This window comes from Vibrio sp. Isolate33 (genome assembly GCF_022397895.1).
GTDB lineage: Bacteria > Pseudomonadota > Gammaproteobacteria > Enterobacterales > Vibrionaceae > Vibrio > Vibrio pomeroyi.
The window spans coordinates 229,644-280,938 of the sequence record NZ_JAKEUP010000004.1 but is presented as its reverse complement, the minus strand read 5'-3'; the positions used below and the strand labels follow the sequence as shown (position 1 = coordinate 280,938).

71 protein-coding genes and 3 pseudogenes are annotated in these 51,295 nt (G+C 42.6%); 11 read left to right on the top strand and 63 right to left on the bottom strand.

Annotated elements, in window-relative coordinates:
- Positions 1-115, top strand: a 115-nt coding sequence (locus L1D37_RS09990; RefSeq protein WP_239847824.1) for an integrase core domain-containing protein, incomplete at its 5' end; no start/stop codon positions are given.
- A gap of 128 nt (positions 116-243) precedes the next feature.
- Here L1D37_RS09990 and L1D37_RS09985 read toward each other — a convergent pair.
- Positions 244-2,499: a peptidase U32 family protein gene (locus tag L1D37_RS09985; RefSeq protein ID WP_239847814.1), complete on the bottom strand. Its 2,256-nt coding sequence runs from the start codon at positions 2,497-2,499 to the stop codon at positions 244-246.
- A gap of 104 nt (positions 2,500-2,603) precedes the next feature.
- Here L1D37_RS09985 and L1D37_RS09980 point away from each other — a divergent pair, with 104 nt between their 5' ends.
- The 3 genes from L1D37_RS09980 to gltS all read left to right on the top strand — a co-directional run bounded on the left by L1D37_RS09980 (position 2,604) and on the right by gltS (position 6,140).
- The gene (locus L1D37_RS09980; protein WP_239847813.1) at positions 2,604-3,263 is read left to right on the top strand and encodes a glutathione S-transferase; all 660 of its coding nucleotides are present in this window, start codon (positions 2,604-2,606) and stop codon (positions 3,261-3,263) included.
- A 143-nt stretch (positions 3,264-3,406) separates the two neighbouring features.
- Positions 3,407-4,840 (top strand): patatin-like phospholipase family protein, encoded by a 1,434-nt coding sequence (locus tag L1D37_RS09975; RefSeq protein ID WP_239847812.1) that lies wholly within the window; start codon positions 3,407-3,409, stop codon positions 4,838-4,840.
- Positions 4,841-4,916: 76 nt separating this feature from the next.
- Positions 4,917-6,140, top strand: coding sequence for a sodium/glutamate symporter (gene gltS, locus L1D37_RS09970; protein ID WP_239847811.1), 1,224 nt, complete (start codon positions 4,917-4,919; stop codon positions 6,138-6,140).
- A 94-nt stretch (positions 6,141-6,234) separates the two neighbouring features.
- On the opposite strand, the gene L1D37_RS09965 is transcribed toward gltS, so the two are convergent.
- Genes L1D37_RS09965 through L1D37_RS09955 form a run of 3 tightly spaced genes read right to left on the bottom strand, consistent with a single transcriptional unit; the run spans position 6,235 to position 7,225 of the window.
- Positions 6,235-6,684 carry a GyrI-like domain-containing protein gene (locus L1D37_RS09965; RefSeq protein WP_239847810.1) on the bottom strand — a complete coding sequence of 150 codons (450 nt, stop codon included), beginning with the start codon at positions 6,682-6,684 and terminating at the stop codon, positions 6,235-6,237.
- Between the two features lie 47 nt (positions 6,685-6,731).
- Complete coding sequence (locus L1D37_RS09960) at positions 6,732-6,965, bottom strand: hypothetical protein (protein WP_239847809.1); 234 nt, start codon at positions 6,963-6,965, stop codon at positions 6,732-6,734.
- An 8-nt stretch (positions 6,966-6,973) separates the two neighbouring features.
- On the bottom strand, positions 6,974-7,225 hold the full coding sequence (locus tag L1D37_RS09955) for a Rho-binding antiterminator (protein ID WP_176681244.1): 252 nt from the start codon (positions 7,223-7,225) through the stop codon (positions 6,974-6,976).
- A gap of 212 nt (positions 7,226-7,437) precedes the next feature.
- Here L1D37_RS09955 and L1D37_RS09950 point away from each other — a divergent pair, with 212 nt between their 5' ends.
- Positions 7,438-7,803 carry a cytochrome c gene (locus L1D37_RS09950; protein ID WP_239847808.1) on the top strand — a complete coding sequence of 122 codons (366 nt, stop codon included), beginning with the start codon at positions 7,438-7,440 and terminating at the stop codon, positions 7,801-7,803.
- A gap of 118 nt (positions 7,804-7,921) precedes the next feature.
- A complete protein-coding gene (locus L1D37_RS09945) occupies positions 7,922-9,100 on the top strand; it encodes a BamA/TamA family outer membrane protein (protein ID WP_239847807.1) in 1,179 nt (392 codons plus the stop codon).
- Positions 9,101-9,134: 34 nt separating this feature from the next.
- Here L1D37_RS09945 and catB read toward each other — a convergent pair whose 3' ends face one another.
- The 4 genes from catB to L1D37_RS09925 form a co-directional block, all read right to left on the bottom strand.
- Positions 9,135-9,761, bottom strand: coding sequence for a type B chloramphenicol O-acetyltransferase (gene catB, locus L1D37_RS09940; RefSeq protein WP_239847806.1), 627 nt, complete (start codon positions 9,759-9,761; stop codon positions 9,135-9,137).
- A gap of 93 nt (positions 9,762-9,854) precedes the next feature.
- The gene (locus tag L1D37_RS09935) at positions 9,855-10,586 is read right to left on the bottom strand and encodes an SDR family oxidoreductase (protein ID WP_239847805.1); all 732 of its coding nucleotides are present in this window, start codon (positions 10,584-10,586) and stop codon (positions 9,855-9,857) included.
- A 103-nt stretch (positions 10,587-10,689) separates the two neighbouring features.
- Positions 10,690-11,082 carry a nuclear transport factor 2 family protein gene (locus tag L1D37_RS09930; RefSeq protein ID WP_239847804.1) on the bottom strand — a complete coding sequence of 131 codons (393 nt, stop codon included), beginning with the start codon at positions 11,080-11,082 and terminating at the stop codon, positions 10,690-10,692.
- 36 nt (positions 11,083-11,118) lie between these two features.
- The gene (locus L1D37_RS09925) at positions 11,119-11,835 is read right to left on the bottom strand and encodes an HAD family hydrolase (protein ID WP_239847803.1); all 717 of its coding nucleotides are present in this window, start codon (positions 11,833-11,835) and stop codon (positions 11,119-11,121) included.
- A 265-nt stretch (positions 11,836-12,100) separates the two neighbouring features.
- On the opposite strand from L1D37_RS09925, the gene L1D37_RS09920 reads away from it, so the two are divergent.
- The gene (locus tag L1D37_RS09920) at positions 12,101-12,433 is read left to right on the top strand and encodes a PBPRA1643 family SWIM/SEC-C metal-binding motif protein (protein ID WP_239847802.1); all 333 of its coding nucleotides are present in this window, start codon (positions 12,101-12,103) and stop codon (positions 12,431-12,433) included.
- Positions 12,434-12,671: 238 nt separating this feature from the next.
- Here the strand turns inward: L1D37_RS09920 and L1D37_RS09915 are convergent, their stop codons facing one another.
- The 4 genes from L1D37_RS09915 to L1D37_RS09900 form a co-directional block, all read right to left on the bottom strand.
- On the bottom strand, positions 12,672-13,070 hold the full coding sequence (locus tag L1D37_RS09915; protein WP_239847801.1) for a VOC family protein: 399 nt from the start codon (positions 13,068-13,070) through the stop codon (positions 12,672-12,674).
- A 155-nt stretch (positions 13,071-13,225) separates the two neighbouring features.
- Positions 13,226-13,744, bottom strand: a complete 519-nt coding sequence (locus tag L1D37_RS09910) for an adenylate kinase (RefSeq protein ID WP_239847800.1) — start codon at positions 13,742-13,744, stop codon at positions 13,226-13,228.
- Between the two features lie 236 nt (positions 13,745-13,980).
- A complete protein-coding gene (locus L1D37_RS09905; protein WP_239847799.1) occupies positions 13,981-14,367 on the bottom strand; it encodes a DUF4440 domain-containing protein in 387 nt (128 codons plus the stop codon).
- Between the two features lie 194 nt (positions 14,368-14,561).
- Complete coding sequence (locus L1D37_RS09900) at positions 14,562-15,470, bottom strand: LysR family transcriptional regulator (RefSeq protein WP_176681255.1); 909 nt, start codon at positions 15,468-15,470, stop codon at positions 14,562-14,564.
- Between the two features lie 190 nt (positions 15,471-15,660).
- Here L1D37_RS09900 and L1D37_RS09895 point away from each other — a divergent pair, with 190 nt between their 5' ends.
- Entirely contained in the window at positions 15,661-16,620 is a 960-nt protein-coding gene (locus L1D37_RS09895) for an NAD(P)H-dependent oxidoreductase (RefSeq protein ID WP_239847798.1), read from the top strand.
- Positions 16,621-16,733: 113 nt separating this feature from the next.
- Here L1D37_RS09895 and L1D37_RS09890 read toward each other — a convergent pair whose 3' ends face one another.
- The 41 genes and pseudogenes from L1D37_RS09890 to L1D37_RS09675 form a co-directional block, all read right to left on the bottom strand.
- Positions 16,734-17,231 (bottom strand): DUF6653 family protein, encoded by a 498-nt coding sequence (locus tag L1D37_RS09890; protein ID WP_239847797.1) that lies wholly within the window; start codon positions 17,229-17,231, stop codon positions 16,734-16,736.
- A gap of 29 nt (positions 17,232-17,260) precedes the next feature.
- Positions 17,261-17,716 carry a DUF302 domain-containing protein gene (locus L1D37_RS09885; protein WP_086715639.1) on the bottom strand — a complete coding sequence of 152 codons (456 nt, stop codon included), beginning with the start codon at positions 17,714-17,716 and terminating at the stop codon, positions 17,261-17,263.
- Between the two features lie 179 nt (positions 17,717-17,895).
- A complete protein-coding gene (locus L1D37_RS09880) occupies positions 17,896-18,900 on the bottom strand; it encodes a S66 peptidase family protein (RefSeq protein WP_239847796.1) in 1,005 nt (334 codons plus the stop codon).
- An 89-nt stretch (positions 18,901-18,989) separates the two neighbouring features.
- Positions 18,990-19,436, bottom strand: a pseudogene (locus L1D37_RS09875) (GNAT family N-acetyltransferase).
- Positions 19,437-19,553: 117 nt separating this feature from the next.
- Positions 19,554-19,811 carry a hypothetical protein gene (locus L1D37_RS09870; RefSeq protein WP_239847795.1) on the bottom strand — a complete coding sequence of 86 codons (258 nt, stop codon included), beginning with the start codon at positions 19,809-19,811 and terminating at the stop codon, positions 19,554-19,556.
- A gap of 197 nt (positions 19,812-20,008) precedes the next feature.
- On the bottom strand, positions 20,009-20,407 hold the full coding sequence (locus L1D37_RS09865) for an OsmC family protein (RefSeq protein WP_239847794.1): 399 nt from the start codon (positions 20,405-20,407) through the stop codon (positions 20,009-20,011).
- A gap of 76 nt (positions 20,408-20,483) precedes the next feature.
- The gene (locus L1D37_RS09860; RefSeq protein ID WP_239847793.1) at positions 20,484-21,065 is read right to left on the bottom strand and encodes an HD domain-containing protein; all 582 of its coding nucleotides are present in this window, start codon (positions 21,063-21,065) and stop codon (positions 20,484-20,486) included.
- Between the two features lie 60 nt (positions 21,066-21,125).
- Complete coding sequence (locus L1D37_RS09855) at positions 21,126-21,533, bottom strand: GNAT family N-acetyltransferase (RefSeq protein WP_239847792.1); 408 nt, start codon at positions 21,531-21,533, stop codon at positions 21,126-21,128.
- A gap of 42 nt (positions 21,534-21,575) precedes the next feature.
- On the bottom strand, positions 21,576-21,992 hold the full coding sequence (locus L1D37_RS09850; RefSeq protein ID WP_105024963.1) for a VOC family protein: 417 nt from the start codon (positions 21,990-21,992) through the stop codon (positions 21,576-21,578).
- Positions 21,993-22,124: 132 nt separating this feature from the next.
- Complete coding sequence (locus L1D37_RS09845; RefSeq protein ID WP_239847791.1) at positions 22,125-22,673, bottom strand: hypothetical protein; 549 nt, start codon at positions 22,671-22,673, stop codon at positions 22,125-22,127.
- A 58-nt stretch (positions 22,674-22,731) separates the two neighbouring features.
- Complete coding sequence (locus tag L1D37_RS09840) at positions 22,732-23,343, bottom strand: LysE family translocator (RefSeq protein ID WP_239847790.1); 612 nt, start codon at positions 23,341-23,343, stop codon at positions 22,732-22,734.
- Between the two features lie 58 nt (positions 23,344-23,401).
- On the bottom strand, positions 23,402-23,746 hold the full coding sequence (locus L1D37_RS09835) for a hydroxylase (protein WP_176681266.1): 345 nt from the start codon (positions 23,744-23,746) through the stop codon (positions 23,402-23,404).
- Positions 23,747-23,784: 38 nt separating this feature from the next.
- Entirely contained in the window at positions 23,785-24,261 is a 477-nt protein-coding gene (locus L1D37_RS09830) for a GNAT family N-acetyltransferase (protein WP_239847789.1), read from the bottom strand.
- Between the two features lie 34 nt (positions 24,262-24,295).
- A complete protein-coding gene (locus tag L1D37_RS09825) occupies positions 24,296-24,661 on the bottom strand; it encodes a VOC family protein (RefSeq protein WP_239847788.1) in 366 nt (121 codons plus the stop codon).
- Between the two features lie 56 nt (positions 24,662-24,717).
- Entirely contained in the window at positions 24,718-25,071 is a 354-nt protein-coding gene (locus tag L1D37_RS09820) for a hypothetical protein (protein ID WP_239847787.1), read from the bottom strand.
- A gap of 181 nt (positions 25,072-25,252) precedes the next feature.
- Positions 25,253-25,609 (bottom strand): hypothetical protein, encoded by a 357-nt coding sequence (locus L1D37_RS09815; protein ID WP_239847786.1) that lies wholly within the window; start codon positions 25,607-25,609, stop codon positions 25,253-25,255.
- Between the two features lie 67 nt (positions 25,610-25,676).
- Entirely contained in the window at positions 25,677-26,012 is a 336-nt protein-coding gene (locus L1D37_RS09810) for a 5-carboxymethyl-2-hydroxymuconate Delta-isomerase (RefSeq protein WP_239847785.1), read from the bottom strand.
- Positions 26,013-26,072: 60 nt separating this feature from the next.
- Positions 26,073-26,507 carry a GNAT family N-acetyltransferase gene (locus L1D37_RS09805; RefSeq protein WP_239847784.1) on the bottom strand — a complete coding sequence of 145 codons (435 nt, stop codon included), beginning with the start codon at positions 26,505-26,507 and terminating at the stop codon, positions 26,073-26,075.
- Between the two features lie 93 nt (positions 26,508-26,600).
- The gene (locus L1D37_RS09800; RefSeq protein ID WP_239847783.1) at positions 26,601-27,017 is read right to left on the bottom strand and encodes a GNAT family N-acetyltransferase; all 417 of its coding nucleotides are present in this window, start codon (positions 27,015-27,017) and stop codon (positions 26,601-26,603) included.
- Between the two features lie 75 nt (positions 27,018-27,092).
- Positions 27,093-28,013, bottom strand: a pseudogene (locus L1D37_RS09795) (alpha/beta hydrolase).
- 88 nt (positions 28,014-28,101) lie between these two features.
- Positions 28,102-28,533 (bottom strand): DUF2000 domain-containing protein, encoded by a 432-nt coding sequence (locus L1D37_RS09790; RefSeq protein ID WP_239847782.1) that lies wholly within the window; start codon positions 28,531-28,533, stop codon positions 28,102-28,104.
- A gap of 74 nt (positions 28,534-28,607) precedes the next feature.
- On the bottom strand, positions 28,608-29,057 hold the full coding sequence (locus L1D37_RS09785) for a DUF3291 domain-containing protein (protein WP_239847781.1): 450 nt from the start codon (positions 29,055-29,057) through the stop codon (positions 28,608-28,610).
- Positions 29,058-29,194: 137 nt separating this feature from the next.
- Positions 29,195-30,016 (bottom strand): NAD(P)-dependent oxidoreductase, encoded by an 822-nt coding sequence (locus L1D37_RS09780; protein ID WP_239847780.1) that lies wholly within the window; start codon positions 30,014-30,016, stop codon positions 29,195-29,197.
- A 92-nt stretch (positions 30,017-30,108) separates the two neighbouring features.
- Positions 30,109-30,462 (bottom strand): tRNA-binding protein, encoded by a 354-nt coding sequence (locus L1D37_RS09775; RefSeq protein ID WP_239847779.1) that lies wholly within the window; start codon positions 30,460-30,462, stop codon positions 30,109-30,111.
- A gap of 165 nt (positions 30,463-30,627) precedes the next feature.
- The gene (locus L1D37_RS09770; RefSeq protein ID WP_239847778.1) at positions 30,628-31,032 is read right to left on the bottom strand and encodes a DUF1801 domain-containing protein; all 405 of its coding nucleotides are present in this window, start codon (positions 31,030-31,032) and stop codon (positions 30,628-30,630) included.
- A 76-nt stretch (positions 31,033-31,108) separates the two neighbouring features.
- Complete coding sequence (locus L1D37_RS09765) at positions 31,109-31,597, bottom strand: ATP-binding protein (RefSeq protein WP_239847777.1); 489 nt, start codon at positions 31,595-31,597, stop codon at positions 31,109-31,111.
- 9 nt (positions 31,598-31,606) lie between these two features.
- Positions 31,607-32,197: an HD domain-containing protein gene (locus L1D37_RS09760; RefSeq protein WP_239847776.1), complete on the bottom strand. Its 591-nt coding sequence runs from the start codon at positions 32,195-32,197 to the stop codon at positions 31,607-31,609.
- A 73-nt stretch (positions 32,198-32,270) separates the two neighbouring features.
- The gene (locus tag L1D37_RS09755; protein ID WP_239847775.1) at positions 32,271-32,600 is read right to left on the bottom strand and encodes a GNAT family N-acetyltransferase; all 330 of its coding nucleotides are present in this window, start codon (positions 32,598-32,600) and stop codon (positions 32,271-32,273) included.
- A gap of 229 nt (positions 32,601-32,829) precedes the next feature.
- Positions 32,830-33,207 (bottom strand): DUF4440 domain-containing protein, encoded by a 378-nt coding sequence (locus L1D37_RS09750; protein ID WP_239847774.1) that lies wholly within the window; start codon positions 33,205-33,207, stop codon positions 32,830-32,832.
- A 30-nt stretch (positions 33,208-33,237) separates the two neighbouring features.
- Positions 33,238-33,714, bottom strand: a pseudogene (locus tag L1D37_RS09745) (GNAT family N-acetyltransferase).
- A 49-nt stretch (positions 33,715-33,763) separates the two neighbouring features.
- Positions 33,764-34,609 carry an MBL fold metallo-hydrolase gene (locus L1D37_RS09740; protein WP_239847773.1) on the bottom strand — a complete coding sequence of 282 codons (846 nt, stop codon included), beginning with the start codon at positions 34,607-34,609 and terminating at the stop codon, positions 33,764-33,766.
- Between the two features lie 118 nt (positions 34,610-34,727).
- Positions 34,728-35,606: a transglutaminase-like domain-containing protein gene (locus tag L1D37_RS09735; protein WP_239847772.1), complete on the bottom strand. Its 879-nt coding sequence runs from the start codon at positions 35,604-35,606 to the stop codon at positions 34,728-34,730.
- Positions 35,607-35,792: 186 nt separating this feature from the next.
- A complete protein-coding gene (locus L1D37_RS09730; protein WP_239847771.1) occupies positions 35,793-35,993 on the bottom strand; it encodes a hypothetical protein in 201 nt (66 codons plus the stop codon).
- The gene (locus tag L1D37_RS09725) at positions 35,986-36,186 is read right to left on the bottom strand and encodes a hypothetical protein (RefSeq protein WP_239847770.1); all 201 of its coding nucleotides are present in this window, start codon (positions 36,184-36,186) and stop codon (positions 35,986-35,988) included. Before L1D37_RS09725 ends, L1D37_RS09730 begins: the two co-directional genes overlap by 8 nt.
- A gap of 170 nt (positions 36,187-36,356) precedes the next feature.
- Positions 36,357-37,007: a hypothetical protein gene (locus L1D37_RS09715; protein ID WP_239847768.1), complete on the bottom strand. Its 651-nt coding sequence runs from the start codon at positions 37,005-37,007 to the stop codon at positions 36,357-36,359.
- Positions 37,008-37,150: 143 nt separating this feature from the next.
- A complete protein-coding gene (locus tag L1D37_RS09705) occupies positions 37,151-37,810 on the bottom strand; it encodes a hypothetical protein (protein WP_239847766.1) in 660 nt (219 codons plus the stop codon).
- Positions 37,811-37,965: 155 nt separating this feature from the next.
- On the bottom strand, positions 37,966-38,820 hold the full coding sequence (locus L1D37_RS09695; protein ID WP_239847765.1) for a hypothetical protein: 855 nt from the start codon (positions 38,818-38,820) through the stop codon (positions 37,966-37,968).
- Between the two features lie 218 nt (positions 38,821-39,038).
- The gene (locus tag L1D37_RS09690; protein ID WP_128644362.1) at positions 39,039-39,647 is read right to left on the bottom strand and encodes a sugar O-acetyltransferase; all 609 of its coding nucleotides are present in this window, start codon (positions 39,645-39,647) and stop codon (positions 39,039-39,041) included.
- Positions 39,648-39,742: 95 nt separating this feature from the next.
- Positions 39,743-40,117, bottom strand: a complete 375-nt coding sequence (locus L1D37_RS09685; protein ID WP_239847764.1) for a VOC family protein — start codon at positions 40,115-40,117, stop codon at positions 39,743-39,745.
- A 68-nt stretch (positions 40,118-40,185) separates the two neighbouring features.
- Positions 40,186-40,893, bottom strand: a complete 708-nt coding sequence (locus tag L1D37_RS09680) for a pseudouridine synthase (RefSeq protein ID WP_239847763.1) — start codon at positions 40,891-40,893, stop codon at positions 40,186-40,188.
- Positions 40,875-41,036 carry a hypothetical protein gene (locus L1D37_RS09675; protein WP_008224207.1) on the bottom strand — a complete coding sequence of 54 codons (162 nt, stop codon included), beginning with the start codon at positions 41,034-41,036 and terminating at the stop codon, positions 40,875-40,877. Before L1D37_RS09675 ends, L1D37_RS09680 begins: the two co-directional genes overlap by 19 nt.
- Before the next feature lie 183 nt (positions 41,037-41,219).
- Here L1D37_RS09675 and L1D37_RS09670 point away from each other — a divergent pair, with 183 nt between their 5' ends.
- Positions 41,220-41,627 carry a YkgJ family cysteine cluster protein gene (locus L1D37_RS09670; protein WP_239847762.1) on the top strand — a complete coding sequence of 136 codons (408 nt, stop codon included), beginning with the start codon at positions 41,220-41,222 and terminating at the stop codon, positions 41,625-41,627.
- 30 nt (positions 41,628-41,657) lie between these two features.
- On the opposite strand, the gene L1D37_RS09665 is transcribed toward L1D37_RS09670, so the two are convergent.
- The 9 genes from L1D37_RS09665 to glpT form a co-directional block, all read right to left on the bottom strand.
- Positions 41,658-42,059, bottom strand: coding sequence for an NUDIX domain-containing protein (locus tag L1D37_RS09665; RefSeq protein WP_239847761.1), 402 nt, complete (start codon positions 42,057-42,059; stop codon positions 41,658-41,660).
- A gap of 191 nt (positions 42,060-42,250) precedes the next feature.
- Positions 42,251-42,631, bottom strand: coding sequence for an STAS/SEC14 domain-containing protein (locus L1D37_RS09660; RefSeq protein WP_239847760.1), 381 nt, complete (start codon positions 42,629-42,631; stop codon positions 42,251-42,253).
- Positions 42,632-42,736: 105 nt separating this feature from the next.
- Positions 42,737-43,342 (bottom strand): class I SAM-dependent methyltransferase, encoded by a 606-nt coding sequence (locus L1D37_RS09655; RefSeq protein WP_239847759.1) that lies wholly within the window; start codon positions 43,340-43,342, stop codon positions 42,737-42,739.
- Positions 43,335-43,856: an HAD family hydrolase gene (locus L1D37_RS09650; RefSeq protein WP_239847758.1), complete on the bottom strand. Its 522-nt coding sequence runs from the start codon at positions 43,854-43,856 to the stop codon at positions 43,335-43,337. Before L1D37_RS09650 ends, L1D37_RS09655 begins: the two co-directional genes overlap by 8 nt.
- Positions 43,857-43,898: 42 nt before the next feature.
- Positions 43,899-44,399 (bottom strand): GNAT family N-acetyltransferase, encoded by a 501-nt coding sequence (locus tag L1D37_RS09645; protein ID WP_239847757.1) that lies wholly within the window; start codon positions 44,397-44,399, stop codon positions 43,899-43,901.
- 31 nt (positions 44,400-44,430) lie between these two features.
- On the bottom strand, positions 44,431-45,381 hold the full coding sequence (locus L1D37_RS09640; RefSeq protein ID WP_239847756.1) for a D-2-hydroxyacid dehydrogenase family protein: 951 nt from the start codon (positions 45,379-45,381) through the stop codon (positions 44,431-44,433).
- A 96-nt stretch (positions 45,382-45,477) separates the two neighbouring features.
- Positions 45,478-45,942, bottom strand: a complete 465-nt coding sequence (locus L1D37_RS09635; RefSeq protein WP_239847755.1) for an ASCH domain-containing protein — start codon at positions 45,940-45,942, stop codon at positions 45,478-45,480.
- A gap of 219 nt (positions 45,943-46,161) precedes the next feature.
- Complete coding sequence (glpQ, locus tag L1D37_RS09630; protein WP_239847754.1) at positions 46,162-47,217, bottom strand: glycerophosphodiester phosphodiesterase; 1,056 nt, start codon at positions 47,215-47,217, stop codon at positions 46,162-46,164.
- Positions 47,218-47,325: 108 nt separating this feature from the next.
- Positions 47,326-48,696: a glycerol-3-phosphate transporter gene (gene glpT / locus L1D37_RS09625; protein WP_176681300.1), complete on the bottom strand. Its 1,371-nt coding sequence runs from the start codon at positions 48,694-48,696 to the stop codon at positions 47,326-47,328.
- Between the two features lie 598 nt (positions 48,697-49,294).
- On the opposite strand from glpT, the gene L1D37_RS09620 reads away from it, so the two are divergent.
- Complete coding sequence (locus L1D37_RS09620) at positions 49,295-50,011, top strand: membrane lipoprotein lipid attachment site-containing protein (protein WP_239847753.1); 717 nt, start codon at positions 49,295-49,297, stop codon at positions 50,009-50,011.
- A 188-nt stretch (positions 50,012-50,199) separates the two neighbouring features.
- Positions 50,200-50,700 carry a hypothetical protein gene (locus tag L1D37_RS09615; protein ID WP_239847752.1) on the top strand — a complete coding sequence of 167 codons (501 nt, stop codon included), beginning with the start codon at positions 50,200-50,202 and terminating at the stop codon, positions 50,698-50,700.
- A gap of 88 nt (positions 50,701-50,788) precedes the next feature.
- Here L1D37_RS09615 and L1D37_RS09610 read toward each other — a convergent pair whose 3' ends face one another.
- A complete protein-coding gene (locus L1D37_RS09610; protein WP_239829388.1) occupies positions 50,789-51,043 on the bottom strand; it encodes a DUF3297 family protein in 255 nt (84 codons plus the stop codon).
- Between the last annotated feature and the right edge of the window lie 252 nt (positions 51,044-51,295).

Here is a 51,295-nt window from a genome sequence, read left to right as displayed (position 1 = left end):
TGATTTAGATGAAGCAAAGAAAATGGTCGCTGAATCAGTAAAAATCTATAATGAATATAGGCCTCACACAGCTCTAAAATACAAAACGCCCGATGAAATACATCGAGCGTTTTAGTCAATCAAGTGTCAACCCATATCAGGACGGGTCATGGTTTAAAATGTTTATAAGCAGTTAAGCCTTATAAGCATTGAATACTCTTTGTCTTAAAAGCTTTAGACCTTGTAGCTTATAGACCTTGAACCCTATAGACCTTGTACGTACTGAGCGTTAGTACGAATCTCAACCATCTGCTCTAGGTTCTGTTGTGAACCCTCAACGCCGTTCAATAGCGCTTCGAAGTGTTTGATAAGCTCTACTTTGTCTTGTACTTCTTTCGAACCCGCACCGATGTTGGTTAGGTCGATGAAGAATTCGTCGAACAAGCCTGAGAAATCCGTTACAGCATCATGGTTTAAGAACTGTTCGTGGTTGTAAATGCTTGGGTAGCCACCCTTCTGTTTATCAACCGCGAAAGAGATGCCTTTCACGTTAGTAATCGTAGTCGCTTTCTCACACTTCAGCATACATCCTGCTTCAATGCTTGGTTTGTTACAACCTACCGTTCTTTGGAAGAAACACTGACGGCTGGTCATCATCAAGATTGGGTGGTAGATGCTGTAGAACAGTTTGAAGTTCTCTGGGCGACGAATATGACGAATCTGACCTTTGTTGATCTCGTTCGAAATGAATGCACCTGCACAGTTAAGCTCTTCTTTCAGAGTCACTAATGCGTGAGAGTTGGTTGTGTTCATGAATGGACCTGCAACCCACTCGATACCCATTTCGTAAGCCTTGTACGCAATACCCGTGTTGTTTGTCACGATGCGCGCAGGTTTGATCTCTTCAAGGATACGAACCGCTTCGTCGTAATCTTTACCAATCAATACAGCTGGGAACCAAGGAATCAAACGTGGGTTTGCAGCCAAGATGTCGATGTACTTGTTGCAACGCTTCTTGAAGCTTTCAGGCAGTTTGAAGTAAACAGCAGCATCAGTAACGTCACACAGGTGCAAGTCTTCCACATCAGCAATCAGCATCGACATGGTTGGCTTCTCATTTACTTTAGGGTGTTGTGGCAGTGCTGGCACTTCAACGTGCTTAATCACTTCCACAGAGCCGTTCAGAATGAAGTCGATCTCATCTTTAAGGTCAGACACTTCTTTCAAAGGAATTACAAGACCAGCGTCAACTTCGCTGAAGTCGTGGCTTTCTAGTGTGTGCACCGCACTCTTCACGTTCTTGAAGCGCTTCTCAAGCAACTCTTGAGTGATCGCCTTCTCTTCAACCGCCACAAGTAGTGATTTAGATTGAAGGGTGAAGTTCTCTGTTGATGTGTTCACAGTTACCGTGAATGGTTGACCTTCTTTCGCACTAAAAGACAGAGCAACTGGCGTTTTACGAATATCAAGGAACTCAATTTTTTCACGCATCTCGTTGCCAAGAACGTCTTTCGCTTGGTGAAGTTCGTTAGTCACTTCTTGAATCTGTACTACCGAGATTTCGTTGTTCTGCTCCGTCGCTTTTTCAACAGCGTAGTTCATGCTGTTGTCGCGCGGGTTATCAATGAACATGTCTTTCGTCAGGTTGCCCTTAAGGAAAGAGTTGGTGAAATCACGGTTGAATACTTTGTGCAGGTTTGAATCGTCTTCGATCAACAAACCACTCTCTACAAAGCTATCAATCTGTTTGCGCCACGTGTCGACCACTGTGTAAACGTAGTGTGCGCCTTTAATACGACCTTCGACTTTCAATGAATCAACTTTCGCGTCTACCAATTCAGGTAGGTCGTAGTAAGCTGAGTTATCTTTTAAGTTAAGTGGGAACTTGTTGCCCGCGTTGGTGATTTCGTATTCATCACGACACGCTTGGCTACAACGGCCACGGTTACCTGAGTTACCTACACTTACCGAGCTTGAGTAACATTGACCAGAGAATGCGATACACAGAGCGCCGTGTACGAAGACTTCTGTCAGTACATCGTGGTCGTGCGCCACTTCTGTCAGCATCTTAATTTCTGGAAGGTTTAGCTCACGTGACAAGTTAACGCGAGTTGCGCCAATCTTAGACAAGAACTTAATCTGGCCTTCGTTGTGAGTAGTTAACTGAGTTGATGCGTGAACGTCCAGTGATGGGAAGTGCTTTCTCACTAGGTTGAACAAACCTAAGTCTTGAACGATGATGCCATCGACTTTGGTGTTCACTAGTTGGTTTAGTAGCTTAGTGATGCTCTTCGTTTCGTGCTCAAGCAGTACAACGTTAAGAGTCAGGAACACTTCACAGCCGTATTCATGAGCAAGGCGAATTACACCGTTCAATTCATCTAACGATAAGTTAGAAGCTCTGTTACGAGCATTGAAGGTGTCTAAACCACAATAAACCGCATTGGCACCAGCTACGATGGCTGCTTTTATCGCTTCTACATCGCCACCTGGGGCTAATAACTCAATTTTTCTGCTCATTTTTGAAGTCGCTCACTTACTTATAATTTTTAAGCCGCGTATTCTACCCACATCACGATCTCTTTACCACCGTACAACACTTTTCAAACTAAATGACCTCAATAATGCCGAACGAATCCGACCTACCTATCCTCTACTCTCTGCGTCGCTGCCCTTATGCAATGCGCGGAAGAATGGGCATCGCACTATCACAGCAAAAAGTGTTACTTCGAGAAATTGTCACCAAAGACAAGCCTAGCGAACTATTAGCCAGCTCGTCTAAAGGCACTGTACCGGTACTTGTTTTGCCACAAGGTACGATTATAGAACAAAGCATAGAAGTGATGATTTGGGCGTTGGAACAAAACGATCCTCAAGATCTGATGCGTTCAAGCGAGCCAGAACTAAACCAAGAGGTTCTTGAGTTGATCGCTCGTAACGACAATGAGTTTATTGGTCACCTAGAAAAGTATCGAGCATCTGTTCGCTACCGAAACGTTGATACTGAACAACGCAGACAAGCTTGCGAAGGGTTTATTTCAGAACTGGAAAGCAAACTCGCTCATCACGAGTACCTGTTTGGCGATACACCTAGCCTAGCCGACTTTGCGGTGATGCCGTTTGTCAGCCAGTTTGTGCGAGTCGAAAAGAAATGGTTTGTGAAATCTGAATATCAAAACGTAGGACGTTGGTTAAGAGCGCATCTAGACAGCAAGCTCTACACCCAAATCATGAAGCAATACCCTTTGTGGAATGAAACTAAGCAAGATTGTCTTTTTGGATAAGACGAAACAACACAATACTCACCTATTTATCAAGGATTGTTACGTATTTCGTGACACTGTGTCGTATGTGATACCGTTGATAGCATATTAGATATCAACGAAAATAGCCTTTCTCTTAACCAGACGTTAGTTTGAATTGCGCTATGCCGAATCCTAAAAGTAACAGCTTCGATAACCCTATGCATTGGCTTACCGGATTAGCCAAAGTTTCACTGTTAGTGGTATTCTCGCTTAATCTTTCAGGCTGCAGCGCAAAGAACAAAGTCACCAATGTAAGTCCGTTAAACGACCAAGCCAAAACGCGCTCTCTAAACGCAACTACCGACCAAAACCTAACCCAATCTAACAACAAGCCAAACCAATCTTACACGGCGGAAAACTTCTACAGACAAGACAACAAAGTCACTTTGATCCTCTCTTTTTCAGGTGGAGGAACGCGGGCGGCAGCGCTCTCTTACGGTGTTTTACAAGCACTGCGTGATACTGACATGGAAGTTGATGGCGAACGCATCAATCTGCTCGAAGAGGTCGACATGATCAGCGCGGTGTCCGGAGGCAGTTTTACTGCTGCGTACTACGGTTTGTATGGCGATAAGATATTCGAAGATTACGAAAAGGCATTTCTCTATCACGAAGTGTCTGAGGATCTCATCTCTATTCTGTTGTCTCCGACCTATTGGTTCTCCTATGCGACCAGAACGGATAAAGCGACCGACTATTACGACGCCAACATCTTTGGGGACAGTACGTTTGCCGACATTCGACGTGAAGGCGCACCTTACGTTGTGATCAACGCCACCGACATATCGACGGGTTCACGCTTTTCATTCACGCAAGAATACTTTGACCTGATTTGTTCAGATCTAAACAGCTATTCGGTGTCGAGCTCAGTGACAGCATCCTCTGCTGTGCCTTTCGTTTTTACGCCGGTGGTACTTGAAAACAAAAACAACTGTGACAAAACGGAGCACTTACAGCCCTCGTTCGAAGCCACCAGTTATCGCAATAGAAACCTCATCAAGTCGTTAGAGTCTTATAGCAATAAAGACCAAGTGAATTATCTTCATCTAGTGGATGGTGGGATCACCGATAACCTTGGCTTATTATCAGTTTATGAGATGTCGGAATATTTGCGTTACAACGATAAAGAAAAACTCAAAAACCTACACAAGAACCAATCTGTGCGCCCGATTGTCATCATCTCAGTGGATGCTTCAACCCAACCTGAGTCTGGCATCGGTGATTCTATCGACATGCCAACCGTGAAGCAGACCGTCGATGTCATCACCGACATTCAATTACACCGCTACAACGACACCACTAAAGATTTGATCGTAGACGAGTTAACGTCTTGGGCAGAATTCTCCTCTTACGAAGGTCATCAGGTTGTCCCGCATTTCATTGAGATAAGCTTGAACAAGGTCGACGATGACGAGACTCGTTACTCACTCAATCAAATCCCGACCGATTTCACGATAGACAAACACAAGGTCGATTTGTTGATCGAAGAAGGCAATAAACAACTTATCTCCGATGCTGAATTTAAAAGCTTCTTATCTTTTCAGAATAACGAATAATGCTAATCTAGTTGCTTATAAACTTGCTAACCAGCACTCATAAAACACGTCAGAATTATATTTAAAAAAGGTCATTATGGAATTTGAAAACAACGTCTTACACCTTGGGTCATTCTTTGCGGTGACCATGGGTATCGTAGTGCTATTTATTGGACGAAGGCTGAATCAAGTCATCGGTTTTTTGAAAGAGTTCAGTATTCCAGAACCCGTATCAGGCGGGATTTTAGCGTCTCTGTTCTTTGCAGCGCTTTACGCGACGACATCGATAGAAGTTCAGTTTGATCTGTTCGCTCGCGATGTTTTGTTGGTCTATTTCTTTACCACCATCGGTATCAACTCAAGCTTGAAAGACCTATTCAAAGGTGGCAAACCTTTGGTGATTCTACTCATCATCACCATTTTCTTTATGATTATGCAAAACATCGTTGGTATTTCTGTCGCATCAATGTTTGGTTTAGAGCCTGTATTTGGATTGTTGAGTGGCAGTATTTCATTGATTGGTGGGCACGGTACTGCAATCGCTTGGGCTCCCAAGGTTGCAGAGGAGTTTGGTTTAGAAAGTGCAATGGAGATTGGCATCGCTAGTGCCACATTTGGGCTTATCTTAGCCAGTTTGATGGGCGGCCCGATTGCTAAGTTTCTTATCAAGCGTCACAACCTAAAGCCAGCTGAAGGCCAAGATTACTCTCAAAGTTCGAATACTAACAAACAGAAGCAAGACCTTACGTCGTATCAATTTCTCGATGCAGTATTAGCTATCCATATTTGTGTCATAGTTGGGGCTTTACTGAATGAATTGATAAGCCAAACTGGGTTACAACTGCCGCTGTTCGTTTCGTGTTTGTTCGCCGGTATTGTGATTACCAACGTGATCCCCGACTCTTATCCAAGAATATCTGGCACCAAATGGCCGACCCGTTCACCTGCTATCGACCTGATTGCAGAAATTTCTTTAGGTACTTTCTTGGCGATGTCGCTAATGAGCATGCAGCTTTGGACATTGATTGACTTAGCAGGTCCAATCTTTGCGATATTAGCAATGCAGCTTCTACTGGCTGTGGTCATCAATATCTTCATTGTATTCCCGTCTATGGGGAAAACGTATGACGCGGCCGTTGTATGTGCAGGCTTCGGTGGGATTTCTCTGGGTTCAACACCGACAGCTATGGCGAACATGTCGGCAGTAAGCCAAAAGTATGGACACTCTGTTCAAGCATTCATCATCGTGCCTTTGGTGTGCGCGTTCTTCATCGATTTAGCCAATGCTCTGATCATCCCTTACTTCATGAGAATGATGTAGTCAGCCAGCTTTAAAATGGTTACACAGAAGAGCCGCTCATACTGAGCGGCTCTTTCTTACCATTAACTTTTCATGAACTATCGACAAGCAAAAATTATTGAATCGCTATCGAAATCTCGACTGCCGTTTCACCTTTGTAAAACTCAAAATCAGTCGTGTAAGTTCGCGCATGTGGACAATCCGGTGCGTTGAAATAAGCCCACACTTCTCCCCATAAATCGATAACCGCTTGTGGCAGTTCACCTTCTGCTGAGAATGTTAGGAACTTACCTGCTTCGATATTGGTTTCAACTAGGTTATCTAAATTGTTATCGGTAAGCGCATCGGTACACGCGATAACATCAAACTCGCCCGTAAAATCTGACTCGTAATTGGTGTAGACGCCATACACCTTTGAATCCGGTGTCAGCTTGGGAAAAGCTTGCTCGAAAAACCCTTGCCATAATTGGCCTATCTTCGCCTTTGCTGGGTCAACTTCGTTAGTGTTAGTCGTTCTTACTGAAAAACCGTATGCCTTTACGGCTTCAATCGTTTCTACTTTCATTTGTTTAATTCCTTAACCAATGCAACTGTCATCGCCTTGAAGCAACTCTAATCTTGTATCTCTTTATGACCACATTTTTCACACACAAGGTGGCGAGAAAACTCATCCATTGAAGCGATAAATGGCCCAAGAAACCAGCCTTTTACGACTCCCGCCCAAAACTCACGTCGCTTTTGGTTCGGTTTACCTGCAAACGCACTTTCCTTACGCACCAATATAACAACGTGTTGTGTCTCTTCACGGCATTCGATGCAGTAGCATTGTTCGGTTGTGTGGTTCATATAGGCACCTAAGACTTTTTAAAGGAGATATGTTGAAAGTGAGGATTATCAACACAAACTTCGAGTTCTGAAATTTCAGTTAACACGACAAGTTCTTCTCGACCTTCGACACTGACCTTAATGCACTCTTCTTTTGCGTCGTTGCGTTTTGTATCTAAGGCGACACACGTCAACGGCTCACCAGATTTCATTGTGAGTTTGATTGGGTATCGGTGCATACACACAATCTCAATATAATCGTAATCATTGCAACTAATCATAATAATTCCCCCATTTATTCACCACGCTAATGCGACATGCTGTACTATGCAAACTGTTTATAATCAATCGTTTACTCTAATCACATTGATGACATTTTCTTAAGGTAAACCGGCTTTTTATCAGAAGCTTAAACGCCCTTTACCCGTTCACGTTTCTTCTACGAGTACCTACTTATTCTTTAGCTGTTGAATAACAATAAGAGAATAGAACAATGAAAAATATGAACCATTTACATCTGTTAGCTGCCTTGGGGTTAATCGCGTCGATGATGACATTCAGCGCAAACTCAGCGTCACTTGAGGATGCAAGTCACTTTGCGAATGGCAAAGCCAAGTATCAGACGCTTTGTATGGTATGTCATGGTGATAAGGGTTTAGGTGACGGCCCAACTGCGGCCTCTTTACCACACAAGCCTGCCAATATTCCGAATAAACTTGGGCAGCTATTCACGACTAAAAACTCGTTGGTTGATGACATTTTGGAAGGCAATGTAGAAGAAGGTATGCCTGCGTGGCAAGGTATTATCACAAGGCAAGATGCACTCGACATTTTGACTTACGTAGAGTCCATTCAATAGTAAACGCTGTTCCATTCGCCTTTTGAACAGAGATCTTACTTAATCGCATTCGTTTTATTGCGCTATCTATTTCATTGATTACACTGAATTTAATGGATAGTGAATAATATGGAATGTTATGACTCTCAAACCTTTCGCGGCAAGCGCCCTTTTGCTTGTTTCTGCTACCACACACGCCGTTAGCTTTATCGATCAAATCGATGGCCACTTAGATATGGGCGAATACCTCGCTGAAAATGCCTATGGATTTTTGCCCGTTCCAATACTGATAACTGAGCCTGCAGTTGGATACGGTGGTGGCTTCACAGGTATCTTTCTTCATGAATCTGAAGAGCAAAAAAACACACGTAAAGAGCTAGCCGAAAAATCAATTGATGGTGGCGCTCAACTATTGACGCCTGCGATTACCGCGGTAGGCGGCTTTGCAACAGAAAATGGAACTTGGATGGCCTTTATTGGCCATAAACGCAGTTGGAAGGAAGACGCAATTCGCTACTTGGGTGGCTTAGGTTATGGCGATATTAACATGACCTTCTATCGTCAGAGTTCCTCCAACGCCCTTGCACCTCTCGACCCAAACGAAGGGATTGAATTAGGTTTGAAAGGTATGGGTGGAATCCAAAAACTCCAGTTTAGAGTCCCAGATACCCATTGGTTATTGGGTTTCTCTCAACAGTTCTTTGCACCAACCCTTTCGGTGAACAATCATCCTAAAGCACAAGAGATTCTAAGTAATATTGGGAACTCTTCACCGACCTCGTCCGGCTTGGGTTTGATTGCTGAATACGACAGCAAGAACAGCTTCCTTAATCCAACTCAAGGTTACAACTACGTTGCTGAATACCTTTGGTTTGGTGATGCTATTGGTAGTGATTACACCTATCAAACGTTTAATCTTGAAGGGCTCAACTATTGGGAATTAAATAAAGAGTGGAATCTCGCGTTGCGCGGCCAATACAAATCTCTGTCGACTAACGAACGTGTGCTTTCGCCTCAGTATTACCCAGACATCGACATTAGAGGCATCGCCCGAAATCGCTATCAAGGTGAGCATACCTTTGCTGCCGAAGTACAAGTGACGAAACAATGGACACCGCGTTGGTCAACAGGCGTATTTACTGGCATTGGTTATGCGGGAGACAGTGATAACGACATGTTCGACCAAAGCTCACACTCTGCGTACGGCGTTGGTTTCCGTTATCTCATCGCAAGGCGTTATGGTCTGATTTCAGGTATTGATTTAGCGTTCAGCGAAGAAGATACCGCACTCTACTTCCAAGTCGGAGCCGGTATCTAGCTAAATCACGGTTCAATGTACCGAACAGAAAGTATTAAGTGAAGGTCTTCCAATACTGGTACAAGCCGTCGATATCAGAAGAGCACATCAAGGTCATAGCACCTTTGATTTGCTCTTCGCTCCAATCCCACCATTTCATTTCTAATAACTGTGTAATTTCTGCTTCGCTAAAACGATAACGAATGTGGCGTGCAGGGTTCGAACCGACAATCGAATATGGTGCGACATCTTTGGTCACAACCGCTCTACTTGCGATAATGGCTCCGTCACCGACCTTAACACCACTCATGATCATCGCTTCTGTGCCAATCCACACATCGTTACCAATCACGGTATCACCAGAGCGCTCAAAGCCGTCTAACGCACCTTCAAACTTCTCGTCGTCTTGATAGAAAAACGGGAAGGTACTCACCCACTGGTTTTGATGTCCTTGGTTGCCCGCCATCATGAACACGGCACCTGAGCCAATCGAGCAATAACTGCCGATGATTAACTTATCGATGTCAGTTCTATCAGGCAAAAGATAACGCGCACAATCATCAAAGCTGTGGTTGTGGTAATAACCTGAGTAATAGCTGTGTTCGCCCACAATGATGTTTGGGTTAGTCACTTGTTCTTTGAGTGACTTGCCAACAAATGGGCTTTCAAAATAGTTTTTCATGTTTGTACTCTTAGTTTCGTTCTTTTAGTTAGGTACTTTTGTTGCTTGTTTATGGTTTTAACGGGTTTGTTTTAGTGTAAAGGTCAAAGTGCCCTATCGACCGCCAGCAATATCGATAAATGAGCCTGTCACATACGACGCTTCGTCTGACAGTAACCAAGCAATTGAGTTAGCCACTTCTTCTGGTGTACCGCCTCGTTGTAACGGTAACTGCGAAGCTAGTCTATCGACTCTATCTGGCTCTCCGCCGTCGGCATGCATCTCAGTGTAGATACAGCCTGGTCTAACACCGTTAACGCGAATATTACGCGCAGCCAGTTCAAGAGATAATCCTTTGGTCAATGAATCCATCGCGCCTTTAGACGCTGCGTAATCCACGTATTCAAACGGCGCACCCGTTCGTGAAGCTGCGGAAGAGACATTAACAATCGACCCTGCACCGTCGGCTTGTTTGATAAAGGCTTTACTGCATAAGAAGCAACTCGAGACATTCGATTTCATGACCTTTTCAAAGCGATCTATCTCGATGTCTTCTAATGCTGATTGAGTAAACAAGATGCCAGCGTTATTCACCAAGTGGGTAATAGGCCCAAGCTTGTGACGGGCAATTTCGAACAGGGATTTTACGTCCGATTCTACCGACACATCGGCACGCACACAGATAGCCGTTCCGCCCTGCTCACGTATCTCATTCGCCAGTTCATCAGCTCTTGATTCGTTGTGTATGAAGTTGACACACACTGCATAGCCTTGTTTTGCTAATAGCTTCGATGTAGCTGCACCAATGCCTCGGCTTCCGCCTGTAACGATTACGACCTTGCTCATGAAACCTCCTAACTCGCTGACTTTAATTTATCTCATTGTTGTTATGCACATACTCTATTGTGAGCTTCGTGTTATTTTATTTGGTGTTCTGCATTTGACCTTGTTACTTGAGTGATTCAGAGCTCACTATCTGAACCCACTTTACACGCCAGTCTTGTGCAGCAAAGCCATCAGGCCAAAACTCAGTTTGCTTTTGGATTAAACCATCAACAACCGTGTGAAAGGTAATCACGCGATCATTTAGTACACTATCCGTCACTGATACATCGGTCACGACTGTATCGCCCTCGCAAACAATCGAGTTCAGCTCAAACTTCCAAACCCCATTCGCTGGGTATTCAGAATTGATTGCTGTGAAATTATCACGCCCTACCGTCAATTCAGACGACTGAGGCCAATAGCCTTGAAAATCTTCCGCTAGCCATTCGGCCGCTTTGGCAAAGTCATTGGTGCGCATTGCATCCCAAAACCCTAATACCACATCTTTTGATGTCATTATTCTTCCTTAAATTATCGAGCTCGTGAAAAACGATTAAGCATATTTACCAATGATCATTAAAAGATCATCGACATTATTAGCAATGTAATCGGGTTTGGTTTGCCAGTTTTCGGGTTCAGAACGGCTATAACCCGCAGCTACAGCAATAACTTTTGCTTTATCGCCAAGTGCAGCTTCGATATTGCGTGCGAACTGTGTGTCCGCTTCATGATCACCGATATACATCAAACAGAATTCATCGGTTTGCGCTTCACCAAAGATATTTTCAACACACTTGATACCACCAAATGGATGCGGTTTTTGGTTGCCATTTGACACGTCGTCATAACCAACAACCGATTTAAACAAATCACCAATGCCATAACTGTCGAGTACACCACGAATGTTCAATTGAGAGTTTTGAGAACAAATACCATGAGGAAGATGGGCGAACTGGCTAATCACCGCTTCCATGCCATCAAACAGTGCAACAGGTGTCTGGTTTTTCTCTTGATGCTCAGCCCACATTCCACCAGCGACCAACATTTCATCATGTGACATCCCGTAGTAATCGACATAAAGGGCTTGCCAGTTTTTAGCACCGTGGTTGGCTTCGTGATAAAGCGCCTCGCTCAACAAATATTTCGGCAAATTATCACCCGACAAATGTGGCGCAACCACTGAGATAATGTCTTTGGTTATTGCGATATTCTTTGGAACGGAATTAACTAAGGTTCCATCGTAATCCCACAGGATGGCATCTAACTTCATATACTATCTCTTTGTTTAAATTGACGATTTGAATTTATCACTCAAAACCCTATTGAGGGAAATCTTATTGTCTCCAAATTCAAATTTAATCCAAACTCAACCCAAAATAGACACGTCATCGAACAACACATCAATTGGATCAGAAAGCCAAACAGGCTTTGTTTACATCACTGCTTTATCAATTGGAATATATGCGTATAATCCCCGCTTCATTGCGCTATCTACGTTAAAAATAGCGCCATTCAACATTTTTAATGAGTACCCCATGTCGAAACTATTTTTCAAAGGCCGTATCGAAACAAGACACAACCACGTTCTTGCTGGCTACAATGTAAACCGCGATGTAAAAGCGGGTACTGAAGAATCTCCAATCGCTGCAATGGTTCAAACTGAAGCTCGTAAAGCAGAAGTTGAGACACTGGCTGCTGAACACGCTATCTTCGTTAACGTAACGGTAGATGCAGAGAAAGAAGAGAACACGATTGAGCTTGATACTGTACTAAACAAGCCAAAAACAATGACGTTTGAAAAAACGCCTAACCGTAACGATCCATGCTCTTGTGGTAGCGGTAAGAAATACAAGAAGTGCTGCGCATAAGCGCTTTGAACTGAAGAATTTAAAAACGGACCAGTCGCAATGTCGGTCCGTTTTTTTATACGTTAAGAAAGTTGTTCCGCGTAAAACAAACTATTAAGCGTCTGACAAACTAAAGTCACTAAACTTGGCGAAATTAGGCGTCGCCTTACTGCCACTGAACGTATAAAGCATCACACCCTGTTCACTGCCTACTAGCGAATCAAACGTGATCACTTCCTGCCATTGCTCTTTTATCGGTCTATGCGCCGCTCCAGAAAAACTCTATACGAATACCACTTGGGTCATAACACATCAGATGTTTTGCAGGGCCTTCTCGAACCAATTCAGGGCCAAACTCAACTTCGATACCTGAGTTCGTAAATTGCGCATGTAGCTCATTCAAGTGACCCTCAGTTTCAACAAACAACGCTAAGTGGTGTAATCCTACATTGGCTTTTCGATCAAACTGGACTGGGGAATCAACCTTTGAACCCCACAGTGTTACCATAATATTTCCATCACTGACGAAAATAGCTGGGTAACTTGGATTCCTTTTTACCTCGACCCATCCTAATTGTTCAACGAAAAACTTAGCACTCTCTTCCAAATTTGAAACGGTCAGCCCTACGTGATGTATACCTTTAGTTAATGCTGTCATATCTACTTACCTGTTCAAATGTTCTATCAACAAATTTAAGTTAAGCATTGATTTCAAACAATACCTTTCAACTGAATGACTTGTTCAACTTATTCGAATAACGAATAACGAATAACGAATAACGAATAACGAATAAGTCTAACTACACTCAGTGGTCATTGACCAACGTGTTGGCGTACAAAGTTATTCAACTCAGTCACACTCGTGATGATGTACACCTCTTGATCTTTGGCTCGTAATTCTAAGCGTGCTCTGAAGTCTTCATTCCAAAATTTAGGGCACAGTTTTAGTGTCTTGTAACTTTGTATTGTCCCTTTCACAACTGAACTCCCTTCAGGCCAGCCTTCTGGTTTAACAAACAAACCTTTCAGCATGCGTTTGGTCACGAACCAATAGCTCAGCGGATAAGGAAGGTCGATATAAACCAAGGTATCTGCCGCGTCTAAGCGCTTGTTAAACGAATCTAGCGGACCAAAGCCATCAATGATCCAGCTATCGGAACTCAGTATGCTCTCGTGTGCTTGTTCAAACTCAGCACTATCAACGAACTCGCCATTCGCTTTATAAAAGATGGAGTCTAACTGGTGAAGCTCTAGTCCAGTTGCTGCTGCGAGTGCCTTACTGACGGTAGATTTGCCACTACCAGGCTTACCAAATACCGCTATTTTCTTCATATAACTTCCTTCTTTGAGATAAAACCCATAAGGCAGATACGAAAAACCCACCTCATGGGTGGGTTCGATAAATAAAGCGCATCAAAAATCCCACCTTTCCTAAGGAATGATGATAATTCGTTGGTTAAGTTGCGCTAAATTCATGTTCATAAGATTACTTTTATATATCGTCGTGTTGTTGTCAAACCGACAAACAAATTAATCGACCGGTTTAAAACTCTGACGAACTGCCTTTATTATTGAGACTTGGCAATAATGTCATGCCCGTACGAGTTATCGATTGAACATAACCAAATACCATCATCGCCCTTATTAAATACATACGTCGCTTTCCGGACAAACTCAGGGTGATTCGGCGCAGAAAGCACAGTGTTTGCCAATACCAATGCGGTGTCACCTGTTTCAAGGATTTCCATACCGTCTTGTTTCACTTGCAGACCGTTCTTGAAATAAACAGCAATCGCCTCGAAAGCAGTACGAATCGCCGCTTTGCCTTCGGCATTTTTGCCAGGCTCAACAACCAAAATTGCATCATCGGTATAAATACCAAGTAGTGTGTCAAAATCTTCTGCAACGATGGCATTGTCAGCTTTTCTGATTTGTTCGATTATCGGGTGAGTCATAACTTCTCCATCTTTATCAAGGCATGTGAATATGTAAACAACATTAATTAACATACTCCATCCTGTTGGAGATACAAAGTCAGAGTTGAGTCAGAAAGTAATAATGACCCGAAGTGAGTCTCTCGTCTTTTCTACTTTCAATGGTCGTACTACCGGTTGATAACGACCGAAGAAGAAATAGATAGCGACATTAATTAAACGGACTTTCCTAATAGCTTTTCGTATAAGAAATCGATCAGAACCCGAACTCGACGCGCTTTTTGCGTGTTGCGATGAAAATATAAATAGAGACCGACATTGTCACTCCAACAATGCTCTAGTATTGGGATCAATTCACCGGACTTAAGCTCGTTTTCCACCATAGGTTCGAGCAAACGACCAATACCAAGCCCTTTCTTAGCAGCGTCGATCATTATATCGGTATCATTTACTGTCATCGCGGTCTCAACGTTTACGTGCACCGTATTTTCATTATCTATGAGTGGCAATAACGCGAGCTTATTCGACGTGATAAACCGATATTGAATCAACTTATGCTGTGATAAGTCATCGATGCTTTTAGGCATTCCATGCTTTTCTAGGTAACTTGGCGATGCAAACAAGGCTTCTTTTAATCTTGGTGTGATAGGTTTCGCTATCATTCCCTCTTCGACTTTATCTCCGAAGCGAATACCTAAATCAATCCCGTTTTTTAAGATATCGACAGTCGCGTCAGAAATCGAAATCTCCAACTGAATGTCTGGATAAAGGAGACAGAATTCAGCGTAGATAGGCTCTATCCACTGCTTATAAGCAAAGCGCGGAAGCGTAATCGATACATGCCCTGAGGGATTACGACTAAGATCTGCGACGCTCTCCATCGCAACATTCAAGTCGCTGATTGCATCGACGGTTCTTGTATATAAGGTTCTACCCGCTTCGGTCAGTTCCACTCTTCTGGTCGTGCGAATAAACAAAGGTAAACCAAGCTGTTGTTCGAGTGCTTTTAAAGATTGACTCACCGATGCAGGCGCCACCTCAAGCTGGCGTGCGGCTCCAGAAATAGAACCCTCACTGACAATGGCATGGAACATCGTCAGTTGGTTGTATGTCGCTCCCTTCATCGTTTAATACCTACCGTTTTATTTAGTCGACGCTCGTTATTCAATAGACGTCACTTCATTCAATATAGCTAACTTACCAAAACCTATTATTAAGTGTAGCCTAATAGTTATTTAGCTATTCATCATCTAAAACTTACAACGAAACACGCTTATGATTGCTCCATCAATTACGAACAATGAGACAGCCACCATGAGCAAAACACTTGTTATTTCAGGCCACCCTAACCTAGCTGAGTCACACACCAATACGTTAATCATCGACACATTAGAAGCAGAGATGAACGATGTGTCGGTTCGACGTTTAGACACGCTTTACCCAGATTACAAAATTGACGTCGAAGCTGAGCAAGCTGCGTTAGTTGAAGCCGACGTGGTTGTGCTGCAGTTCCCGTTCTACTGGTACTCTGTGCCTGCATTATTAAAGAAATGGATAGACGATGTGATGACCTTTAACTTTGCGTTTGGCCCAGAAGGAAACAAACTAAAAGGTAAAGACTTCTTCCTCTCTTTCACGGTAGGCGGACCTAAAGAGTCTTATGACCCTTTGAGCTACAACCACTTTGCGATTGAACAGTTCATGTTCCCATTACAACAAACCGCGTACCTTGCGAACATGAACTATCACGCTCCGGTTTACACGCATCGTATGGTGTACATCCCTAACGTGTATAACAAACTCGAAGAGGTTCAAGCACGCGCGAAAGACCATGCATCTCGTCTAATGGATCAATTCCGCAGCGTTACTCAATCGGGTGAGCAACTGGTTCGCAAGTTTGTATCAGGTTGGTTTGAGCAGTTAGACACACTACCAGAGCAAGACGCGCAGTTTATTCCGTCACTCGCATCTGATGTCGTGTTCAACATGCCAGAGGGCAAATTTGTTGGTCACGCAGGCTTTAAAGACTGGTATTCAATCGTACGTTCGACCTTCAAATCAAACTGTTCTCATGAAATTGAACAATTAGAGGTCAAGCCATTGGGTTCGCAGTATCAAGTGAGCCTGCATGTAAAACTTAAAGCAGACACATACCCAGACTCACCAATGAAAGGTGAAGCCGTGGAGCTTGTTGTGAACGAAACTTGGTTGGTCTCTGTTGATGACAACAACAGCGTGAAGATTCACGAATATGAAGTGGTCGCGCTAGCTTAGATCTTAATTCAAAGAACAATCTAGCGGTCAATGAATACAATGGGACAGCAGTGAGTGATAGCTGCTGTCCCTATTACCATTATTTTGAGTCACTCATTGAATAACGTAGCCCGTTAATATTCCCAAGCCTTAAATTGAGCGTTCGACGCTTTCATGTCATCAAACAGCCACACCATTCGATCTAAGAACCACAGCTTAAGTACCAAAATCCAGAAGTTGCCGAACGCGATAAGCCACAAGTCATTGAGGTACAAACCATAAAACAAGATTGGCAATCCCGGTGCCATCGACGTGCTGATCACGCGAACCGCCGTTAAATGATGTTGTGGGATATCGAGCTCTGCTTTGTCTAAGTATATCCGTTCACCAAATACCGCTTTGGATGCCCAGTTGCTTGTGCTTTTGGGCACACCAAACGCTCTTGGGTTATACCAAATCCAAAACAAAGCCAAGCCGATGAGAAGTATGGAGTAGAAACCAATATATTCTCTCGACCAAATGGCTAGTGAGAGCAAAGATAAGCAAGGAACGCGAGTATATACACTGAGTGGATTCGAGTGACGTGCCCAGCTATCTTCACTCATCACCATCATCTTTTCAAAAAACTTCATAACAGCACTCGCGCTTTACATTCACTTGGTTACTTTTTTGCAATCGTAGCTTCGGATAGCTTGCTAAGAACACCTGAAATTTTCTTAATCACTTCATCACAACCGTTAATTGCGTGACGGTTTAGTAAGTAATTAGGATCGTTGTAAGATAGCCACACTTTCTTGTTCGCGTCTTCACTTACCAACACCTTCTGCGGCAAATCAATAGCGACCTCTTGAGCACATTGCATTAATGGCGTGCCTACTTTTGGATTACCGAAAATAATAACTTCGGTTGGTCTGAGTTCGAGGTCAACGTTACTCGCGTTTTTCTGATGGTCGATTCTCGCAAACAATGTTAGGCCTTTGCTTTTCGCTATCTCTTCAAAGCGGTCAGCTGTCTCTTTCACTGAATAATTACTTTGGTACTTTATCAAACCGTCAGAAGCGGCGACTGAAAAGGATGCCGAAAGTAAAATGGCGCATAGGGGTAGTAGTTTTTTCATTGTTACCTCTGAGATTTAACCTAATTAAACATACGTTTATCGCGCCATCTTAACGTCGTGGCGTAACCTTCCTCAGTATAGACTTGTTTCAAATATCAGTTTGCTGAGAGGATCACCTTTCTAATGCGTCTTATTATCATGCAATTGCTTGTACCCAAGTGTTCTACTACTTCGAGATATTAAGAGTTAGAGACCCAGGGCCCATATAGCTCAAAGGTATGCTCATCAAAGTCAATCACACCTTGAACACCAATAGGTGTCACGAGCATTGGATGTGTGTGACAACTGTCAAATCCAAACAGTATCGGAATGTCTTTTCCATTTAGAACTTCGAGAAGTACGTCGAGTGGCGTACGCCCTGTCCCTTTGTCGTCAAACAACTCGTGCTTTCCGAGAACGATAGCGCCCACCTTATCGAATACGCCACATACCAATAAGTGAGCAAATGAACGTTCAACCGTCTCAATACCTTTTAATGAGTCTTCAATTAAGAGAATATCGCCATCGCGAATTTCCGGCATGTATTGGCTACCCCATATCCCAGCCATCGTGCTCAGATTACCGCCAATCACGCGGCCACTTACCTTACCATTACCGATGAAATACCATTCGTTTTCATAGGCGGGTTTGGCTGAGTTTTGTGTCTCCCAATCGTGTTTGATGTCCGTCCATACCTTGGGCATGGTGTGTTGATGTTGGCTCGCGCTTGAACATAAAAAGTCACTAAATGATTTGAAGGTTTCGTCGACTAACGGCGGGAACTCACCAAATGATGCGACCAGTGCCGGGCCATAGAAAGTCACTAAACCCGTTTTGGCATAAATCGCCAATAACAATGCGGTGACGTCTGAGTACCCGATGATGATCTTCGGATCCTTTCTTAGTGCCTCGTAATCAATATACGGCAGTAGCGAGTTACTGTTATTGCCTCCAATCGTCGACATGATGCAGCGAACTTCAGGATCTCGAATCAGTTGGTTTAACTCTTCGGCTCTTGCTTGAATAGAACCAGAACGATAACAATCGGACTTCCCCGTTAATGAACCTTCGACCAAGGCGAAGCCTTTCGCTTCCAGATAATCTTTAGCGCGAGCAAACCTATTGGGAGCGAACACAGTCGCAGGAGAAGACGGTGAGAAAAATCCAATTTTGTCACCTATGTTTAAAGCCTTTGGGTAAATCACTTCCTTTGTCCTCCATAACAATAAGGAACCGCTATTTTAATCTTTCAGACTCGTCATTTTTTAATGCTAGAACTTATTTGTAGATGTTCTTAGAGTTCGATATAAAGTCTCAACATGTCTTGATGTTGAATGTCATTTTCGAAGATTGGTTCTGGATAATGGTCGATGAAATGATTCTTGATGACTGAATCGACTTGAAAGCCTGCTCGTTGATAGTAAGTAAGTTGGTAACCAAATGTACCCGTCCCTAATTCAACGCGCTTAACGTCATGTTGGGCGAGCTGCTTCAATGCGAAGTCCAACACCTTTGAGCCGATACTTTGCTGTTGATGTGCAGGGCTTACTGACACATTGAAAATTTCCGCGACATTTTCACCAATGAGCTTAACAACGCAGACACCAAGAACTTGATTGTCTTGCTTGGCAGCCTAACACCATGACTCATCCAAGTATGACGCGATATTGGCCTCTGATGGATCAGCTTCAAGTAACAATGCCATTGGAATTTCACGTGGCTCAAGTTCTACATATTCCATTTAAACCTCTAAATGCCTGAACACTCACATAGTCAGGTTACTGTAATCTAAGAATCTGATTACTAACAGGTTTAAATCAAAAAAACACGCTCTGTGATAAGACAAGCTTAACACTTATCAATGCCACGACTTAGTGCCACACTTCTCGCATTGGTATTGTGCTTCTTGATCAATGAAGAAACTTGAAGCGTGCTTGTAATCTTTAAAAAACAGCGTCATCAAATATTCTATCAAGATTCCAATCTTCCACTGCCTCGCTTCTGATTCAGCTTCCGCTTTTGTTTCAGAATCTGAACGACTGGCAGGTACGTGTGGGGTCAATGAATGACAGGTTTCGCAATGGTATGGGTGCTTAATGTACTTATTATCAATCATTTATATGTACCAACTAATATTTATAAAGTTGATTGCATGGTAACAAGTAATCGTTGGAGACTCTAACTTATTATTTGACAAGGAATTTTTATCAGAAGGTTAAATTGAAAGGAGCAGACACACGGTACTAATACCATGTGTCATGAATCTATTATTGTTACGGGTTAATCGAATTAATGAGCGTCGATGAGTCAGCGTTAAGCTACAACTTCTACAGAACAAGTGATCTCGATTGTAGGTTGAAGCATCAAACAAACATGACAGTGCTTGGCAACAGCTTCTTGAGCGGCTGAAAGGACATCGCTTTCTGACACACCCTCCGCCTTCACAGTAAAATGTAAATTCGCCGTTTTGTATAAACGAGGTTCGTCGTCGGTTAACGTATGTGTCACCGAGTTTTCTAAAGCCTCGACTTCGAATCCTTTTTCCTGCAACAGTAAAACGACATCTGTCGCACTGCACCCGCCAAGCGCTGACAGTAACACTTCAGTTGGACACGGAGCGGTATTGCTAGTGGCATCGATATCAAAACTGAACCCGCCTTCTGTTGTGACTTTAAACTGACACTCACGATTCCACTGAACTTTGATACTCATAAGTTATTACTCACTTATTAATTTACGCAATATTGGGTTAATTAGAGACGCTTCTAGCCCCAAGTTACATTCGAACCTACTTCAGTAACCCTTGTTCTGTTGCCGTTTCGAGCTGCACCTCGAGTTCACTCCATAGCGCCTGACTGCCCTTAGAAATGCGCTCACCGTTAAAAGTCATTACCTTATCTTTGGATATGTTGTGCTTCTTCCAGCTATGACCACCACCATGGATGTTATGAAGTAAAGGTGGCACTCTATCAATCGCTTTACCAAATCGAGCTTCTGGTGACTCTCCCGCTTCGAATTCAAGCCATAGTTCTAAATACTCGGTTCTTAAAGCGCTAGGTAATGACTTAAGTAGGCGCTCAAGGCAGTTTCTCTCTTTGAGTTTGTTTTCTTCAGTCTCACTGGCGTATATGATCGTGTCGCCTGCGTCGATTTCCCCTAGGTCATGAATCAGAAGCATCTTCATCACTCGCGTAATATCGATTTCTTCGTTGGCATAGTCTTTCAACATAAGCGCGCTTAAACAGACGTGCCAACTGTGCTCAGCCGAATTTTCATATCGATCCAATCCAACCGGTTTCGTCTGTCGATAAACATCCTTTAGCTTTTCGATTCCAGCCATGAACTGAAGAATGCCTTTGATTTCTTCCACGATGATCTTCCTTCACTTGAGTTGAGATAGGTAAACGGTGAGCGCAATCAGACAGAGTCGTTAACCCCACTGAACCGCCATTTTGTAATAAGAGATACCCGACTTTTCGAATTCACTTCCCTCAACCGCCATCCCAAACCTTTGATAAAAACCTAATGCAGAGGTTCGAGCATCACACCAAAAATAACTTACATTGAACGCTTGCAGGTCTTTGATGGCATGTGCGATAACCTTAGAGCCAACACCCTGCCCTTGGTATTCAAGCAATGTGGCGAACTTACGTAGCCTCGCTTGTTTCCCTTGAACGTAAACAGACGCAACACAAACCAATTGTTCATCAATATAGGCGCCGTAATGCAACGCATGCTCATCGCCTTCTACTGCACAAAACGACATTGGTTTGCTTGGCCAGAGGACTTGATGACGAATGGGCAGCACCTCAGCCGCTGAAATTTTGGTTATGTCCATGTTGCTCCGATACCATTTAGTGTTGGCTTGTAAGATTCAGGCTTATCGATTCGCCATTGGGTGATCTGGGTTTAATTGCAGAAGATCCCATAGGTTTCCATAAAGGTCTTCGAATACCGCCACAGTGCCGTAGGCTTGCTCTTTCGGCTCTCGGACAAATTTGATTCCCAGAGAAACCATACGTTCATAGTCACGCCAAAAATCATCGGTATTTAAGAAGAGAAACACACGACCACCAGCTTGATTGCCGATAAAGTCCAGTTGCTCGGGCTTGGATGCTCTCGCCAATAATAGGCTCACACCGTGTGAATTGGGTGGCGCAACAACAACCCAACGCTTATCTTCTTCTGGCAAGTAGGTATCTTCGATAAGCTCAAACTTGAGTTTGTTAACGTAGAAATCTAGGGCTTCATCGTAGTCTTTTACGACAAGTGCGATATGGACAATATTTTGTTTCATGACGTACCTTGTTAAGGATTAAGCTAACACAAAATGATGCCACGGCTTCTATTAATATTCTAGAAATAGGTTCCTTAATACAGAGAAAAAACTACCCAGCGAATTGCTCAACACAGGCCGTATTGCGTTGCATTACAAGTAATTGGGCGCATTGTTGTACGCTTCCAACTCGATCGGCGCCTCACCGTAACCAAACACCGCTAACTGCAACAAATACTTCTTAGTAAACGCCTCTATCCCAAGATCTTCTGCCTGTTTTACATGGATCAACTCATGAGCAAGCAACAACTTATCTCCTTTGGCCCGATTCGCAATCCAAATACCATATCCGAAAGCCGTCCCCGTAAAATAAGGAGAACCTAAGCCCAACCTTTGCATCTGAAAACGTAGCGACTCATTTTCAGGTAATGGCATTTGATCGACATAAAGAACGCGTATTTTTTCTGGATGTTGGATACCGATGTCGCGTGCAATTTTTAGATATTGGGGGCGTAAAGGCACACCTTGAGACAAAGCGATTTGCTCATGCTTTTTCACATACTTTATCGAAAGCGGATAATACGCGTCGATCTGTTCAACAAGGTTAGCTGGTGGATTAGCGTAGATATCGGCTTTATCTTTACAAGCAAATAGAGCGAGTGATGCCAACAAGAAAGTTGCCGTTCTAAAACTAGTCTTCATATTGGGCGAGCTCCTTTCGTTTCCCGCAGTTAAGACCACACTACTCTAGAACATAACCTCATGACTTTGTTGCGAGTAACACCCCACATGTCGCCAAAAAGCCTCCTGATACCTTGTTAAGTAAAGTCTTAGCTGCTTGCCCTTGAAAAACTAAACTCGCCTTTGATGCCATACACGCATATATTCCCAACACACCACCAACAGAGAACGTTGAGATGACCAAAATAGTCGCTACATCTAGCGAAGAGAATGACTGCAGATCGATAAAGGCAGGAAAAAAGCCCATATAAAACAGTATCGCTTTAGGATTTGAAAGCGTCATCAAAACACCAACAATGACACTTGACGCTCTCGTTGTTTCTGGAGATTTTACTGATGAAACGGCATCACTTGAAGTCCATGTCGTATAAGCTAACCAAAACAGGTACGTAATTCCGATGTACTTGATGACCGTTGCCAATTCTCCCATCGCATTGGCTATGGCAGCCAGACCAGAAAGAGCAAGGAAGACAAAGATATAGTCTGCGATGAGCACACCAAATAAGACCAATAAACCATGTCGCCATCCATGACTGAGAGACCGAGATACCACAGCTAACACACTTGGTCCAGGTATGGCCGCAGATAGTGCCATAGCGAGAAACAGAGCGATACCAGATGTAATTGACATGTTCCCTCCTTAAAACAAATGCCACTTTATGTTTTAAACCTTTTGGTCAAACGACTAGCTACAGTTGCCAAAAACCAAGTTCAACGCCACTTTGAATGACAATGGCACACATTCCGTGACGTGGTAACTCCATTGGAGGTACTGCAACAACAGCTCCGAGCTTCTCTGCTGCATTCACCGCCGATTGAATATCTTCAACTAACGTGTAATGGCGTACAACAGGCTCTTCGGTTTCACGAAGCGGCCCTCTAATACCAATAACGCCACCGTTAGATAATTTGGCAGTGCGAGCGCCTCCAAGGTTCATATCGGCATCACTGAACTTCACGTTATAGATTTGAGAATATGTAGCGCAAACGGTATCTACATCAGGGGTTACAATCTCAAGGTATTGAACTTTCATCGGTTTTCCTTCTAATTCTCTATGTTATTCCGCTGTAGTTAGACCGCTTTAATTGCACCACGCATTATGAATTGAGGGCCAGCAGCCCCACCCAAATACTGAGCATTGGTATCTTCAAAGCCACCTTTTTTATAACAGTTAAATGCTGCGGGATTCTTGCAATTGACCGTTAAGTAAACCCAGTCATACTTTTCGTAATTTGCTTTAAGATACGGAAACAGAGCTCTTACTGTTCCAGTGCCGATCCCCTTACCTTGTTGGTTTTTATCAAGGACAAATGCTCTCAATCCAAGGCTTCCCTCTGGACAGAATTCATAGTGAGTAGCGTAAGCGATATCGAGTTTAAAGAAACCAACAACGTTATTATCAGACTTGATGACATGTAAATGTGTCGTGTCGCTACCATCTAGCAAAAACTCGGCTGCTGTTCCCGCAAATTTTACTTGGTCATCCGCTAACCGTATGTCGCGAACTGATGCTACATGAGAGTCGTTTAGCCTTTCGATAGTTATCATTGTTATTCCTTTTTATCTACCTGGTTGTCCATGATTAAGAAACGGTGTTAGTGCTAATGCCCCGTATTCCAATTAAGTTACCAAAAGGGTCTTCTACTTGGCACATAATGAGTCCGTCTTCGATCTCCATTGGCCCTCGATATAATTTCGCTCCAATGGATTGAAAACGCATAAGCGCTTTATCAAAGTCATCTACTGACCAATACAGCACCGTTCCCTTTTTGCCAAAACCGACTTTCTTATCTGCCTGAACAATTTCAATAGAGAAACCATTAATGTCTAGAACCGTAAAGTCGGAGTCTGGATGATAAATGGCAACAGCATCTGGAAAAGCCTTTTTGTACCAACATAACCCTTCCTCAACGCTAGGGACATGGATAAGAATTGCTATCGGGCTCAAGATCTTCTCCTAACTTACGTTACCAAAAATTAATTCCAACAAATGCGATTAGTAACCTACTCTTGAGAGCTCAAAGTGTACGTCACATGTCCTTCATCGGTTAGCGTGAAAGTCCATTCATTGCTCCCTTCGACATAACGAAACTGGTCTTCACTTTGCGTTGGTTCAACCATAGTTAGAAAACCATCAATCACAGCACTCTCTATAATGAATTGGCCATTCGAACTGTTGTTATCCAGGTCATTGGTAACCTCGATACTTGTTGTCGATTCTGGAAGAATATCTGGTAACCACCCTCTATCAAACAGGTTATCGCTTTTCGCTTCTGCATACGTTGCATATTCACTCGTCACTTGGTCGGAACAGCCGACCAACACCATTAAAGCTGATGCTAATAATATTGATTTCATATTTTTCATTTATTCGTTTTTATAATGCGGTAATTGATTCTGCGCTAGCCATAGCAACGAGTGCAGTACTCTGAACAGATAGTTCGAAGCATATGACCATGCTTCGGTAGGAAAGTGCCATGTGTTAATGGTCTATTAGAAATTTTGAATTGATTGATAACCTAACATCTAACTGGCGAGATCAAAACTCGTCACGTGTATCGCGAGAGCTATTGTCAGGAAAATTAAACTTGAGGAAGTTATCGCCTTCCAGTGTAAACAGCACTCGCCCATTTTCGACACCGGTTTCATTCCTATCTGAACAACCTAGAAAAAGCTCCCAATCAAATGAATACTCAAGTCGATATTGATTCTCGCTCACATGGACCACGTTTTTGATATTAATGCCGTTAACGACATGTGCCATTTCATCGATGTACGACAAATCCGGAACAAGTTTACTTTCAAACTCACTCGCAATTTCAGTTAAGAAATCGGTCAGCTCAGAGCATAATTCAGCGCCATCAACTGCAGGCTCAGATTTTCGGTCAAACAGCATTCACATGCTCCTAAGGCTAAATTTTAGTGTGAGTACAATGCCCAATTAAGGTCAGCGAATATAAGCGCTATACAATAACCTTGCTGTAGCTTCTTCGATCCATATCGACCACTTCTATCGTAATGGAGGCATCCACCAATGACAAAGACTCTAATTGCGTCATCACTGTGTTTGATAAGGTGGCTTTATGTGCATCGCTACGACCGGACAATATACGCAGTGTAACGTGAATAAAATCTTCTTTGGTTGTACCTGTTTGATAGTGCTCATAAGCAACACTTCGAACTTTAATGTCTCGTCCGTCTGCTTCAAATAAGCCGGAGTTCAATGCTCCTAAGAATACTTTGTTGTTCAGCTGATCCGGATTGATCGTAGAGGAATGTTCGATAATACAATGAGGCAAAACTAAATCCTTAAATACATACGATGTGAAGTGCCACCAGCACTTGGCGACACCAATTAATTAAACGTTATTGTTACTCGAGCTATTGTAGGAATACATGCGAACTTCATCTCTGGGAAACCATCCTAACTTTTCATAGAATTGTTGCGCGTTAATATTGTCGTTATATACGAACAAGTGTGTTTTGGGGATACCGAGCCCAGCAAGCGCATTAACCGCTTCCGATACGAGCTGACAGCCAAGTTTCTGCCCTCTGAAGTTGGTATCCACAGCTAGGTGTTGTAGGTAGCCTCTACGACCATCAGTACCCACTAATACAGCACCAACAATCGTGTCGTTAGATTCCGCGACAAAACTCAACCCCGCGTTACGTTCTAGATAGCTTGCAATGCTCTCTTTTGAATCAGCATCGCGAATGCTCATACCTTCAGTTTGACACCATAGGTTGATGACAGACTCATAGTCTTCGATTAGCATCTCTCGAATCTTAACCACTCCACTCTCCTTGTTTCGAGCAATATTTATTACCAGTATTTAATAACGCGCGACTTACTCTCTAACCTGTTACTGAACAAATTAGTCAGTAAGTTACCCGTTTAGCGACTTGGTGAGAAACGACAGTGATGAGTCTACTGGGTAATTCTCCAACACCATTTGGCATTCATAGCCATGTTTTTCATAAAAAGGCTTGGCTTGAAAGCTTAAGGTGTCGACAAGTGACGATGTACAACCTTGAGTTTGCGCGTACTCTTCAATGAGTTGTAGAAGCTTTCCTCCCACTTGTTTCCCTCTCATCGAGTCGTCGACCCAAAGAAACTTAATCAACAACCAATTACCCCAGAGATCAGCGATAATGCCACCGACTTTGTTATCACCTTCCAGGGCATAGTAACCCACTTGCGACTTAGGGATGCCTTCAAGAAATGGCGTGTTGTGTTTAATTAATCCACCTCGGACTTCGTTTATGTCCTCGTCCGATGGCTCAATATCGAGTTTGTATTCCATGCTTTTCCTCACTATTTCGTCATCAAATTACTCATTGAGGTTTAGTTCGCATTTAAATTAGCACTTAAACCGCTGTCAATTCGAATGTTTTATGTGACTCGAAATAGATTTAATACAACGCGTTGCTGACGCACTTACCCTAGAGAGCTGAAAGAAACCATGGATTACACCCAAATAAGGCTCATGTTGTGCTTCCACACCTTGAGCAAGCATCAAACGATAGAGCTGCTCACCTTCATCACGTAGTGGATCAAACTCTGCTGTAATGATCGTTGTAGTTGGAAGGCCGTGAAAGCTTGCTTTCAAAAGGTTAAGCTCTGGCTCATGCAATAAGTTAGACTGACTACTTGCGTATAATTTGAAGCCAGAAAGCAGCATGTTCGACGTAATAATATAGTCTGAACCGTTTTCCGTGTAACTGTTTGAACTGCCATTAGGGTCTAACATCGGATAGATAAGAATCTGCTGGCGCGGCAACCACGACTCAAAGTTCTTAAGTCTTAACGTCGTCGCCAAAGCTAATTGTCCACCAGCACTATCACCGACAAACACCAAATGGTCTATATTGCCACCATATTTCATCCCGCACTCCTTAATGCCGAGCACAGCTTGGTATACATCGTCATGTGCCGCTGGATAAGTATGCTCTGGTGCTAGTCGCTACTTAATGCAGACGACAATAGAGTTCGATTGAAGAGCTATTTGCCTTAACTGAACATCATGGGTTTCAAATCCGCCACTAATAAAACAACCACCGTGGAAGTACACTGTGATCGGTAAATTTGCTTCGCTCGTTGGTTTGTAGACTTTGACCTCAACGCCATTGATGACATCTAAAAATTCGCGTTCGACCTGAGGACTATCTCCCACCAAAACTGTACTGCTAATATAGCCAGTTCGTCTATCCTCTATCGATTGGCGTGATGGACAAGGTTTACCATTTAATTGAAACTCTTCGACTAGCTCTTTAATGCCAGCCTCTAAATACTTGGTCATTTTATTATTCTATGCTGAAAAATCAGCGGAATAATACACCCACACAAGAACATGTATATCCATACAGTTGCGATATGTGAGCTAGACTTTACTTATACAAGCTAAACTTCTTGGTAAATTCGCGGAGGGTTTCAGTGTCACCAAATAGGCATACACCTAAATATTCTAAATCTGCCTCTTTGGTTTCTTTCGTTCTATGTTGTTGCTCGACAGAACCACCTTCGATCATCGTGCTCGTGAAATCAGTGAATTTGATACCACGGTTAATAGCCTCTTCACGTACTTTTCGAAGCTTGTTCGAATTGTCAGCTTTCAAAACAATGAAAGGATAGTGAGACAAATTAGGGTGAATGCCATCATCCATATCTTGATAGTCAACGTAACAGGTTTCACCCTCGTTCAATTGATTAGACAAGCCAACACTCAAATGCCCTAGTACATTTAGCGTTCTTCCCAAATCCATCTTCTTACTTAAAACAGCAATAAATCGTTTCTGATTTTCATCCGGCAAAGTGCTCACTGCGTTCCCTTATTTGTTGGCGGCAATACATTAGCTTTATAACGTATTACTGAGGTGTAGACATTGCAAGTGCTTCATCTAGGAGCTTCTGACTCAGTAAAATTGGTTTTGAATGTAAACGCATAAGGCGAATCACCCATTTCTCTTAGGTGCTCTAACCGCTCAATCGCTTCATCAAGACTTGGAATGTGCTCATCTTCAACCCACCAAAGCACATAGGTGTCTTCCGCTAAGCGATGAAACCACTCACCCTTTCTACGCATGAAGTCACGGTGATGAGTTCTAAACATAAAGTTCTTTAAAGAGTCTACTGAATCCCAAACCGACATATTGACGATCATATTCGGGTCATCGAACGCTTTAATATTGGTTGCATCACCAGATTCGTCTTTAAGACGCCAGACAAAGCCTTCACTGCTTTCAGCGATGCCATTCACCTGATCCAGGTTATCAACAAAATCTTTGATTTCCGGTGCATCTAAAGGGTATTTCGCTAGAGCAATATTTAACTGAGCTAATTTCACAATGCTTCTTCCTTGAATGATTATTATAAAAATAGAGAACGCTGTGATAAGCAATAACCATTCGCTAATCTCAGTTCCTCACTGATGCTTTACACCGTAACACGAAAGCTAAATTGATTGTTTTGTTATTGATTTCATTACATCCAACTTTTTATGTAGTCGCTGATAAGTTCATTGGCTTTGAAAAAAGGGCTAATTGGAACTGTGAGATTGAGTTGTTCAATATCTAAAGCCTCACAGCCATTTAAAGCCTCGAATTCAACCCAAGAACATTCATCTACTTTTCGAATCACGTTTGATTCTAATAAAAGTAGAGCAAACTGAGCTGGGCTGTACCCTCTAGTTTCTGCAATAAAATGCTGCTTTTCTGAGGTTTGCTTTTGCGCTAACAACAAATAGAATTTGGCGATGTCATAGACGTGGACGTATTGATTATACCCTTGGGATGGGACAGCGACCTTAACGGTTCGATTTGCATACGATTCGATGATTCGCTTTAATTGGCAATTGTCACCGCCATACACCAAGCTCGGGCAGTAAACGATATTCCAATTAGCCTGAAGCACGGAGTGTATTGTTTCCACGTCTAACTCAACGGCCTTTAAAGGTTTAAGCCTAAACTCTTTAAGGTCTTGTTGAGATGCATGACCAAACAGCCAAACTCCCGATGTGTGGATCTTTATCGCACCTTCAGACGCAAATCTATCAAGCTGTTTGAGCAAGCCATGTTCAATGTCTGCGATTTCAACTGGCGAAAATTCTGACCAGTGAGGGCGTGCGCAATTGATAACCACATCGAAGTAATCTTCATAATCTGCGGATAGGTCTTTGATGTAATCCGAACAAGCGACAATGCCTTTGTCCCTGCTGTATCTAAAAACTTCAAAGCCACTGTTTACGAATGCCTTCGTAATGTGACGACCAATATAACCCTTGGCACCTGCTATTAAAACTCTCATTCATTCCCTGAACTTAATATTACTGTGACGCCCTGTTTACTGGTAAATCAAGGAGCACAAACGCCAAAGATTACGATTCACTACTGTATACCTTACCCTGCTCTAGCTCCGTTTGGCATATCCGTTTCTGGGCAAGCCAAGCATGGTTGCAGTTTGTCTTCGTAGCCGATGTCGAACAACATTCCTTGAGACACTTCACCCGCCATCTTTCTTTCAGGCAAGTTCACAACAAACAAAGCTTGCTTACCTTCAATTTCCTTCGGGTTTTCTCGTTCTTGCTTTATACCCGCCAAGATTGAACGTTGATGATCGCCAAAATCTACTGTCAGCTTCATTAACTTATCGGATTTAGCGACTTCAGAAACCGCGGTGATTAAACCCACACGAATGTCGATTTTCGCAAAATCATCAAACGTGATCTCATCTTTGATTGGAGCATGTTCCATATTTCTATCCTCATATGACTTAAACCAAAAACGCCAAGCGTTAAGAGTCCATCATAAATTCTTTATTATCTTTTGGCACTCGCAGGGCTGAACAATTGGTCTTTTACGAGACAGCGAGCAACTTTCTCGATTGGTGAGATAAATCAGATACTTCGTGATAAAACATCACGAGCCCAGAAGCGGTAGGTGTTTTCGTTGGTGATAAGTTAAGGCAAGCTCTAGGCAATGTTTAATTTCAGGCTCTGGCAGCGGGTCAGATAAGCGTAATTCAATCGCCCTATTTCCTTGAAAACGCAGTACATCACCATACAACTCTCGAAAGGTGTCGACCAACTTTGTTTGGCAGTGAAAATACAGGTAATAGTTATTCGGTGATTTCAATTTCCAATCGATTCGAACGGGGCTACCTGTCTTTACGCTGTAGCTGGGTTCTCCCCACTTCAACGACTCTTCCACTTCGCCCAACTCCAAAGCGGATGATAGTTTGAAGATAAGTTTTCGTAACTCTTCAAGCCGAACTCGAACATTTTCTGGATACTCTTCAAAACGATCTTTGACTGCCTTGTCCATTGAAACCTCCTAGTCCAGTAACCTTAAATCCGAGCTCAATACCACACATAATAAATCAGCTTTACATGCTTAGTTATTACTTCGATTGGCCGTCACGCTGAACCCAAACAACGTCTTCGTTTGGTGCTGGGGTCTCGAACCACGACCAAAACAGTTCGAGCATGTCAGGTGTCATTTCGTATGACTTGCCATGCAACTCGGAATTACGTGCAACCGCTCTCTGTTTACAAGTATCAAACGGAACATCAAGGTAATGAACCTCACTTTCAACACCCAACTTTTCAGCCCAATTTGTAAACTTGTCTCGATCGACTTTACGCCAAAAACCGAAGTCAAAAATAACAGGAACGCCAAGAGTAAATAGTTGCTGCGCCGATTCTTTGAATAAATCTTGAAGCGTAGCTAAACGTTGATCAAATACCTCTCGCTCCATATGCTCGCCATACAAAGGAATCATCCACTCATCAATTGAAAAACGAAAAGCGCCATGCTTATCTGCAAGTTTCTTGGAATAAGTCGTTTTACCTGACCCAATAAAGCCACACACCAAATAGATTTTAATCATAGGTTCCCGTTACCTTGGTCTTTCAAGCGTGTTATTTGCTGATGCTAAAGCTTCTGTGTCTTTGTCTATGATTGCGCGAACCGAAGCTGTAAGTTCATCGCTGTCGGTGTACTTTCTGCCATAAGACAAATTGAAACCATAATCAAAGTTATCTGGGTTTTGCCCTTGAGTATGTTGTAACAAGGTTTCGATTTTATCGAGAGCTTTAGCTAATTTTGCTTCTTCTGATGATGCGTTTTCGTATTCATCCCAAAGCACAAGAATATCTTGTTGCAAGTTATCAGGAAGAGGTGCAATCAAAGTAATCAGATCCTGCCTTTCTTTCTCTCCTTTGTTCGAACCTTCTACTTGATCAATGGCAGCAATATCACCACCAATAGTCTCACCCAAGTCGTGAATGATGCACATCTTGATTAATTTGAGCGTATCAATATGTGAATACTGCTCAGAGAACATCATCACCATCAAACATAAACGCCAAGTGTGTTCAGCGGTACTTTCATGTCGACCATTTGAAGTATGAGCTGTTCGCAATGTGTTCTTAAGCTGCTCAGCTCCTCTTAAGAACTCCAAGACGCCTTCAATTTCTATATTTTTCATCACATTATTTCCGGTGAATTCATAGTGTGCTTGGCGCCGCGTGTGAGAATCGTCATTTAACACCCACAGTTGGCTAGAAGAACTTTTTCGACATGTTGTAGAACCTGTCATCAGCGCTATCTACTACAAAGCCCACTCTTTCATAAAGTCGGAATGCTGGGCTAATTTTAAAGACTCGCAACTTAAGTCGATTTACACCTGACTCAACCGCTAAACGCTCACACTCAGCAAAGGCAAGCGCACCAATCCCTTTACCTTGGTGTTGTTCGCTAACCTGTAAGTCTCGAATGTAACAACTGTTATCATCAAACACTAAGCGGATAGCACCAACGATTTCGCCATTGAGCAAAATATCAAAGTTCGTTAAATCGCGAATTTGCTCTTCGATTTTGAGCAATCCCATTCGACCGAGTATTGCTCATAGTAAGAACGCATATTCAAAAAAGTCATCTTCGCCGAAGCCGATAGATCTTTTGTTTGCTGGTACGAAATCATGAATCCCCGAACGCTCAATTTACGTGTGTGCTGTGCTGACAGCTTACCTAAATAAGAGTTGTATAAACAACTGCGCTAAAGCGAGATCGTCGAGAACCACTCTTCGATTTCATGTTTGATGCGATTTCTATGTAACCCTAGATGTCTTTGAGCTCAAACGGCGGGCATGGTGTTCCTTGATGATATTTGAGCTGCCAATGAAGACCTGTAAAAGCCCAAATCGAGCAGCGTTTCGCGTAGTCGCTAACTTGACCAGTCTCGTCAACTACGGCTGACTCGTACTTAAGCAACTGGACAGAGGGTTCAAGTTGAATACATTCATAATTTTGCGAATGAATACGACTACTCGAAGAAACTTCAGTTTTCATCATTTCAACGATCGAAGCAAAGTCATAGCTATAACCAGACTTACCAACTTCACTAAAACTTTGATGAATTAAACGTTCAATATCGGTATTACTTTTGCGGGTTTCGTATTGATGAAGTTCGATTTCTTGTTCAATCAAGATGTTCATATACTCTCCAAAAGACGCTTGTTAGCCTAGCTATGCCCAACGAAAATACGGACGCTCACCATCCATTCGTTCTACTTCCGCACCCAACCTATGATAGAACTCATGTGCTTTGGTGTTGTATGGGCTAGCCGTCCATGCAATATGCGAGCTTAATGACTTTTCAGCTTCATTCTTCAACGCATACATGAGTTGAGCACGATATCCCTTTGAGCGATGCCCACCAATAACTAGCAAGTCATCAAGCCAAATAAACGGCTCACCACGAAATGAAGAATATCGATAGTGGAACAAAGCGAAGCCCTGAACTTCATCATCAACTTCTAGTAGCAAAGCATGAGCAAACGAATAGTCACCAAACAAGGTGCGTTCAATCTTCTCTTTTGTCGTAGAAATTTCACCATTAAAACCTTTCATACCTCGATCAAATTCAGCTTTCTGCTAAATAAGTTCAAGTAACTTACTAGAGTCTTCCTTAATCGCTTTCCGAACGTGCACTTTGTTCTCCATAACTTAAAGCTTTGAAGGTCGCGTATGTGTTAACAGTATTAAAATTACACTACACACGAATGCAGCTGCCTGTAGGAATTGCCTCCAAACGACCTCCTAACACTTCTTTCAGGAGACCATAAGCTTTCTTCCCTGTACAGTGCCCAGTGTAAAGTTTATCAATGGGATACTGTAATAACGCAAGACCGAGATCTTTAATGTCTTGCTTGGTTCCACCGATACTATCGAACAAAGGTAGCCCGACTAGGTGAAAACCTCCTACTACGGCTTTGATTCTCTCTCCTGGAAACTGAGCAACTGCGGTATCAACCATATTAAGAACACCACTATGTGCACAACCGGTAAATATGACGATGCCATCACGATCTTTAACCACTAAGAGTAATTCGTGATCGAATGTATCCTGCTCCCATCGATTTTGAGATTGTGTGTAAAGGTATTGATTGCCTCTGGGCTTTTCGTGTTTGGTGCTTATATCAGTAATAGTGAATACATTAGGCGCAATTTCAGTAGTCTGGCTAACGAACTTCAGTCGCTCATGGTTATTTTTGATTAAATCCGTATTGATACCGACATCATTTTTAAAACCGTAAGCACGGAAATAATAGTTTTGTTCCTCACAACTCTTCAAAAAAACATTGGCTTTAGAATTATGAGTAATAAAGTCGACAGCGCCATTACAATGGTCGTGGTGCCTGTGTGATATCACGGCTATATCAACATTATTAATATCAACGTCGAGTAGAGGCGCATTTTGGCAAAAAGTATCGCCGCTTCCCATATCGAATAGTATGTTTAGTGACTCAGTTTCGATGTGTAACGACAACCCGCGTTCTACTGCTAAATCTGGTCTACTGTCTAAGCGATTATTATCAACCAAGGTCGTTATTTTCATAGTTTCCTCAAGGGTGTAACCACCTGTAAATTAGGAAGTAATGGATTACGAACGACATTGCGATGGAATGAGAGAGACCAAGCATGTCGAGTTGCTGTGTGTTCTATATATCTGGAGACTAAAGTGAAGCATACAGCTCACTTAAAGTCGGAAACTTAGAACAATCCCACCCACTTGGAAGCTTTATTTCATTACACGACTTAACTAACTTAAGAGCTTTAGTGCCATCCGCAGAAAAACTAACCTCTGCAAGTTCATCGAGCAGAGTTAATTCATACTCTCCAGAAATAGGGCTTATGAATTTAGGTAGTATGCCCCACCCTGTATCCCACGTATGCATTTCAAATTTTGATAAGGCATACAAGTCACGAATTAGGCTCCCTTTGATAAACTCTAATCCTTTGAAATCCCGAAAACCAAAACTGTCAGCAGACTCCAAATTTTGACGGCATAACCTCCAAGCCTGTCCAGCCACGATAAAGTTTGATGATGGTACATCACACGGATCAAATTCAAATTGCAAGATTTGATGGTGAATGTCGTCTAACTGAGCATCAACGGCTATCCATCCTTTATCTTTGTTCCAATATTCACAAACCCAGTGATCTTCGAAATGGTTTTGTTCTAGATAAGTCGCAAACCCACTCCTTAGTCGGGTTGGTACTCCTTTTGCCCTCAAAATAGAGCAAACTAGTAGTGAAAAGTCTCTACAAATACTTATCACTCTATGGTTAGGTTTTTTGAAAACATGAGCAGGTTCGCCTGATTTCGATATTGCTAAAGAGACTAAATCTTTAGCATGCCGAGTCTGCATTTCTTTCAGTTTGTTTAGCGGTTCAGCCTCAACACCATAGTGCTCAAGCCAATACGAATGAATAAGGTTTCCTTGAACAAACTTACATATACCCACGATATCATCAGGCACCTTACTGATATCGAGTAGATCATTAGGGATCTCTGTAAACTCCGTATTTTTTATATAGTCGTTGATAACCATCTGTTTTAACCCTTTGTGGATATAAGCACGGATATATGGCGTCTAGTTATGATGTGAGACATGAAATGCCAAAGCCGCAACAAGTACCCTAGCAACTGCGTCCAACGAATGGTGAAATGCCATACATTACGAATCAATTTTTTTACAGTTTGTTATATCCGTTCTTAATTGGCTTTCAGAACCTTTTTAGATAGACATTTCGCGCGCAAATTGATACGCCTCACCGTGAGAAAAACCATTAGCTAGCGCGTAACCTGTTATCACCGACCTCCAGCAATAATTGTCATGAGGCTCAAATCCGCCACTTTTGCTTTCTACATTTTCAATAAATGACTTCTTTAATGCTAAAAACTTCTCTTTACTTACCAAATCTTGTTCTTTAGTCATCGAATACCAAACCTTTGTCCACTAAATCCATAGCAAACATATAAGCTTTACCTTGCTTATAGCCATGTCCCATCGCGTATCCAGCAGCCATTGAAAAAGTACTTAACTCCGCGTCTGGGTGCCAAGAAGCTTCCTGCTCTAACACTTCTTTTGTGAACTTATCTTCCATGTCAGCAAAACTTATTAACGTCATTTGCTCTCTCTATCATCTATCTACTTTAAAATTGAATGCGTGAGTATATAACGCCGCGTTAAGGTGTGAGCAGCGCAACACCAATCCATCCGCATACCACCTTAAACACTAGACACAATGCATAGTAAAAATGCCACGCATTGCGAATCACTCTTAAACAGTTTGTTAGTTTAATAGTTGTGCTCTTGCGTACAGTGATAAAAGTCAGAAGATAAGTTCACTCGTTTGAAAAGATCGCTAGACATAATAAGCTCGAGTAAAGTATGCATTGCGACTCCATACTCGCTTAACTTTTGATCATCGTCACTCAATTCATAATGCTCATCATATGCCGCTTCATCATAGCCAGACATGCCATAAAGTGCGATAGCATAACGGTTACTCCAATCTCCGATATTTTTCCTCACTCGTTCACGGGTCTCTTCGGACCTATATGTGTCCTCTAACCTATTTATCTCGCGCTCAGCGTTAATCAACCTCAACAACTCAACTTTATGCGTACCGGTCAAATCAGATTCATCTGCCTTAACTTTCTCTTGAATTTGTGTATCTATAATTCCGTCCAAATCAGACCAAGTATCTAACTTATCCTCTTCGTATTCTTCAAGCTCTTCCCAACTGCCTAAGAGTTTGTTTGCTTGATCCCACCAATCAATGTACTCATTGAGAGTTTTGTTGAAACCAGCTTCTGTATGGATGTAAACAACGCCTTCAGAAATAACTAACGCGTAAATACTTTCACTTTCATAGTTATCAATTAATACTCTTAACTTAGGCTCAAGCGCCTGAAAAATTGAATCTGCGTTTAGACGCCTTCTCATAAAGTTTCCCTATTAAACTAACGCCCTGTTAAGGTGTGAGCAACACAATACCGAGACTTCCGCAAACCACCTTAAACACAAATCGCAACGCATAGCAAAAATGCCAAGTGTTGTGAATCATTCTAAAACGGTTGGTTAAGCATCTAGTTCAACGAACTCATTCTTATTTTATCGGATAACTTTTCAAATATTTTCCGAGATTCATTATCCATATAATTGTAAAAGTCTTCCTGTTTACCAAATATACGTTCCAATTGCTGGTCAGATAATCTTGTTGCTCGCTCAGCACTTCGTGATACCTGTAGAAATTGACTCGCTTTATTACCCAACTCAATTGCTACTTCTTCTAACTCATCTGCAATTTTTTTTGGTATCCAGATTTTCTTAACATCATAAGTATCACGAAACTCCTCAATCGCAGCATACAAGTCCTTACCATAGTCTTGGTTTGGAGCATAATAAACTTGTCTCGCACACTTTTTTATATCAACTAACTTAGAAAACACCAACTCTATTGCTTCCAATGAACGAACATTAAAATCGGACATCTTTATCTGGTAAACGATATTCTCTTTTTCAAAATCTTGTTTTATTTTGGTAACATTTTCCGTCAGGATTCTTTGCTGTCTCAAAAGTTCATCGAAGTTATCGTTAACTGCTTTAAGTTCACCACTTTTTTTCGCACCGGCTCCCAGATAAGTACCGACTAATGTTACAACAAATAAAATTATATATGCCCAGCCATCTATCAACTGATAGTTAAATACTTCTTTTACAATTTCGACGACTTGTTCTTTGTCCATACCTAAACTCTCAAATGTTTATCATTGATGCTTAACGTCTTGTTAAGGTGTGAGGCACGCAATACCTAAGCTTCCGCATAACACCTTAACCACCAAACCTAACGCATAGTAAAAATGCCACGCGTGCCGAATCACTCTTGAACAATTTGTTAGGTTTATGAGCAAAAGTATGTGCCATGCTCAACGTCATGAGCAACTCGTTCATCGTAACCCAGCAGGCTCCAAATCTTAAGTAAAGCCGGTGAAGCGTTCCCTTTACAATATGAATCACCACCCGCATAAATCAAACCGTCTTTCTCGCTAGGGAACGTACAGCGAAAAATAAATGCACCATATGGCGATTTATCCATTTCTGATTGGCAATTTACCACTAGGTTTTCAATTTTAAATTCAGGATGCAATCTTACTGAATTGTGGATTAGATTAGTGACATCTATGACCAAAATAGTAGAGTCATTTGCATACTTTTTATTAGATTTAGTGCGAATAGCACTATTAACTTTTAAATATAGATTCTGCAGTTTTTCTTGAACTATATGACAGCTTGTTGTCTCGATAAATGCTTTCTGATTTTCATCGAAATTAAACTCAAAGTCTGGTGCTTCTCGGTTTTTGTACGGCACACCTTTTCTGATAAAAAAACTAGCTAGCGAAATTTCAAATCTTATTCCAACATATTGACTGACTCGATTGCATTTTCTCAATTGTTTCTTGAATTGAGAAAAGTTCTGCTCAGAGTTATCACGTATCGACTTTAAGTCAGTCATAAGAGTGAACAAACGTTTTAGTTCAGAGTCACGATTATAATAGTTGCGATTGCGGTGAAACTCTAAAATCTCAGCAAAGTTTTTCTCAACTGGGTTGCGAGAATTGACCTTACCATCTTTGAGTAACTCGGTCGAAAGCAGTTCGGACAAGTCTTGTATCAGCGCTGATATACGCCCCAAAAACTCCGGTTCGGGAATTTCATTTCCATATGGTAGCCGATTATAAGTTGTTCTTGCGTCCAAATTTTTCTCCTATAAACCTAACAGCTCTATTAGACAGAAAAATTCTGTATTTAAATGCAGATTAATTCTGTCTAGTTTCTACCGCTCACATCTCATATGCAACCCAGCCATTATATAACAACGACTTATATCACAGCTAGCGTCGGTACTAGTGAAAATGCAGAATTTTTCTGTCTAGTATGACCAAACTTCCACATTGAGAATCTGGTCAATACGGCTTACTTAAGCTCGTCTGGAATGCGGCGATCTTTGTGGTAATACTCTCGGTCGCGTTCATTGATTTCTCGTACCACTTTGCACGGGTTACCGACGGCAACCACATTGGCTGGGATATCTTTAGTGACTATGCTGCCCGCTCCGATAACCGAGTTTTCACCTATGGTGACACCCGGTAAAACAACGGTGTGTGCGCCAAGCCATACATTGTTACCGATACGGACAGGAACGTTGAATTGCGCGGCTTTGAGCCTAAGTTCTGGGCTGATGGGATGTGTGCCTGTTGCGATGGTTACGTTAGGTGCAATCATTACGTTATCACCGATGAATACGTCGGTGTCGTCAACAAGCGTCAGGTTGAAGTTTACGTATACGTTATTACCTAGATGTGTGTGACGGCCCCAGTTGGCGTGCAATGGCGGCTCGATGTAACAACCCTCGCCGACTTCTGCGAACAGTTGCTTCATGATTTGTTGGCGTTTGTCACCTTCACTCGGGCGAGTGTGGTTGAAATCGTAAAGCACTTCTAAGCATTGTGTTTGCTCGGCGACCAGATCAACGTCATCACAGTAATAAACGTCTTGGTTGTGCATTTTAGCCTTTATATCCATGTTTTAACCTATTTGATAATTACCGAGAGCGGTATAAATTAAGCGACATATGGATAATTTGAAGCGTTTCACTGGCCTTAAAACAAGTTTACGGGCTAACGTGGCCTGATGTTCTCGGCAACACGCCATAGCACGCCACTTGGGTCAGTGATACAAAACTCAAGCATTCCCCAAGGTTGTTCGACAACCTCAGTAACGGTTACTTCAAATTCCGTCATTACATTAGAGTTTTGCACGTGTTGATACCAACTTTTTACGTCTTCCACCAGCAAGTGCATCATGTAATTGTGACAGTGCGCAGGTTCGTAAAAATCTTGTAATAGGAATGCATAATCGCCGTGACGAAAATAAGCGATATCATGGAATTCAGACATGATTTTAAAGCCGAGAGTTTGATAAAAACGCTTTGATAAGTCGAAGTCTTTAGCAGGCACAAACGACTTTATTTCCGTGACTTTGAGATTTTCCATGGTAAACAATTCCTTCTGTTTTATAGCCCAGTAGTATCTCTAGGCTTTATGCTTTAATTTGTTTTAGGTTACTGGCTGAAAGAGCTAACTTCATCTTCGGTGAGATAACGCCACTGTCCTTCTTCAACATCTAGACTTACTTCGCCTATTTGCTCTCTGTGTAGCCCTACGACTCGGTTTCCAACGGCAGCGAACATCCGCTTAACTTGATGAAACTTACCTTCTGTGATGGTCAGTAGCACTTCTTTGGGGCTTATCACTTCTAGTTCTGCGGGCCGCGTGGGATTCTTCTCACCTTGCAGCTGAACCCCCACTTTGAACTTATCTGCGACATCGTCTTTAACATCCCGTGACAATGTCACACGATACACCTTTTTACACGACTTAGTTGGCAGTGTGATATTGAAAGACCAACGTCCATCATCAGTGATCAATACTAAGCCTGTAGTATCGGCGTCTAACCGCCCTGCGATGTGCAGTTCAGAGACTTTATCAACCTCAAGATGATTGAAAAGCGATGGGTACACTTCATCGATATTGGAACAGATGGTGCCTGCTGGCTTGTGCATTAAAATGTACCGAAATGCACGTAGCGTTAACACGTCACCATTAAGCAGGATGGTGTTACTTTCATGAACCTGAGTGGATTCATCAAGCTCGACTTCACCGTTTACACTTACCTCACCATTATGAATTCTTTCAATGGCTTCTGGTTTAGTGAGATCTGTGCTTTTACAAAGGTGTTTATCAAGGCGCATTAATCGTCGGCACCACATTTAGCACAAGGCTTGTAAGTGCGCTCACCTTGCTCAATCACCACATAGTCACGCACGCAGTTTTCACATAACGCCAATTTTGGATAAGCGTCTTTCTGTTTCTTTGCGTTGATGTCGCCTTCAGTGGTGTAGATCGTTCTCATTTGGAGCCTTTGTATTAATAACTTACGAAGAGAAATTGTATCACTGTTTACTGTGCTTCGGCGGTTCACTTTGCGAATGATTGTTTGTTCCTTGCCCTCTTTTTGAGCTCTGAGCAACAAAATCAACGTGCCGCATCGTATCAGTGATAATATTAAAAGAGTAAGTTAACTAAGAAGCCACGAATGAAAGATTGTAATCAATGCGGAAAATGCTGTATCAAATATGGCGATGGTGATCTTGCCGCAACTCAAGAAGAGATTGATTTGTGGGAGCTGTTCAACCCAGACATCTTTGAATATGTTCGTGGGAGTGAGATTTGGTTTGATCCTGAATCTGGCGAGCGCCTAACTCGTTGCCCATTTCTAGAGATCGTTCCGAATAAAGACACGAATGCCCAAGCCCAAACCAAATACACATGCAGTATTTACTTAGACCGACCGGAAGATTGCCGACACTACCCTAGCCTAATCAATGAGATGGTGAGGGACGAGTGCGAGATGATTGAGGTGGTGGATCTGCAAGATACGAAAAAAGCTCAAAGAAAACTCGACCTTCTAATGAAAGATAGTCGCCCTTCAAGCTTTTCATAATAGGGATCTTTTGAGGATCGTGCTCTGCCGTTAAGCCAAGTACTGGTTCTCTTCTAACCAATCTAGCGCAACCAGCGCTGCTAATGAACATACCGCTCTGTCGTTGCCATCAACAAACTTAAGCTCTTCGATTTCAGCATCTGGAGACAGTTCACCTGTGTAATCTGCAACGTAACAAGTCAATTGCACCGATACGCCTTCCGCTTTGCCATCAGCTTGTCCAGTAAACGTCTCAACGTATTTGATTGAATCAGGTACTAAATCGACTGAAATCTCTTCTTTGATTTCGCGAACCAATGCTTGCTCGTCACTTTCGCCGGCTTCACGCTTGCCGCCCGGTAAGTAAAACAGTTCTTTGCCTTTTGATCTCACCATCAACAGCTTGCCATCTTTAATGAATATCCAAGCGAGCTTATCAATTACCTTATTCATGTTCTTAGACCTTGTTATTTTGCTTATTCTTTTAGTTAGCGCAATCGTATCGCTGTAGGCGCATGTTACATGTAGCAATAAACATATTCTATTGAATTACTTAGGGAATGGCCTTGAGAACGGATAGACGACAACCTTTAAGGCGATTCCTTCAGCTTTCCACCAGTGACAACAACTGAACTGCAAATACATTAGTCAATCAGCCACTCAATGGCAGAGTCGTATTCTTCGAATGACTTGATATCGCCAGACACAAACCAGCTACCGACTTTTGATGCCAGTTCTTGCCAGCTTTTATCGCCGTAAATCGCAATCTTGTCTATCTTAGAGTTGAGTTCTAGCCCGAGTTTGAAATCGTCCCATGCGGCGCGCAGCTCCCAACCGGTTAATGTTGAGATGTCGACCAGTATCTTTAATGCGGAAGAGTCGAGCTCTTCTATTGTTGTTTTTAAGATTGGTATCATCGCTTGATAATCGTCGTGCGTTAGCTTTCCTTTCGCTTTAAACACGATGATGGTTTCGCAGCTAACACGTTCAATTCCAACCGATATTCCATGACGTTCAATACTCATAACCTAGCCCTTCTATTCGAAATCTAGGCTTAGCTTAGAGCATTCAACAGATAACAAATGAGAGGTTGGCTTCAAAACCAACGCGCGGCTAGTTTTAAGTCGAAATTACGATGTCGAACTTCGCTTAATGGCAATAACAGAGTAAGTGTGCCAGTGCTTCATCTTTCCTAATGACGTTAGCGCTTGTTCGTCGCGCTCATGAAAACGTATAACCTCGAAGTCATCAAACAAGCTCAACACTTTTGCTTTAGTAAGTGGCGTTGTGGAGGTGCGATAACCATGAGCCCAGCTATCATCGACACCCATGAAATCGCCTGCGAATACACCACCGATTTCAATGCTATTGATGATTCGTTGCCACGTTTCATCAAACTGAGTTGGTTCTGCAAAAAATAGACTCGAATTGGCAATGACAAGCCCTGCTTTTGGGTAATCATAATCTTCAAATGCGCTTTGAGATATCTCGACCAAAGGCTTACCGCCAAACCTGTCTAAACATATTGATATAGAGTCAGGATTAACATCAAATCCGTACACTTGGTAACCTTGCAGCTCTAAAAAGTCGATATCACTGCCCGTACCACAGCCACAATCAATCGCGACGTTTAAGCGTGACTCGTTAAGCTTCATAGCGAAGTCTGTTCTTTTTGAATGGGGTTTATCTAAGGCTTTTTGATAATACTGGCGCCAGATCTCAGAATGCTCATTCATTGATAAACTCCAGTAGTTGGGTCAAATTTTGAACCTCAACAATAGGTAACTTCGAATCTGCGGTCGCCTCTTCCGTGTTCAGCCAAACCACTTGCAAGCCAGCTTCTAACGCAGGGTAAATGTCTTTTTCTAGAGTATCGCCAATCATAGTGACATCTTGGGGTGCGATATTGAGTTTGGCAATAATGGCAGGATAGAAACCAGAATCGTATTTAGATAAACCAATACTCGCCTTACAGAAATAACCATCAATGTATTGGGACAATCCGACGCGTTCAAATGCACGGATGATGTCACCTTTACTGGAATCGGCTGCATTGGTCGCAATATAGATGTTGTGATGCTTCGACAATTGAGCAAGTAAGGCTTGTGCCCCACTCACTTCTTGTACGGTTTCCCAGTCACACATTTTCCCTTGTGCGTCTGGGAAGTCGATCATTAAGGTGTTACCCCAATCAAATAAGACGGTTTTAGTCAGCTTGGCTGAAACCGTTGATTTTGTAGCTTTGTTCATCATGCCTCCTGCATCGATGATGTTGCGAATGTTTCGCCGTACTTATAAGAACTTCTCGATAAGAATCTCATCATAGTACTGGCCGCCAATCTTAGCGTGTTTCTTTGCTATTCCGACAGTTTCAAAACCCTGTTTGAGGTAAACCGCTAATGCGCGTTCGTTGCCAGCTAGAACATAAGCAAAAAGCTTTTCGTAGCCTTTGGCTTTTGCGACCTCGAATGTATGTTCAAATAACTGTTTTGCAACGCCTTGCCCACAGCTGTTTGCGTCTACATAAGTTCCAATAATACCCACATGATCAAAAGCTTTTGTATAAGAGGCAAACGGCTCTACGTTTTGAAAACCAAGCAACTGATTAGCCGTTTGATTAACAGCAACACTGAACACGCCACGTTCGGGAAACGACTCAATAAAACCTTTCTCTTCATCCAACGTAAACGTCTGATCTAAGATGGTATAACGCCCTTCGATGATGATTGGGTTTAATACATCGATAATACCCTGAGCATCATCTACTGTGACTTGTCTAATTGTTAAGCTCATACTTTCTCTACCTTTTTTCTTTGGGCAGATTCTAGCTTGATATGCCATCCCTTTGATAGGATAGAATGTTGTCGAAAGCGATATCAAAGTAGAGTTCGTAGCTATTTTGTTCAACGTAGCCTAAATGCGGCGTTGCTGTGACGTTCGGCAAAGATAAAAGAGGTTCAGTCTCTGGTGTAGCGGGCTCTATTTCAAAAACATCAATCGCCGCTCGTTTGCTTGGTACCTTGGTGAGGTCATTAAATAGGGCTTTTGGCTCAACTAATTCCGCTCGACTGATATTCACGAACAGTGAGTCTGGCTTCATTAGGCCAAGATCTTCAGCAGTAACGCAACCTCTAGTGGCGTCATTCAAGCGTAGGTGCAAGGAGAGTGCATCCACGTTACTGAAAAACGCATGTTTGGTTGGTGCCGCTTCAAATCCATCAGCTTGTGCTTGATCTCTTGAGGTTGGACTTCCCCACACCATCACATTCATACCGAACGCTTTGGCATATTGCGCGATGCAGCGTCCGATCTTTCCATAGCCCCAAATGCCAAGCTTTAAGCCCTTTAATGTTCTACCTAAGCCGAGTGAGCCTGAATCTTGCCATTGGTTCTGTTTGAGGTTTGAAGCGTACGCAGGTATATGACGAGACGCTGCCATGATCAACGCCCAACACAGCTCAGAAGGTGCAACAGGTGAACCGCGCCCTTCCAGCACTTTCACACCGAAGCGTTCACACAATTGCGGGTCGATATGATTACTGACTTTACCTGTTTGGCTGATTAACTTGAGATTGGGTAATTTGGATAGTAACGACTCAGTGATCTCAGTACGTTCTCGGATGAGCACGAGTGCTTCAAAATCGTGTAACTTCAGCGCAAGTTCGTCTTCAAGGTAAGTTTCTGTGAATACCTTAACCTCGTGCTGTTCTAACTTGCTGTAGCACGCAAGGCTTTTTACTTCGTCCTGATAATCATCCAATATTGCAATTTTCACTACACACTCCTTGTTGTATTGCTTGACTGCTTTTCGAGATCAAAGTGCCATGGCTTAAGATTCAGTCAAACCAATGGGCACTTTTTAATCTTACTGTTATTGATGAACCACTTTGAAACGCTCAAGTACCAACATCATGTCTTCGCTCGGTGTGATCTTGAGTTCTTCACATTCACGTGAGAAGAAGTTCCAGTGGGCTTCTCGCCACCATGCTAGAGTTTTGTCACCCTCACCTTCTGCGGCAGCAAATTCAGCGGTCACTTCATTGTATGGACACAAGGAAACAGAAGTGATTTCAACAATACAGATAGGCTTGCCGTCCCAATCGGTAACAACTTGCAAGTGGCCGACAACGGGCATCACTTCATCTTCATGGCTGTACCAATATTCAAGGCTGCAAGACGCTTGCTTTTCGCCTTTCAATATCAGTTGTGCGCACAAATTGGCGTTGTACTCGTCTCCGCAGAAATAGTCAGCACTGAATGAGGTGTGCTTCTTGGCCATTTCTTTCGGCAGTGAGTTTAGGTAGCTATCGAGATAAGCTTGGCTTCTTTCTTCCATGATGGTTCCAATTTCAATATAAGGTTCAGTGAGTACAAGCCTTTAGGCAAGCGACTGACTGTGATGTTGGTAACCTACCAAGGAGCGAGATCGGTGTAAACCTGAGGAATGTCAAAATGGGGATTTGAGTTGTCACGGGGCTGAAAAGAAAGAGCTAAAAGCAGCTTTGAACTTTGCTTTTAGCTCTTCGTAGCGAGTGTTTTGTAGCTATTGAATAGCTTAACGGTTAAGGAACGCTACCGCTTTGTCTGGGAAATCAGTAAACACGCCGTCGACTTTCACTTGGTTGTAAAACACATCCAACATGCCATCGAAATTATCGGCATAGCCCGGAATTCGACCTGGGTCAGCGCGGAACGTATACGGGTGAACGTCTAAACCAGCCTCTTTGGCAGATTTCATCAACGGTTTAATGATGATGTTATCTTTGGTCGATGCGTCGTCCACCAGCATAGGTTTCCACGGGCCAATGCCATCAGCATAAGTCGCAACTTTTGCCATCCCGCCTTTCTCAAACATCCAGTCATAACTGTAAGGAGTCGCCTTATCTCCCTTATAAGTCATGGTTTCGTTCCAATCGGTGTAAGCCATGAGCTGAACGAGTTTTAAGTCCATTTCCATCGCTGGCATAAGTTCATCGTTGATGCGTTGCAGTTCGTTAGCGTCAAAACACTGCAAATAGACTTTATCGTCTTTTGTTAAGTAACCGTATTGATGCAAAGTCGCCAGTACCGCTTTAGAGATGTCCTTGCCTTCATGGAGATGGAACCAAGGTGCCTTGATTTCTGGGTAGATACCTACGTCGTAGCCAAGAGTCTTGTTCAACCCTTGGATCATTTCGATCTCTTCCGCAAACGTTGGTACGCGGAAATCAGACTGCCACATTGGGAAGCGAGTTGGATACCCTGCCACTCTGTTACCTTGCTCATCAAGGTTAAAGCCTTCAGTCACCTTTAATGATTTAATCTCAGCAAGCGTGAAATCTATCGCGTAGTAGCGACCATCGTCGCGTGCACGTTCTGGAAAGCGGTCTGCAACATCGGTAACGCGATCTAAATAATGGTCGTGTAATACCACCAGTTGGTCGTCTTTGGTCATCACGACATCTTGTTCGATGTAATCAGGTTTCATCGCATACGCGAGCGCTTTTGCTGGCAATGTGTGCTCAGGTAAGTAACCCGATGCACCTCGGTGCGCAATAACCAATGGATCAGCAAGTGCATTGGCCGATAAGCTCAGCGCTAATAAAGTTAGGGACAGTGACGTTGTTTTCATTGTTATATTCCTTGATAACAAAGAGGCAGGTTATCCCTGCCTCTGTCATTTATTAGTATGGTTGTGTTTGTTAAAACTCGCTTAACAAACGATCAAGTTAACGAATGATTAAGCTATGGCTTCTTTCTCGCGCTCAAGGCTTTTCTCTTTATGGTGCTTACGTTCACCAATAAATGCGTACACCAGACAGATGATCGAGGCGATACAAGCGCCAACCAAGATTGTGAAACCACCATCCCAGCCGTAATGGTCAACCATGAAGCCTAATACTGCGTTTGCTGCAACCGCACCACCTAAATAACCAAAGAGTCCTGTTAAGCCTGCTGCTGTACCCGCCGCTTTTTTAGGAGCAAGCTCAAGTGCGTATAGGCCGATTAGCATTACAGGGCCGTAAATTAGGAAGCCAATCGCAATTAGAGCCAACATATCAACCGTTGGGTTACCCGCTGGGTTAAACCAGTAAACCAATACTGCGATAGTCACTAGCACCATGAACAAGATACCTGCAGGTGCACGGCGACCTTTGAATAACTTATCTGAAATCCAACCACACAATAGCGTACCCGGAATACCAGCCCACTCGTATAAGAAGTAAGCCCAAGATGATTTATCTACAGAGAAGTCTTTCGCTTCTTTTAGATAAACAGGCGCCCAGTCAAGTACACCATAACGAATCAGGTAAACGAACGCGTTCGCGATAGCGATTGACCACAACAGTTTGTTATTAAAGACATACTTAAAGAAGATCTCTTTTGCTGTCATCTCTGTTTCATGGGACTTGTCGTAATCATCTGGGTAGTCATTTTTGTGTTCTTCAATTGGAGGTAGACCACAAGACTGAGGCGTATCTCTTACAGTGAACCAAACGAAAATAGCAACGAGAGTGGCAAAAAATGCAGGAACATAAAAAGCGGTTCGCCAATCGTCATTGAAAGCCCATAGACCCAACAGGAACATTGGACCAATTAATCCGCCACCCACGTTGTGAGCAACGTTCCATACTGACACTATCTCGCCACGCTCTTTACGTGACCACCAGTGCACCATGGTTCGTCCACACGCTGGCCAACCCATACCTTGGAACCAGCCATTCAAGAACAGAAGGATAAACATCGCGGTAATGCTGCCCGTTGCCCAAGGCATGAAACCAAAGCAGAACATCACAAGCGCCGACATTAATAAGCCGCCACTTAGGAAATAACGAGGGTTAGAGCGGTCAGAAACGCTACCCATTAAGAACTTTGATAAACCGTAAGCAATAGAAACCGCTGCTAATGCAACCCCAAGCTCACCTCGGCTAAACCCCTGTTCGATAAGGTAAGGCATGGCCAAGCTAAAGTTTTTACGAACTAAGTAATAGCCTGCATAGCCGACAAAAATACCAAGAAACAGCTGCCATCGTAATCGTGTGTAGGTGCTATCGACTTTATCTGATGATAAGCGATCGATATGCGCCATAGGTTTGAATATTCCAAACATAGGAACCTCATATTATTGGGCGAAGGAAGAATAAAATGCTCGAACGAAAAAATTTACGCTCATTCGAAAACAGGAGGGATTGTATGTGCTTCAGGATTAATTTCTGTGACAGAGATAGCCATTAACAATTAATTACTTTAAATACAGCAAATTAGTTTCATTTAATTAGACTACGCTTCATATTTTCGACTACATGAATATTATTTAACCAACCAGCAACCGAGTGAAAAATAGACAAAAATGAGCAATCGAACACAAAGCAATCAACGTTGCCCGCGTTATTCTTGCGAATGCATATTTGGAAAGACTATTTTTAGAACTGATCAGAGAAGCAAAACTCAATTCAAACTCCCTTTCTCTTAAGAATTCATCTCCACAATTGTTCTTTTACGAAATAAACACATAACCATTCGTGATGTTAAACCTATTGATCAGTTTATTTATTGAACACTTTGGATTACGTATCGTACAACCTCAAGCGATGCAGCAGTGCTGGTAACATTGAGTGTCCGTGGTAAGGAACATAAGTGACTTACACCCATGAGAATCATTTCTGCGCATCAAGTGTTTACAAATAAACCCAACGATAGGAAATATCATGAACAAATCACTTATCGCTCTTGTACTTATTGCCGTTCTAGCGGGTTGCTCATCAGGTGGAAACTCAGACCCAGCACAACCGCAATTCGATGGCGATTACGGTTTTGAAAATGTCGACCCAGGTTTTGGATATGACGATATAGATAACGATGGCGGTTATGACAACGCAGACCCAAACTATGGCGTTGACGCACCAACACTGAAAGACAAAATCGCTCAAGCTGATTTAGGATTTGTTTATGTCCCAGATCTTGGAGACATTCCTTTCTTCAACAAAGACAACGGTGATGCTGAAATTGTTGCCGTTAAGGAACAAGTGAGTGATGAGCACACTCTTTACAGCATCTATTCAGACGAACAGCGTGTGGGTGAAGTCATCATTCGCGATGGTTACGTTACGATAACTTCTGGCGATAAGCTTATCTCGGGACAAAAAGATTCCGTCGCTTATCGACAACAAGAACACACTTTTTGGACGGTGACAGGCACCGACGGAAACGTGATTGGCGACTTTAAACGCTTAGACGATGGTGTTTGGGTATTCCGAGAAGAGATTGATCGCCAAACATTCGTTGTTAAGTATCACGACGGCCAGTGGAACTTTATTCCGATGTCTGACATCAAGAACAAAGTAAAAGACAAACTGCCTTCGCATGCTGAAGTTACGAAAGTACGAACAAAAATGCAGGTGAATAAATTACGCACTTTAAAATAGTGCACACCGCGATTTGAATAACTAGCACCCTATCGAATAACACTCTCATCATCGAGAGTGCTATTCGAAAAAAACACAAAGGAACACATAACAAAAAGCTCAAGGACGATCCCGACTAAGTTACTCATTTATTGGCGCTCAATCTCCATGAGAAGCGCTGATATTTGTTTACATAAGTGAGCGATCCAATGACCAATAACAAACTCCCCCTTCTTGTTCTTGCCGCAACCCTAATCTTCGGCACTTCACACGTTCAAGCCTATGAGCAAATGCAAGAAGAAACGGCTATTACATTCGGGCTATCGGCTGAACGAGGTTGGAGAGATTGGTCTGCTTCATATATCAAATATCGAGGTCCGGGAACTATAGGTTACGGTGTTGAATTTACACGCTCTGCTTATAACGAAGACGATGATTCTTACGAATACAAACAACGTGACAACGAATATCAGTTTCACGCACCGATTGGTATCACAGAAAATTTGTACATCACTCCCGGTTACGGCATCAAGCGCACACATACAGACGTAACGCTAGAGAACCGCGAGTTCTCCGATAGCTCAACCAAACAAGTTGGTGGTTTGGACGCGACCTATATTATGGACAGTGGCTTTGTGGTTACAGCGGGTTTCGATAAGGCTGAAGGAGAAGATTTGGAGTTTTCAATTGGCGCCGGTATTGCGTGGTGAGTAAAAATCGCTGAACACGATAGAAACAAAAAGGGTCTAGACTTCTCTAGACCCTTCAATAAATAGGCTTTAGCTATTACGACATCAATTAGTCTTCGATGTAGTAAGCTTCTACAGTGCCTTTAAGAGTAATAAGCATTGGCTGACCGCGACGATCTAGCGCTTTAGGTGAAGGGATCTTAACCCAACCTTCGCTGATGCAGTATTCTTCAACATCAGTACGCTCTTTACCATTTAGACGAATGCCGATTGGGTATTCGAAACACTCAGCCACGTGGTGTGGGCTGCGTGGGTTGCCTGCAAGATGATCTGGTAAAGCTGGTCTTGAATTAGTATCGCTCATGTTCATTACCTGTATGTACGTAAATAAAAAAAGTGCGTCATTCTAGTCAATATAGGCTTTGTGCTCAACAACTGCTGTAATAAATCGTATTGATAGTTTTAATCAGCGTCTAGTTGATTGATTTATCGGCGATAGTTGCTCTGTTTGAACCCAAGATAAACCCATCAGTAACAGAATCCATTATTGAGCTGAGAATAACGATGACTGAAGTGAAAATATTATTGGTATGAATAAGATAAAGGTAGCGAAGGA

Excerpts from the sequence above, each read along its gene's own strand:
- L1D37_RS09635 (WP_239847755.1), bottom strand. The coding sequence starts at position 45,942 with ATGGAAGAAAGAAGCCAAGCTTATCTCGATAGCTACCTAAACTCACTG.
- L1D37_RS09815 (WP_239847786.1), bottom strand. The coding sequence starts at position 25,609 with ATGCTGTTTGACCGAAAATCTGAGCCTGCAGTTGATGGCGCTGAATTA.
- L1D37_RS09740 (WP_239847773.1), bottom strand. The coding sequence starts at position 34,609 with ATGAAAATAACGACCTTGGTTGATAATAATCGCTTAGACAGTAGACCA.
- L1D37_RS09855 (WP_239847792.1), bottom strand. The coding sequence starts at position 21,533 with ATGGACATAACCAAAATTTCAGCGGCTGAGGTGCTGCCCATTCGTCAT.
- L1D37_RS09660 (WP_239847760.1), bottom strand. The coding sequence starts at position 42,631 with ATGAGTATTGAACGTCATGGAATATCGGTTGGAATTGAACGTGTTAGC.
- L1D37_RS09755 (WP_239847775.1), bottom strand. The coding sequence starts at position 32,600 with ATGGGATTGCTCAAAATCGAAGAGCAAATTCGCGATTTAACGAACTTT.
- L1D37_RS09725 (WP_239847770.1), bottom strand. The coding sequence starts at position 36,186 with ATGACGTTAATAAGTTTTGCTGACATGGAAGATAAGTTCACAAAAGAA.
- L1D37_RS09750 (WP_239847774.1), bottom strand. The coding sequence starts at position 33,207 with ATGAACATCTTGATTGAACAAGAAATCGAACTTCATCAATACGAAACC.
- L1D37_RS09800 (WP_239847783.1), bottom strand. The coding sequence starts at position 27,017 with ATGGAATACAAACTCGATATTGAGCCATCGGACGAGGACATAAACGAA.
- L1D37_RS09925 (WP_239847803.1), bottom strand. The coding sequence starts at position 11,835 with ATGAAGTTAGATGCCATCCTGTGGGATTACGATGGAACCTTAGTTAAT.
- L1D37_RS09915 (WP_239847801.1), bottom strand. The coding sequence starts at position 13,070 with ATGACAGCATTAACTAAAGGTATACATCACGTAGGGCTGACCGTTTCA.
- L1D37_RS09715 (WP_239847768.1), bottom strand. The coding sequence starts at position 37,007 with ATGAGAAGGCGTCTAAACGCAGATTCAATTTTTCAGGCGCTTGAGCCT.
- L1D37_RS09845 (WP_239847791.1), bottom strand. The coding sequence starts at position 22,673 with ATGAAGACTAGTTTTAGAACGGCAACTTTCTTGTTGGCATCACTCGCT.
- L1D37_RS09885 (WP_086715639.1), bottom strand. The coding sequence starts at position 17,716 with ATGAAAAAACTACTACCCCTATGCGCCATTTTACTTTCGGCATCCTTT.
- L1D37_RS09690 (WP_128644362.1), bottom strand. The coding sequence starts at position 39,647 with ATGGATATAAAGGCTAAAATGCACAACCAAGACGTTTATTACTGTGAT.
- gltS (WP_239847811.1), top strand. The coding sequence starts at position 4,917 with ATGGAATTTGAAAACAACGTCTTACACCTTGGGTCATTCTTTGCGGTG.
- L1D37_RS09775 (WP_239847779.1), bottom strand. The coding sequence starts at position 30,462 with ATGGAACATGCTCCAATCAAAGATGAGATCACGTTTGATGATTTTGCG.
- L1D37_RS09650 (WP_239847758.1), bottom strand. The coding sequence starts at position 43,856 with ATGAACAAAGCTACAAAATCAACGGTTTCAGCCAAGCTGACTAAAACC.
- L1D37_RS09680 (WP_239847763.1), bottom strand. The coding sequence starts at position 40,893 with ATGTGGTGCCGACGATTAATGCGCCTTGATAAACACCTTTGTAAAAGC.
- L1D37_RS09905 (WP_239847799.1), bottom strand. The coding sequence starts at position 14,367 with ATGACTCACCCGATAATCGAACAAATCAGAAAAGCTGACAATGCCATC.
- L1D37_RS09610 (WP_239829388.1), bottom strand. The coding sequence starts at position 51,043 with ATGAGCGATACTAATTCAAGACCAGCTTTACCAGATCATCTTGCAGGC.
- L1D37_RS09850 (WP_105024963.1), bottom strand. The coding sequence starts at position 21,992 with ATGAAACAAAATATTGTCCATATCGCACTTGTCGTAAAAGACTACGAT.
- L1D37_RS09760 (WP_239847776.1), bottom strand. The coding sequence starts at position 32,197 with ATGAAAAATATAGAAATTGAAGGCGTCTTGGAGTTCTTAAGAGGAGCT.
- L1D37_RS09615 (WP_239847752.1), top strand. The coding sequence starts at position 50,200 with ATGACCAATAACAAACTCCCCCTTCTTGTTCTTGCCGCAACCCTAATC.
- L1D37_RS09730 (WP_239847771.1), bottom strand. The coding sequence starts at position 35,993 with ATGACTAAAGAACAAGATTTGGTAAGTAAAGAGAAGTTTTTAGCATTA.
- L1D37_RS09675 (WP_008224207.1), bottom strand. The coding sequence starts at position 41,036 with ATGAGAACGATCTACACCACTGAAGGCGACATCAACGCAAAGAAACAG.
- L1D37_RS09950 (WP_239847808.1), top strand. The coding sequence starts at position 7,438 with ATGAAAAATATGAACCATTTACATCTGTTAGCTGCCTTGGGGTTAATC.
- L1D37_RS09955 (WP_176681244.1), bottom strand. The coding sequence starts at position 7,225 with ATGATTAGTTGCAATGATTACGATTATATTGAGATTGTGTGTATGCAC.
- L1D37_RS09890 (WP_239847797.1), bottom strand. The coding sequence starts at position 17,231 with ATGAAGTTTTTTGAAAAGATGATGGTGATGAGTGAAGATAGCTGGGCA.
- L1D37_RS09870 (WP_239847795.1), bottom strand. The coding sequence starts at position 19,811 with ATGATTGATAATAAGTACATTAAGCACCCATACCATTGCGAAACCTGT.
- catB (WP_239847806.1), bottom strand. The coding sequence starts at position 9,761 with ATGAAAAACTATTTTGAAAGCCCATTTGTTGGCAAGTCACTCAAAGAA.
- L1D37_RS09735 (WP_239847772.1), bottom strand. The coding sequence starts at position 35,606 with ATGGTTATCAACGACTATATAAAAAATACGGAGTTTACAGAGATCCCT.
- L1D37_RS09820 (WP_239847787.1), bottom strand. The coding sequence starts at position 25,071 with ATGAAATCAATATTATTAGCATCAGCTTTAATGGTGTTGGTCGGCTGT.
- L1D37_RS09765 (WP_239847777.1), bottom strand. The coding sequence starts at position 31,597 with ATGATTAAAATCTATTTGGTGTGTGGCTTTATTGGGTCAGGTAAAACG.
- L1D37_RS09930 (WP_239847804.1), bottom strand. The coding sequence starts at position 11,082 with ATGACATCAAAAGATGTGGTATTAGGGTTTTGGGATGCAATGCGCACC.
- L1D37_RS09670 (WP_239847762.1), top strand. The coding sequence starts at position 41,220 with ATGAAAGATTGTAATCAATGCGGAAAATGCTGTATCAAATATGGCGAT.
- L1D37_RS09620 (WP_239847753.1), top strand. The coding sequence starts at position 49,295 with ATGAACAAATCACTTATCGCTCTTGTACTTATTGCCGTTCTAGCGGGT.
- L1D37_RS09705 (WP_239847766.1), bottom strand. The coding sequence starts at position 37,810 with ATGGACAAAGAACAAGTCGTCGAAATTGTAAAAGAAGTATTTAACTAT.
- L1D37_RS09840 (WP_239847790.1), bottom strand. The coding sequence starts at position 23,343 with ATGTCAATTACATCTGGTATCGCTCTGTTTCTCGCTATGGCACTATCT.
- glpQ (WP_239847754.1), bottom strand. The coding sequence starts at position 47,217 with ATGAAAACAACGTCACTGTCCCTAACTTTATTAGCGCTGAGCTTATCG.
- L1D37_RS09655 (WP_239847759.1), bottom strand. The coding sequence starts at position 43,342 with ATGAATGAGCATTCTGAGATCTGGCGCCAGTATTATCAAAAAGCCTTA.
- L1D37_RS09920 (WP_239847802.1), top strand. The coding sequence starts at position 12,101 with ATGTCGAAACTATTTTTCAAAGGCCGTATCGAAACAAGACACAACCAC.
- L1D37_RS09895 (WP_239847798.1), top strand. The coding sequence starts at position 15,661 with ATGAGCAAAACACTTGTTATTTCAGGCCACCCTAACCTAGCTGAGTCA.
- L1D37_RS09910 (WP_239847800.1), bottom strand. The coding sequence starts at position 13,744 with ATGAAGAAAATAGCGGTATTTGGTAAGCCTGGTAGTGGCAAATCTACC.
- L1D37_RS09965 (WP_239847810.1), bottom strand. The coding sequence starts at position 6,684 with ATGAAAGTAGAAACGATTGAAGCCGTAAAGGCATACGGTTTTTCAGTA.
- L1D37_RS09770 (WP_239847778.1), bottom strand. The coding sequence starts at position 31,032 with ATGGACAAGGCAGTCAAAGATCGTTTTGAAGAGTATCCAGAAAATGTT.
- L1D37_RS09960 (WP_239847809.1), bottom strand. The coding sequence starts at position 6,965 with ATGAACCACACAACCGAACAATGCTACTGCATCGAATGCCGTGAAGAG.
- L1D37_RS09665 (WP_239847761.1), bottom strand. The coding sequence starts at position 42,059 with ATGAATAAGGTAATTGATAAGCTCGCTTGGATATTCATTAAAGATGGC.
- L1D37_RS09935 (WP_239847805.1), bottom strand. The coding sequence starts at position 10,586 with ATGAGCAAGGTCGTAATCGTTACAGGCGGAAGCCGAGGCATTGGTGCA.
- L1D37_RS09900 (WP_176681255.1), bottom strand. The coding sequence starts at position 15,470 with ATGAAGGGAGCGACATACAACCAACTGACGATGTTCCATGCCATTGTC.
- L1D37_RS09685 (WP_239847764.1), bottom strand. The coding sequence starts at position 40,117 with ATGGAAAATCTCAAAGTCACGGAAATAAAGTCGTTTGTGCCTGCTAAA.
- L1D37_RS09985 (WP_239847814.1), bottom strand. The coding sequence starts at position 2,499 with ATGAGCAGAAAAATTGAGTTATTAGCCCCAGGTGGCGATGTAGAAGCG.
- L1D37_RS09975 (WP_239847812.1), top strand. The coding sequence starts at position 3,407 with ATGCCGAATCCTAAAAGTAACAGCTTCGATAACCCTATGCATTGGCTT.
- L1D37_RS09980 (WP_239847813.1), top strand. The coding sequence starts at position 2,604 with ATGCCGAACGAATCCGACCTACCTATCCTCTACTCTCTGCGTCGCTGC.
- L1D37_RS09835 (WP_176681266.1), bottom strand. The coding sequence starts at position 23,746 with ATGAAAGTTCAATACCTTGAGATTGTAACCCCTGATGTAGATACCGTT.
- L1D37_RS09645 (WP_239847757.1), bottom strand. The coding sequence starts at position 44,399 with ATGAGCTTAACAATTAGACAAGTCACAGTAGATGATGCTCAGGGTATT.
- L1D37_RS09865 (WP_239847794.1), bottom strand. The coding sequence starts at position 20,407 with ATGAGTATCAAAGTTCAGTGGAATCGTGAGTGTCAGTTTAAAGTCACA.
- L1D37_RS09780 (WP_239847780.1), bottom strand. The coding sequence starts at position 30,016 with ATGAGAGTTTTAATAGCAGGTGCCAAGGGTTATATTGGTCGTCACATT.
- L1D37_RS09945 (WP_239847807.1), top strand. The coding sequence starts at position 7,922 with ATGACTCTCAAACCTTTCGCGGCAAGCGCCCTTTTGCTTGTTTCTGCT.
- L1D37_RS09830 (WP_239847789.1), bottom strand. The coding sequence starts at position 24,261 with ATGATAACTATCGAAAGGCTAAACGACTCTCATGTAGCATCAGTTCGC.
- glpT (WP_176681300.1), bottom strand. The coding sequence starts at position 48,696 with ATGTTTGGAATATTCAAACCTATGGCGCATATCGATCGCTTATCATCA.